General features: G+C 71.1%; 31 protein-coding genes, 1 pseudogene and 2 riboswitches. Of the genes and pseudogenes, 15 read left to right on the top strand and 17 right to left on the bottom strand.

Going from position 1 to position 41,167, the window contains the following annotated elements; all coding sequences use genetic code 11:
- Positions 1-182: 182 nt before the first annotated feature.
- The 5 genes from ACZ592_RS31995 to ACZ592_RS31975 all read right to left on the bottom strand — a co-directional run bounded on the left by ACZ592_RS31995 (position 183) and on the right by ACZ592_RS31975 (position 5,988).
- Positions 183-1,937: an ABC transporter substrate-binding protein gene (locus ACZ592_RS31995; protein WP_471585179.1), complete on the bottom strand. Its 1,755-nt coding sequence runs from the start codon at positions 1,935-1,937 to the stop codon at positions 183-185.
- Between the two features lie 102 nt (positions 1,938-2,039).
- Positions 2,040-3,044, bottom strand: a complete 1,005-nt coding sequence (locus tag ACZ592_RS31990) for an ABC transporter permease (protein WP_471585178.1) — start codon at positions 3,042-3,044, stop codon at positions 2,040-2,042.
- A 425-nt stretch (positions 3,045-3,469) separates the two neighbouring features.
- Positions 3,470-4,282, bottom strand: coding sequence for an enhanced serine sensitivity protein SseB C-terminal domain-containing protein (locus ACZ592_RS31985; RefSeq protein WP_471585177.1), 813 nt, complete (start codon positions 4,280-4,282; stop codon positions 3,470-3,472).
- 173 nt (positions 4,283-4,455) lie between these two features.
- Positions 4,456-5,235 carry an enhanced serine sensitivity protein SseB gene (locus ACZ592_RS31980; protein WP_471585176.1) on the bottom strand — a complete coding sequence of 260 codons (780 nt, stop codon included), beginning with the start codon at positions 5,233-5,235 and terminating at the stop codon, positions 4,456-4,458.
- A 48-nt stretch (positions 5,236-5,283) separates the two neighbouring features.
- Complete coding sequence (locus ACZ592_RS31975; RefSeq protein WP_471585345.1) at positions 5,284-5,988, bottom strand: AAA family ATPase; 705 nt, start codon at positions 5,986-5,988, stop codon at positions 5,284-5,286.
- 148 nt (positions 5,989-6,136) lie between these two features.
- A riboswitch (glycine riboswitch) is annotated at positions 6,137-6,245 on the top strand.
- A riboswitch (glycine riboswitch) is annotated at positions 6,246-6,358 on the top strand. It begins immediately after the preceding riboswitch.
- Positions 6,359-6,393: 35 nt separating this feature from the next.
- On the opposite strand from ACZ592_RS31975, the gene gcvT reads away from it, so the two are divergent.
- The 4 genes from gcvT to ACZ592_RS31955 all read left to right on the top strand — a co-directional run bounded on the left by gcvT (position 6,394) and on the right by ACZ592_RS31955 (position 10,817).
- On the top strand, positions 6,394-7,527 hold the full coding sequence (gcvT, locus tag ACZ592_RS31970) for a glycine cleavage system aminomethyltransferase GcvT (protein ID WP_471585175.1): 1,134 nt from the start codon (positions 6,394-6,396) through the stop codon (positions 7,525-7,527).
- 110 nt (positions 7,528-7,637) lie between these two features.
- The gene (gcvH, locus tag ACZ592_RS31965) at positions 7,638-8,015 is read left to right on the top strand and encodes a glycine cleavage system protein GcvH (protein ID WP_471585174.1); all 378 of its coding nucleotides are present in this window, start codon (positions 7,638-7,640) and stop codon (positions 8,013-8,015) included.
- A 23-nt stretch (positions 8,016-8,038) separates the two neighbouring features.
- The gene (gene glyA, locus ACZ592_RS31960) at positions 8,039-9,298 is read left to right on the top strand and encodes a serine hydroxymethyltransferase (RefSeq protein WP_471585173.1); all 1,260 of its coding nucleotides are present in this window, start codon (positions 8,039-8,041) and stop codon (positions 9,296-9,298) included.
- A 148-nt stretch (positions 9,299-9,446) separates the two neighbouring features.
- The gene (locus ACZ592_RS31955; RefSeq protein ID WP_471585172.1) at positions 9,447-10,817 is read left to right on the top strand and encodes an L-serine ammonia-lyase; all 1,371 of its coding nucleotides are present in this window, start codon (positions 9,447-9,449) and stop codon (positions 10,815-10,817) included.
- On the opposite strand, the gene ACZ592_RS31950 is transcribed toward ACZ592_RS31955, so the two are convergent.
- Positions 10,804-11,817, bottom strand: coding sequence for a LacI family DNA-binding transcriptional regulator (locus ACZ592_RS31950; protein ID WP_471585171.1), 1,014 nt, complete (start codon positions 11,815-11,817; stop codon positions 10,804-10,806). The two genes, ACZ592_RS31955 and ACZ592_RS31950, sit on opposite strands and share 14 nt — an antisense overlap.
- 128 nt (positions 11,818-11,945) lie before the next feature.
- Positions 11,946-16,229 carry a discoidin domain-containing protein gene (locus tag ACZ592_RS31945; protein ID WP_471585170.1) on the bottom strand — a complete coding sequence of 1,428 codons (4,284 nt, stop codon included), beginning with the start codon at positions 16,227-16,229 and terminating at the stop codon, positions 11,946-11,948.
- Between the two features lie 395 nt (positions 16,230-16,624).
- Between ACZ592_RS31945 and ACZ592_RS31940 the strand changes: the two genes are divergently transcribed.
- The 7 genes and pseudogenes from ACZ592_RS31940 (at position 16,625) to ACZ592_RS31910 (ending at position 25,123) form a co-directional block, all read left to right on the top strand.
- Entirely contained in the window at positions 16,625-17,995 is a 1,371-nt protein-coding gene (locus tag ACZ592_RS31940) for an ABC transporter substrate-binding protein (RefSeq protein WP_471585169.1), read from the top strand.
- A 5-nt stretch (positions 17,996-18,000) separates the two neighbouring features.
- Positions 18,001-18,948, top strand: a complete 948-nt coding sequence (locus ACZ592_RS31935; protein ID WP_471585344.1) for a carbohydrate ABC transporter permease — start codon at positions 18,001-18,003, stop codon at positions 18,946-18,948.
- A gap of 5 nt (positions 18,949-18,953) precedes the next feature.
- Complete coding sequence (locus ACZ592_RS31930; protein ID WP_471585168.1) at positions 18,954-19,835, top strand: carbohydrate ABC transporter permease; 882 nt, start codon at positions 18,954-18,956, stop codon at positions 19,833-19,835.
- Positions 19,836-19,907: 72 nt separating this feature from the next.
- Positions 19,908-21,473 carry a glycoside hydrolase family 13 protein gene (locus tag ACZ592_RS31925; protein WP_471585167.1) on the top strand — a complete coding sequence of 522 codons (1,566 nt, stop codon included), beginning with the start codon at positions 19,908-19,910 and terminating at the stop codon, positions 21,471-21,473.
- Between the two features lie 27 nt (positions 21,474-21,500).
- Positions 21,501-22,088: pseudogene (locus ACZ592_RS31920) on the top strand (carbohydrate-binding protein); the annotation flags it as partial.
- A 5-nt stretch (positions 22,089-22,093) separates the two neighbouring features.
- Complete coding sequence (locus tag ACZ592_RS31915; RefSeq protein ID WP_471585166.1) at positions 22,094-22,225, top strand: hypothetical protein; 132 nt, start codon at positions 22,094-22,096, stop codon at positions 22,223-22,225.
- A 600-nt stretch (positions 22,226-22,825) separates the two neighbouring features.
- Entirely contained in the window at positions 22,826-25,123 is a 2,298-nt protein-coding gene (locus tag ACZ592_RS31910; RefSeq protein ID WP_471585165.1) for a hypothetical protein, read from the top strand.
- A 117-nt stretch (positions 25,124-25,240) separates the two neighbouring features.
- On the opposite strand, the gene ACZ592_RS31905 is transcribed toward ACZ592_RS31910, so the two are convergent.
- The gene (locus ACZ592_RS31905) at positions 25,241-28,339 is read right to left on the bottom strand and encodes a helix-turn-helix transcriptional regulator (protein ID WP_471585343.1); all 3,099 of its coding nucleotides are present in this window, start codon (positions 28,337-28,339) and stop codon (positions 25,241-25,243) included.
- A 236-nt stretch (positions 28,340-28,575) separates the two neighbouring features.
- On the opposite strand from ACZ592_RS31905, the gene ACZ592_RS31900 reads away from it, so the two are divergent.
- A complete protein-coding gene (locus tag ACZ592_RS31900; RefSeq protein ID WP_471585164.1) occupies positions 28,576-28,788 on the top strand; it encodes an EF-hand domain-containing protein in 213 nt (70 codons plus the stop codon).
- 146 nt (positions 28,789-28,934) lie between these two features.
- Here ACZ592_RS31900 and ACZ592_RS31895 read toward each other — a convergent pair whose 3' ends face one another.
- Both ACZ592_RS31895 and leuA read right to left on the bottom strand, forming a co-directional pair.
- On the bottom strand, positions 28,935-29,729 hold the full coding sequence (locus ACZ592_RS31895) for an ABC transporter ATP-binding protein (RefSeq protein ID WP_471585163.1): 795 nt from the start codon (positions 29,727-29,729) through the stop codon (positions 28,935-28,937).
- Between the two features lie 110 nt (positions 29,730-29,839).
- Positions 29,840-31,663: a 2-isopropylmalate synthase gene (leuA, locus tag ACZ592_RS31890; RefSeq protein ID WP_471585162.1), complete on the bottom strand. Its 1,824-nt coding sequence runs from the start codon at positions 31,661-31,663 to the stop codon at positions 29,840-29,842.
- Between the two features lie 55 nt (positions 31,664-31,718).
- On the opposite strand from leuA, the gene ACZ592_RS31885 reads away from it, so the two are divergent.
- The 3 genes from ACZ592_RS31885 (at position 31,719) to ACZ592_RS31875 (ending at position 33,618) form a co-directional block, all read left to right on the top strand.
- Positions 31,719-31,964, top strand: coding sequence for a pentapeptide repeat-containing protein (locus tag ACZ592_RS31885; RefSeq protein WP_471585161.1), 246 nt, complete (start codon positions 31,719-31,721; stop codon positions 31,962-31,964).
- A gap of 50 nt (positions 31,965-32,014) precedes the next feature.
- Positions 32,015-32,719 carry a FadR/GntR family transcriptional regulator gene (locus tag ACZ592_RS31880; protein ID WP_471585342.1) on the top strand — a complete coding sequence of 235 codons (705 nt, stop codon included), beginning with the start codon at positions 32,015-32,017 and terminating at the stop codon, positions 32,717-32,719.
- A gap of 239 nt (positions 32,720-32,958) precedes the next feature.
- Positions 32,959-33,618: an NADPH-dependent F420 reductase gene (locus ACZ592_RS31875; protein WP_471585160.1), complete on the top strand. Its 660-nt coding sequence runs from the start codon at positions 32,959-32,961 to the stop codon at positions 33,616-33,618.
- Positions 33,619-33,640: 22 nt separating this feature from the next.
- Here the strand turns inward: ACZ592_RS31875 and ACZ592_RS31870 are convergent, their stop codons facing one another.
- The 7 genes from ACZ592_RS31870 to ACZ592_RS31840 form a co-directional block, all read right to left on the bottom strand.
- Positions 33,641-34,192 (bottom strand): glycoside hydrolase family 25 protein, encoded by a 552-nt coding sequence (locus ACZ592_RS31870; RefSeq protein WP_471585159.1) that lies wholly within the window; start codon positions 34,190-34,192, stop codon positions 33,641-33,643.
- A gap of 103 nt (positions 34,193-34,295) precedes the next feature.
- The gene (locus ACZ592_RS31865; protein ID WP_471585158.1) at positions 34,296-35,576 is read right to left on the bottom strand and encodes a YncE family protein; all 1,281 of its coding nucleotides are present in this window, start codon (positions 35,574-35,576) and stop codon (positions 34,296-34,298) included.
- A complete protein-coding gene (locus ACZ592_RS31860; RefSeq protein ID WP_471585157.1) occupies positions 35,576-36,364 on the bottom strand; it encodes a polysaccharide deacetylase family protein in 789 nt (262 codons plus the stop codon). Before ACZ592_RS31860 ends, ACZ592_RS31865 begins: the two co-directional genes overlap by 1 nt.
- Before the next feature lie 381 nt (positions 36,365-36,745).
- Positions 36,746-37,354 carry an ATP-binding protein gene (locus tag ACZ592_RS31855; RefSeq protein WP_471585341.1) on the bottom strand — a complete coding sequence of 203 codons (609 nt, stop codon included), beginning with the start codon at positions 37,352-37,354 and terminating at the stop codon, positions 36,746-36,748.
- 168 nt (positions 37,355-37,522) lie between these two features.
- Positions 37,523-38,290 (bottom strand): enoyl-CoA hydratase/isomerase family protein, encoded by a 768-nt coding sequence (locus ACZ592_RS31850; RefSeq protein ID WP_471585156.1) that lies wholly within the window; start codon positions 38,288-38,290, stop codon positions 37,523-37,525.
- An 85-nt stretch (positions 38,291-38,375) separates the two neighbouring features.
- Complete coding sequence (locus ACZ592_RS31845) at positions 38,376-39,617, bottom strand: L,D-transpeptidase (protein WP_471585155.1); 1,242 nt, start codon at positions 39,615-39,617, stop codon at positions 38,376-38,378.
- A 218-nt stretch (positions 39,618-39,835) separates the two neighbouring features.
- Complete coding sequence (locus ACZ592_RS31840) at positions 39,836-40,930, bottom strand: L,D-transpeptidase (protein ID WP_471585154.1); 1,095 nt, start codon at positions 40,928-40,930, stop codon at positions 39,836-39,838.
- Positions 40,931-41,167 lie beyond the last annotated feature (237 nt).

Genomic DNA, 41,167 nt, shown 5'->3' with positions numbered 1-41,167 from the left:
GGGGAGGGGGGGAGGGGGAGGAGGGAAGAGGGGTGGGGGGGGTTTGGGTGTGTTTTTTTTTTTTTTCTCCCCCCCCCCCCCCCCCGCCCGGGGCCATCACCTGCCCTTCGGACTGGCGGGATTCGTCGGCGGTGTGACGGTGGTTCAACTACAGCTGGTACAGCGGTTGTGACGAGGGACCGCTACTTGACGACGCCGAGCGAGGCGTAGTCGTACCGACCGTTGTAGGCGTCGGACATGTAGGCGTTGGTCAGTCGCGATCCGCGCCAGGTGATGTTCTTCTCGTAGAGGAAGGGCATCCAGTCGGCGTTGTCGAGGATCCGCTTGTCGAGCTCCTTGTAGACCTCGCCGGCCTTGACCGGGTCGGTCTCGGCGATCGCCTTGTCGAAGAGCCCGTCGATCTTCTTGTCCTTGATCTGGGACTCGTTGTAGTTGCCGTTCTCGATCAGGTAACGGCTGTCGAACAGCGGCTGCGCGTAGCCCTGGCCGGACGGGAAGTCCGGGCCCCAGCCACTCATCTGCATGCTGTAGCCGCGCTTCTTCACGACGGAGGGCGAGCCGGTGATGCTGGCGGAGTCGGCACCGTCGAGGGACTCGACGCTGACGTTGATGTTGACCTTCTTCAGCTGGGCCTGCAGCGCCTCGGCGGCGTCGACCTCACCCGGGTTGTTGTTGCGGGCGGTGAGCTTGGCGCTGAAGCCGTCGGGCTTGCCGCACTGCTTGAGCTCGTCCTTGGCCTTGGCGGCGTCCGGCTTGCCCTTGCGCGCCAGGACCCCGTACGGGTCGTAGTCGCTGTGGCCCGGGATCGCCACCGGGAAGGTGGAGTTGGCGATGTCGCCGGCCGCGACCTTGCCGCCGCGGGTCTGCTGCAGGCTCGCGAAGTCCGTGCCGTAGAAGACCGCCTTGCGGCAGTGCACGTTGTCGAAGGGCTTCGCGGTGTGGATCAGGGCGACGTAGCGCACGAAGGACGTGTGCATGTTGTCGATGTTGGCGCGGTGGTCCGAGACGGCGCTGACGCGGCCGGACTGGGTCATGCCCGTGCCGTTGAGGTCGACGTCGTAGTCGCCCTCCATCAGCTTCTTGTCGTTCTCCTCCAGGTTGGCGGAGATCGTCACGTCGATCTTGTCCGGCAGGGCCGCGCGGATCGGGTCCGAGGACTTCTTCCACTTGTCGTTGCGGACCAGCACGATCTTCTTGCCGGACTTGTACGACTCGAACTTGTACGGGCCCGAGGAGAACGGCCGCGCGGTGTACTTCGCCTTGGTGTCCTTGGCCTCCTTGACCGGCGAACCGGTCGGCATGGCGAGGAACTGCTCGAAGTCACCGTTGCGCTTGGGCAGCTTGAAGATGATGGTCTGGTCGTCCGGCGTCTCGATCGCCTTCAGACCGCCCTTGTCCTTGTAGGGGCCCTTGTACTTCTTGCCGGGGTCGAGCGCCGCGCGGATGTAGCCGGGGCCACCGGTGATGGTGTCCGTCGCCCAGGAGCGCTCGATGCCGTACTTGACGTCCTTGGAGGTCAGCTTGGAGCCGTCCTCCCAGGTGAGCCCGTCACGCAGCTTGTACGTGTAGGTCTTGCCGTCGTCCGAGATCTTCGCGGTGGAGGTGGCGAGGTCGGGGACCAGCTTCGTGCCCGCCTTGCCCGGCTTGGTGTCGTAGGACACCAGCTGCCGGGTGTAGAAGCGCATGAAGTCCCACGACATGCCGTAGTAGGCGCGCTGGGGGTCGGCGGAGTCGAGGTCCTGCTTGCCGACCATCTTCAGCACACCCCCCTTCTTCTTGGAAGGGTTGGCGACCTTGTTCAGCGCCGCGTTGTAACCGGCACCCTTCGAGTCACCGTCGTCACCGTCACCGCCGCCGCACGCCGTGGTGGTCACCAGTGCCGCGACGACGAGGGCCGCACCACTGGTGAGCCGTCGTTTCGAGGAAACTGTGGGCATTTTCTCGTAACCTCCGAGATTCGCGGTCCCTGGCCTTGAGCTGCCGGAGAACCATGGGTAGAGCCACCTGACATGCGGCAGGGGCAAGCCAGTCGGGTACTGCTAGCGCGTCCCCTTCGGGTCGAGCGCGTCCCGCAGCCCGTCGCCGAAGAGGTTGAAGGCCAGGACCGTGATGAAGATCGTCACGCCGGGGAAGACCATGAACATCGGATCGTGCTCGTACGTCTCGAGGGCGTCGCGCAGCATGCCGCCCCAGGAGGCCGTCGGCGGCTTCACGCCGGCGCCGAGGAAGCTCAGCGCCGCCTCCGTGAGGATGTTGGTCGGGATCATCAGCGTCGCGTAGACGGTGATCGGGGCGACCAGGTTGGGCAGCAGCTCGCGGAACAGGATGTGGCGCCGGCCGCCGCCGAGGCTGCGGGCCGCTTCCACGTACTCGCGCTCGCGCAGCGAGAGCGTCTGGCCGCGGACGATGCGGCCCACGTAGGGCCAGCCGAAGAAGCCGATGACCAGGACGAGGATGCCGACCCGGACCCCGCTGCCGGTCAGTCCGAGCAGGTCGTCCGGCAGGACCGAGACCAGGGAGATGATGAAGAGCAGCTGCGGGAAGGAGAGCAGGACGTCCATCACGCGGCTGATCAGCGCGTCCACCCAGCCGCCGAAGTAGCCCGCGACGATGCCGAAGAGCGTGCCGAGCACGACGGCGACCACCGCGGCCAGGAAGGCCACGAGCAGCGAGATGCGTGCGCCGTAGACGATCCGGCTGAAGATGTCGCGGCCCTTGTTCGGCTCGACGCCGAACAGGAAGTCGCCGCTGACACCGCCGAGCGCGCCCTTGGGGAGGTTGGTCAGCTCGTCGAGCTCCTCCTGGTGGAAGTCGTTGGGCGGGTGGCCCAACAGGCTGACGATCAGGGGCGCGAAGACGGCGACCAGGACCAGGAACAGCACGACGAAGGCGCCGGCGAGGGCCACCTTGTCCTGCTTCAGCCGGTGCCAGGCAATCTGCTTGAGGGAGCGGCCCTCGACCTTCTTCACCCCTGCATCAGCTGCGGGAGCGACGTCCGCTGTCGGGTCCGCGTCCGCAGGTGTGTCATGCAATGGTGCCGTCATCGTGGCAGGGACCCCTCTCAACCGGTGGTGACCGGCCCGCACTTGCCGCTGTAGCGACGTGATCAGTCCGTCGTACACAGGGGCGAAGGCCCCTGGAGCGGGAGTCTTCATCCACGTCGCGATCTGTTACCAGCCTTGTCGGGGAAAGGATGCGCAAACGTGATGCTGATCGAGGTGTTCCGTTATCCGGACGCGTGTGAACGAGGGGCGAACACGGGGCAGTTGGGGTGCAAGGCGCCACGGGAGCCCATAGGGCCCCACCCGCATCAGAACGGGACATCACGGCTGTTGTCGCTGCTCGCGCCGGTGCGCGGGGCCGTTGCGCGGCCGTGCGCGGCCGTTTCACAGGCGTGCGCGGCCGTTGCGCAGGCGTGCGCGGCCGTTTCGCAGGCGTGTGCGGCGCCCGCGTGGCTGATTCGCGCCGCTCAGTACTGCGCGGGGTAGCCGTAGCCGCCGGCCGGCGCGGGGGCCGGCTGGGCCTCTCGGTCGTAGAACGGCCGGGCGTTGGCGCGCAGCCACATCGCGACCGGGTCGTAGTCGTCGGACATCGCGACGGTCGAGACCGGCAGGCCCTCGGGGACGGCCGGGATGGACTGCTGCATCATCGTGCGCACCGCGTCGACCGAGGGGGGCGAGGTGTCGTACACGTCGAGGCCGATGGCCAGGTAGGGCGCTCCGAGCGCGGGCTGCACCCAGGCGCGGCGCAGCGAGCGCACCGCGGGGGTGCGGTGCGCGTTCTGCGTCAACAGGGCGTAGAACTGCGGGATTTCGATGGCCGGCTCGGTGAGCCGGAGCGGGCCCGCGGGCAGCAGGTCCAGGCCCGTGGCGATGCGGCGCAGGTCCAGCCAGGGGATGCCGACGCCGCCGCCCGGCGCGTGCGGATTGAGCCAGAGGCCGTAGTGGTCGGGGTAGAGGGTGCGGGCCACGTCGATGCCGCGCACCACCTCGTAGCTGCGGTTCCAGCCACTGGCGGAGAGCTCCTGGGCGGAGGTCACACAGGGCGCGTAGCCGAGGCCCTCGACCTCCATGTTCCCGTACTGGGCGTCGGGGGATCCCGCCTGGCCGTGCCAGAGCAGCATCCACAGCCGGTCGCCCGCGAGCGCGCGCAGCAGTGCCTCGTACGCGTCGTAGCGCCCCGGGGTCACCTCGCGCAGCATCTGCTCGACCTGTCCCCAGGGGCTCGGACCAGCTCGTCCCGGGGAGATCCCATCGCCCGCGGCCGTGCCCGACGCACTCACCCGTAACCGCCCCTTCACTGAGAACCCGAGTACCCCGCCCGGCACGGCAGAGTGCCCGACCGGGTCATGGAACCAGCTTAAGCGGCGATCCCGGCACGGACTTGACGTACGGCATCTCGGCCCCGTCGCGAGGCGCGACGGGCCGCCGCCGCGCCTGCCGCGACGCGCGCCGCTCAGGCCCCGCGGACGTAGAACGGCCGCACCCGGGCCCGCAGCCAGTCCCCCACCGGGTCCTGCGCCACGTCGAGCAGCACCAGGTTCACCGGCCAGGGGGCCGGGGCGGAGCCGAGGGCGCGGCCGAGGGCCTCCATGGGAAGGTCGCGGGCGGCGCCCTCCCAGGTCGACAGCTCGACGCCGACGAAGAGCGTCGGCTCGCCCGTCTCGACGGTCGCGAGGCAGCGGCGCGCGGTGAGCACGGCCCCGCTCGCCTCGAACTCCCGCCCCGCGGCGGTGAGGAAGTCGACGGGGTCCTCCTGCCAGTCCGGCTCGTAGAGGCGGACCCGGCCGCCGGTGGTGGGCCCGTCCAGCTCGGTGCGGCCGGAGCGGGCGAGCTCGGCGACGGCGGGCGGCGGCAGCGGCACCCCGACGGTGCCGTCGGGGTTCAGGGCGATGCCCAGCTGCGGAGGGAGGCCGCGGGCGAATTCCACGGCGGGTGCCACGGTGTGGCCCATGCGGTCGGCCGCCGCGCCCAGGGCCTGGCGGAACTGCTGCTCGGAGGTGAAGACGGGGACGTACGCCTGACCCTCGATCTCCAGGGTCGGCAGGTCCAGGGTGCCCTGCTCGGGACCGCCGCCGTTGGGCAGCGGGATCCATATCTGGCTGCGGCCGAGCACCTCGACGATCCGGGCGCCCGCCGACGCGGGGCCTCCCAGCGAGGCCGCGAGGACCTCTTCCAGTTCGTTGCCCGGCCATCCGCCGTAGGGATGGGCGTATGCCTGCGCCGGAATGTCCATCTGTCCGTCCAACCCCTGCTCGCGACCGCTCTGCCTGCGGCTCGAACCCTAACGCCGGGCGGCCCGGCGGTCGAAGGCGATCCCGCGCAGCACCTGTGCCGCCGCCCGGTCGAGCAGCACCGCGGAGCCGCAGCCGCGCGGCAGGTCGCCGCGCTCGGTGGCGCCGACGAGCCGGCCGACCGTCCTGCGGTGCCGGGCGAAGGCGTACCGGGAGACGCCTCGGCCGCGCGCGAGCTGGCCCTGGAGCGCGGTGTCCGCGGGCACGTCGAGCAGCAACAGGTGCAGGGCGGTGCCGCGCCGGGCGGCCTCGCGGGCGAGCCAGCCGCGGACCCAGGCCTGGGTGCCGCAGTCGTGCACGACGACGCTGGCCCCGGAGCGCAGGGCGCGGCGCAGTCCCGCGTAGTGCGCGAGGCGGACCAGGGGGCGGTAGACCGCGTAGGGCAGCAGGCGGGGCATCCGGCGGGCCCAGTGGTCGCGGGTGTCCTGGGAGTCGATGCGGGGGCCCGTGACGGCCTGCCGCATCAGGGTCGACTTTCCGCCGCCGGGCAGTCCGGAGACGACGACGAGGTCGCCCTCGCCGAAGGTGAGGCGGTGCGGGCTGTGGCCGCGGCGCTGCCGCAGGTCGCGGACGACGGCGGCCGGGAGCGGGCCGCAGCTCTCGGTGGCGGGGACGGCGGCCTGCTTGGGCAACGCCACCCCCGTGCTCGTGGCGTAGACACTGGTCCTGCTGCGCACCGTGATCGGCCTCCCCATAGCGGTCACGTACTGCTTCCCCGGCAAGTGTAAAGAGAAGGTAATGCGGCACAAGGGGATCCCATGGCCACGGATCCGGCGCCGGTCACGGGTCCCCCCGGACAGAGTCGCGTGCAATGATGTGCGCGCCAACTCCATACCGGCCGTTTGAATCCGCGCGGGAGAGTTCCCGGGACCAGCACGCACTGTGTCGCCCGGGGCGCCGAAGGAGCAAGTCCCTCCCTTGAATCTCTCAGGCCCCGTACCGCGCGGGCGAGGCACATCTGAAAAGCGGACCGCCCCGGCGGTCCCACCCAAGGTGCAAGCCGGGTGTCCCGGATCGGGGACCCGCCCGGCGAACCTCTCAGGTTCCGATGACAGATGGGGAGGACCGACCTCGCCCGTCATGCCCTGGGAGTTCCCTTCATGAGCACTGCCCCCCGTCTGACCGCCCTCGATGCCGTGCATCGAGCGCTCGGCGCGACCATGACCGACTTCGCGGGCTGGGACATGCCGCTGCGGTACGCAAGCGAGCGCGACGAGCACAACGCCGTGCGCACCAAGGCCGGTCTCTTCGACCTGTCGCACATGGGTGAGATCACCGTCACCGGCCCCCAGGCCGTGGACTTCCTGAACTTCGCACTGGTCGGCAACATCGGCTCCGTCGGTGTCGGCCGCGCCCGCTACACGATGATCGTCGCCGAGGACGGCGGCATCCTGGACGACCTGATCGTCTACCGGCTCGGCGCCGCCGAGGCCCCCGAGTACATGGTCGTCGCCAACGCCTCCAACGCGCAGGTCGTGCTCGACACGCTGACCGCCCGCGCCGACGGCTTCGACGCCGAGGTCCGTGACGACCGCGACGCGTACGCGCTGCTCGCCGTCCAGGGTCCCGAGTCCCCCGGCATCCTGAAGTCAGTCACGGACGCGGACCTGGACGGCCTGAAGTACTACGCGGGCCTGCCCGGCACCGTCGCGGGCGTGCCCGCGCTGATCGCCCGCACCGGCTACACCGGCGAGGACGGCTTCGAGCTCTTCGTCTCCCCCGGTGACGCGGAGAAGCTGTGGGGCGCGCTCATGGAGGCGGGCACCCCCGTCGGCATGATCCCGGCGGGCCTCTCCTGCCGTGACACGCTGCGCCTGGAGGCGGGCATGCCGCTGTACGGGCACGAGCTGACCGCGGAGCTGACGCCGTTCGACGCCGGGCTCGGCCGGGTGGTCAAGTTCGAGAAGACGTCGCAGTCGGAGGGCTTCGTGGGGCGCGAGGCGCTCACCGCCGCCGCCGAGCGGGCCGAGGCGGCACCGCCGCGCAAGCTCGTCGGGCTGATCGCCGAGGGCCGCCGCGTGCCGCGCGCCGGTTTCCCGGTGGTCGCCGACGGCAAGGTGATCGGCGAGGTCACCTCCGGCGCCCCGTCCCCGACGCTGGGCAAGCCGATCGCGATGGCGTACGTCGACGCCGGGCACGCGGCCCCGGGGACCCCGGGCGTCGGCGTGGACATCCGCGGCACCCACGAGCCGTACGAGGTCGTGGCCCTGCCGTTCTACAAGCGCCAGAAGTGACGCTGTAGCCGACGTCCCCGCGTGGGCACGGCGTCCGACGCCCCAGAAGTGACCCCACGCACATCTTTCTCGTTCCGCAGCACCCACCCGCGTACAGGAGAATTCAGGTCATGAGCAACCCCCAGCAGCTGCGTTACAGCAAGGAGCACGAGTGGCTGTCGGCCACCGAGGACGGCGTGGCGACGGTCGGCATCACGGAGCACGCGGCCAACGCGCTCGGTGACATCGTCTTCGCCCAGCTTCCCGAGGTCGGCGACACGGTGACCGCGGGCGAGTCCTGCGGCGAGCTGGAGTCGACCAAGTCGGTCAGCGACCTGTACTCGCCGGTCACCGGTGAGGTCGTCGAGGCCAACCAGGACGTGGTCGACGACCCGTCGCTGGTCAACTCCGCCCCGTTCGAGGGCGGTTGGCTGTTCAAGGTGCGCATCGCGGACGAGCCGGGCGACCTGCTCTCCGCCGATGAGTACACCGCCTTCGCCGCCGGCTGACCCATACCGATAGGGATCGTGTGATGTCGCTTCTGAACACCCCTCTCCACGAGCTGGACCCGGACGTCGCCGCCGCCGTCGACGCCGAGCTCCACCGCCAGCAGTCCACCCTGGAAATGATCGCCTCGGAGAACTTCGCTCCGGTCGCCGTCATGGAAGCCCAGGGGACGGTCCTCACCAACAAGTACGCCGAGGGCTACCCCGGCCGCCGCTACTACGGCGGCTGCGAGCACGTCGACGTCGCCGAGCAGATCGCGATCGACCGGGTCAAGGACCTGTTCGGTGCCGAGTACGCGAACGTCCAGCCGCACTCCGGCGCCTCCGCCAACCAGGCCGCCCTCTTCGCGATCGCCCAGCCCGGCGACACGATCCTCGGCCTGGACCTCGCGCACGGCGGGCACCTCACCCACGGCATGCGCCTGAACTTCTCCGGCAAGCAGTTCAACGTGGTCGCGTACCACGTGGACGAGGCCGGTCTGGTCGACATGGCCGAGGTCGAGCGCCTGGCCAAGGAGAACAGCCCCCAGGTGATCATCGCGGGCTGGTCCGCCTACCCGCGTCAGCTGGACTTCGCCGAGTTCCGCCGGATCGCCGACGAGGTCGGCGCGAAGCTGTGGGTCGACATGGCGCACTTCGCCGGGCTCGTCGCCGCGGGGCTGCACCCCAACCCGGTGCCGTACGCGGACGTGGTCACCTCCACCACGCACAAGACGCTCGGCGGCCCGCGCGGCGGCATCATCCTGGCGCGCAACAAGGACTTCGCCAAGAAGCTGAACTCCGCGGTCTTCCCCGGCTTCCAGGGCGGCCCCCTGGAGCACGTGATCGCGGCCAAGGCCGTCTCCTTCAAGGTCGCCGCCTCCGACGACTTCAAGGAGCGCCAGCAGCGCACCCTGGACGGCGCCCGCATCCTGGCCGAGCGCCTGGTGCAGGACGACGCGAAGGCCGTCGGCGTCGGCGTGGCGTCCGGCGGCACGGACGTGCACCTGGTCCTGGTGGACCTGCGCGACTCCGAGCTGGACGGCCAGCAGGCCGAGGACCGCCTCCACGAGGTCGGCATCACGGTCAACCGCAACGCGGTCCCGAACGACCCGCGTCCCCCGATGGTCACCTCGGGCCTGCGGATCGGCACCCCGGCGCTCGCCACCCGCGGCTTCGAGGCCGACGACTTCCGTGAGGTCGCCGACATCATCGCCGAGGCGCTCAAGCCGGGCTTCGACGCGGAGTCGCTGAAGGCCCGCGTGACCGCTCTGGCCGACAAGCACCCGCTGTACCCCAACCTGTAGCACTTTCGTACGCTTTCCTTCGTACGAATCTTCGGGGCACCGCGCACACTGGTAGTGAACACAGTGAGTGCGGTGCCCCGGCTCACGCCCTGCTTTCTGCACCACCCCGGCAGACAACGGCGTCTACCAACCACCATTGGAGTTTCCCGTGGCCATCTCGGTCTTCGACCTGTTCTCGATCGGCATCGGCCCGTCCAGCTCCCACACGGTCGGTCCGATGCGCGCCGCCCGCATGTTCGCGAGCCGCCTGAAGAACGAGGGCCTGATGGCCCACACCGCGGCGATACGGGCCGAGCTGTACGGCTCGCTCGGCGCCACCGGCCACGGACACGGCACCCCCAAGGCCGTTCTGCTCGGCCTGGAGGGCGAGTCGCCCCGCACCGTGAACGTGGAGAGCGCCGACGACCGCGTCGCCGAGATCAAGCACGGCGGCCGCCTCAACCTGCTCGGCATGCACGAGATCGACTTCGACTTCGACGAGGATCTGGTCCTGCACCGCCGCAAGGCCCTGCCCTACCACGCCAACGGCATGACGATCTTCGCGTACGACCGTGAGGGCGCCCTCGTCCTGGAGAAGACGTACTACTCGGTCGGCGGCGGCTTCGTCGTCGACGAGGACGCCGTGGCCGGCGAGAACCCGATCGTGCCGGACGACACCGTCCTCAAGCACCCCTTCCGCACCGGCGACGAGCTCCTGCGCCTCGCCGAGGAGACCGGCCTGTCCATCTCCGCGCTCATGCTGGAGAACGAGAAGGCGTGGCGCACGGAGGAGGAGATCCGCGCGGGTCTGCTCGACATCTGGGGCGTCATGCAGTCCTGCGTCTCGCGCGGCATGTCCCGCGAGGGCATCCTGCCGGGCGGCCTCAAGGTCAGGCGGCGTGCGGCCAACTCCGCCCGCCAGCTGCGCGCCGAGGGCGACCCGCTGGCCCGCTCCATGGAGTGGATCACGCTCTACGCGATGGCCGTGAACGAGGAGAACGCCGCGGGCGGCCGTGTCGTGACCGCCCCGACGAACGGCGCCGCGGGCATCATCCCCGCGGTCCTGCACTACTACATGAACTTCGTGCCCGGCGCCGACGAGGAGGGCGTGGTCCGCTTCCTGCTCTCCGCGGGCGCCATCGGCATGCTCTTCAAGGAGAACGCCTCGATCTCCGGCGCCGAGGTCGGCTGCCAGGGCGAGGTCGGCTCGGCCTGCTCGATGGCGGCGGGCGCGCTCGCCGAGGTCCTCGGCGGCTCCGCGGAGCAGGTCGAGAACGCCGCCGAGATCGGCATGGAGCACAACCTCGGCCTGACCTGCGACCCGGTCGGCGGCCTCGTTCAGATCCCGTGCATCGAGCGCAACGGCATGGCGGCGGTCAAGGCCGTCACCGCCGCGAAGATGGCGATGCGGGGCGACGGCTCCCACAAGGTGTCCCTCGACAAGGTCATCAAGACCATGAAGGAAACCGGCGCCGACATGAGCGTCAAGTACAAGGAGACGGCGCGGGGCGGCCTCGCGGTGAACATCATCGAGTGCTGACGCGCTGCGCGGTCGAACCGCGCACGACGAGCTCCGGCTCGAAGAGGAGCTCGCCGGGGTGGGCCTGGGTCCCCCGGATCTGGGCGCACAGCAGGTCGACCGCCGCGCGGCCCATCGCCTCGATGGGCTGGCGCACCGTCGACAGGGGCGGCTCCGTGCAGGTCATGAAGGCGGAGTCGTCGAACCCGACGACGGACACGTCGGCGGGGACGGAGAGTCCCCGCCGGCGGGCCGCCCTGATGGCGCCGAGCGCCAGCGGGTCACTCCCGCACACGATGCCGGTGACCCCTCGGTCCAGGAGCCGTGCCGCGGCGGCCTGACCGCCCTCCAGCGAGAAGATCGACCGCTCGACGAGTTCCTCGGCCAGCTCCGTGCCCGCGGCCTGCGCCATCTCACGGGCGGCGGTCAGCTTGCGGCGCGAGGGCACGTGGTCGAAGGGGCCGAGCACCAGGCCGATGCGCTCGTGTCCGAGCGAGGCGAGGTGGCGCCAGGCCTGCTCGACGGCGACGGCGTCGTCGCACGCGACGCAGGGGAAGTCGAGGCCCTCGATCGACGCGTTGATCAGGACGACGGGGATGTTGCGCTCGGCCAGCTGCCGGTAGTGGTCGTGCGGCGCGTCGGCCTCCGCGAAGAGGCCGCCGGCGAAGACGACCCCGGAGACGTGCTGCTGCAGCAGGAGGTCCACGTAGTCGGCCTCGGAGACCCCGCCCCTGGTCTGGGTGCAGAGCACGGGCGTGAGGCCCTGCTGTGCGAGGGCGCCGCCGATGACCTCGGCGAAGGCCGGGAAGATCGGGTTCTGCAGCTCCGGCAGCACGAGGCCGACGAGCCGGGCGCGCTCTCCGCGCAGTTGCGTGGGGCGTTCGTACCCGAGGACGTCCAGCGCCGTGAGGACGGACTGTCGTGTCGCGGCGGAGACGCCGGGCTTGCCGTTGAGGACACGGCTGACCGTCGCCTCGCTGACCCCCACCTTCTTCGCAACTTGAGCAAGTCGTCGCGTCATGGACGCAAGAATAGCGCAAGGCATGCAAGCCAGTTACGTGCGGGGAGCGATGGACGCGCACGGCCGCCCGGTATCCGGACGGCCGCGCACTTCTGCCACCACCTCCTGCCGGTCGGGCTCCTCGTACGTCAGGGCTGGATGGTGACCTTGAACGTCGAGGTGTCGTTCCTGACGTTCTGGCCGTTGCCGCTGAACTTGGGCCGTACGAAGGTGGCTTCGCCGACCGCGGGGCCCTGGCCCGCCTCCGGCAGCTCGTTCACGTAGACACCGATCGGCGCCCCCGAGACGGACACGTCGGTGAAGACGGTGTCCTTCACCGGGAACTCGGGCTGCCCGCCGGTGTACTTGGTCTGGAACATCACGCCGTGGTACGTCGGATCGACGATGTCGACGTTGTTCACGCGGATCCCCTGGAAGACCTTGGACGCGGAGAACGCCCAGACGGCCGGGAAGTCCTGCCCCTTCCAGAACGTGCCGCCGGCCCGTTCGACCGTGATGTTCTCGAAGGTGGTCGGATCGGTCCCGAAGCCGTTCATCGGATAGCCGAAGTCCAGGGAGCTGATGGTGATCCCGGAGTAGACCAGGGTGTCGGCGATGCGGATGTTGCGGAAGGTGTTGTTGTAGCCGCCGTAGACGGCGACACCCGCGGCCCGCCAGGTGAGCAGGGACGTCAGGTTCTCGTAGACGTTGTTCTTCATGTCCGCTCCCCCGGCGTCGATCGCCGAGAAGAGCGCGAAGCTGTCGTCGCCGGTGGCCCGGGCCTCGTTGTTCGCGACGAGGTTGTCCGTGCTGCCGTTGGTCATGTTGACGCCGTCGGCGAACAGGTTGCGGATCCGCGAGTTCTTGATGGTCATGCGGTCCGTGTTGGCGCCCCAGTAGAGGCACACCATGTGCTCGTTCCAGATGTCGTCGATGGTGATGTCGGAGACGTTCTGGAAGTCGAAGACCTTGCCGGGGCCGTCGATGCGGGACGTGTAGTTGCCGAAGTAGGCGAAGCCCGTGAAGGACGAGCCCTTGGCGCTCGCCTCCGCGCGGAACCCGATGTCCGTGTTCTCCTGGGACTTGGGCGCGTGGAAGCGGGTGTACCAGGGGCCGGCCCCGAGCACCTTGACGGCCTTGCCGTAGACCTGGAACTTGCTGCTCGTCTCGTAGTCGCCCGGCGGCAGGTAGACGCCCGTCAGCTTTCCGGTGGTGTCCATGCGGACCTTGTCCAGGGCGTTCTGCACGTCCTGGTGACCGAACCCGGCGGGCACCACGTAGCCGGCCGGATCCGGACTGGCCTTCGGCGCCACCTGCTCCAGGTCCACGAAGTCGATCGCGTAGCGGGAGGAGTTGGCGCTGTCCTTCTGCAGCCTGATCTTGCTGCCCGCCTTGACCGTGTCGCCGAGCATGATGCCGGCCTCGTCGTAGATGTGCCGGGCAGGGCCCGCGCCCGGCGAGTTGCCGGGTGCGGCCTCGTCGCCGTACAGCCAGGCGTACTTGGAGGTGAGGTCGATGGCCTTGCGGAAGGTGCCGTCGACGTAGACGTTCAGGGTCGACTCGGTGCCGCCGCCGCCCGGTGCGTCCGGCAGGGAGAAGCGGGTGACCAGGGTGTTGGTGTCCTGCTTGGCGGTGAACTCCACGGACTCGCCCGTCGCGTTCAGGGTGACGGCCTTGCGGCCCGAGGCCTCGCCCGCCAGGTCGCCGACGGTGCGGTTGGGCCCGACGGTCTTCGCGCCGCCGGCGAGCACGCCGTCCTCCGCCTCGTAGGTGTCGTAGGGCATGTCGGCTCCCCGGCCGACGTACAGCGAGCGGGTGCTGGTGTTGTTCTCGCGCTTGACCGGGAGTTCGTTGGCATCGTCGGCGATGACCGTCTTGACCGTGTAGCGGCCGTCGGCGGCCGTCCAGGTGCCGAGCCTGACCGGTGCCGTGGTGTCACCCGCGCCGATCGTTCCGGTGTGCGTGCCGGTCAGGGTCTTCACCGTGGCGCCCTTGGCGTCCTGCACCAGGAGCGTGATGCCGTGCGCACCGGACGCGGAGGCCTTGGTGCCCTGGTTCTTGACGGCGACGGTGAAAGTGACCTCCTTGCCCTTGGAGGGCGCGGACGGCGTCCAGCCCACCGGTGAGGCGACCAGGTCGGAGGAGTCGACCGGCTTGATGACCAGGGGGCCCGGGTCGGTGTAGGTGTTGTTACCCTCGTTCTGCTCGATCACCTCGTTCTTCTCGTCGACCTCCGCGCCGAACACGTACGAACCCGCCGTGCGCGCACCGGTCTTCGCGCTCACGGTCGTCGACTCGCCGGCGCCGAGCGCGCCCACGGCCGCCGTGCCCGCCTTGTCGCCGCCGAGGCGGAACGTGGCGTCGGTGGCCTTCGAGGCCTGGGTGCCGCGGTTGCGGACCGTCGCGGTCAGCGTCAGCTCGTCGGTCTCGGTCGGTGCCGCCGGTGCGGCGGACAGCTTGGTGATCTCCAGGTCGGGGTTGGCCGCGGGGGCGCCCAGGACCTGGAACTCGGCGACCTGGCCGCCGGTGGCCCCGCTGTTCGCGGTGAACCGCAGGCGCACGTCGGCGACCTTGGCGGAGACCGGGACGGTCACGGTGTTCTGGTTGCCCGACGGGCTGAAGGAGTACTCCTTCTCCGCGACCAGCGAGGTGAACTCGGTGGCCTGCTGCTCCCGGCCGAGCACCTGCACCTTCTGGGTGCGCGGGCCCCAGCCCGCGTCCGGGTTCAGCTTGACGACGACGGCGTCGACATCGGCGTTGGCGCCGAGCTTGACGGTCAGCGTCTGCGGATAGCTGCCCGCCGCCCCCTCCCAATAGGTGGACGTCAGCCCGTCGTTGGCGTTCTCGGCGACGAAGGTGTGGATCACCGAGGAGGCCGTGATCGGCTTGCCCGCGGCGAGGTCGGTGGTGCCGCCGCCGGGGCGGGTCACGGTGTTGCTGTGCGCCGAGACGTTCCCCGCCGCGTCGCGGGCCCGCACCGAGTAGGTGACCGTGACGTTCGCCGCCCGGGTGTCGGTGTAGGTGGTCACGTCGCCGGCCACGGACTTCAGGACCTTGCCGTCGGCGTACACGTCGTACGCGGTGACCTTCACGTTGTCGGCCGAGGCGCCCCAGGTCAGCTTGATCTCGCCGCCGGAGGGCTGGGTGAGGGCGAGGTTCGAGGGCGCGGTCGGTGCCTGGGTGTCGCCGTTGTCGCCCTTGCGGGTCACGGAGTCGCTGTTGGCCGACGCGTTGCCCGCGGCGTCGCGGGCCCGCACGTAGTAGGTGACGTCGGCGCTCGCGGGCTGGGTGTCGGTGTACGTCCGCACGTCACCGGCGACACTCGTGCGCAGCTCGCCGTTGGCGTACACGTCGTAGGCCGTCACGCCCTTGTCGTCCTCGGAGGCGTCCCAGGTGAGCTTGACGCGGCCCGGCTCGGGTTCGGTCAGGGCGAGGTTCTTGGGGGCGGTGGGTGCCCGGGTGTCGCCGCCCGCCGGGCCGTAGATCTCCAGTTCGGAGAGCTGGCCGCCGGGCTGCGCGGTGTTGGCGCTGATCAGGACGCGGACGTAGCGCGTGGTGACGCCGTCGAAGGAGAGGGCCGCAGAGTGCTCGGTGGCCGCGCTGAACGCGTACTCCTTGGACCCGGACAGATCGGTGAAGTCCGTGCCGTTCGCGCTCCCCTGGATCTTCAGGGTCTGGCTGCGTGCGCCCCAGCCGTCGGGCAGCCGCAGCACCACCTCGTCGATCCGCGCCGAGGTGCCGAGGTCGGCCTGGATCCACTGCGGCAGCTTGCCGTTCTCGCTCTCCCAGTAGCTGTCGCGGTTGCCGTCGTTGGCGTTGGCCGCCGTGTACGTCTGGGTGTGGCCGGAGGCCTTGAGTGTCTTGCCGAGGGCCAGGTTCACCGAGGCGTCGGCGGCGCCGTGCACCTGGAGCTCGGCCAGCTGGGCCGAGGGCCAGCCGGTGTTGGCGGTGATGTGCACCCGTACGTAACGGGTCTGCGCCGCAGGGAAGCGGACCGTCACCGCGTTGCCCGCGCCGGGCTCGAAGGAGTGCGCGGCCGACGCGGCGAGCGCGCTGAAGCCGCTGCCGTCCGTGCTGCCCTGGACGGACAGGGTCTGCTTGCGGGTCTCCCAGTCGCCCGGCAGTTTGAGGACCACCTCGTCGACGCGGGTGGCGCGGCCGAGGTCGACCTGTACCCACTGCGGCAGGTCGGACGACGCACTCTCCCAGTACGAGGACGTGTTGCCGTCGGTGATCTGACCGGCGCCGTACCCCGACTTGGCGCTGCTCGCCTTGGCGGGTTTGCCCGCGGCCAGGTCGGGGCCGCCCGCCGCCGACGCGGGCAGGGCGGGCAGACCCAGCAGGAGCAGGGTCGCGGTGAGGGCAGCGGCTGCCGGCCGCCACCACCGGCGGGGTCTTCGGTCCGTGCCCAGTGCGGCTCTGATGCGTCTCATGGCTCGTGCGACTCCCTCACTCTCATGACGCGCAGGTTTTCGCGTAGAGAAGTTGGAGAATTGCAGAGAAGTATCGAGTTGACTACAGCGACAGCGAAAGTGACGACAGGGCCCTGATCCAGGGGATCGACGGCCCTGACCCCGGCCCGTCACCGTCTTGCGGAGGCCTCATCGCCGGTCAGATCGATGATCCGCGCCTCACTACGGTCGATCGATTCGTTTTTTGCAATTTTCGCACTGGATATTGCGCACTGGTTACGCCGGTGGTTGAGTATGCGCCGCACCCGGTCCCCGCGGCACGCGGCGGGGCCCGCCGTGCCAGTGAGGGGCGCTCCCGTGCCGCCGCGCCATGGGCGGCACCGCGCCGTAGAGCACGACCCGGAGGGGGTCTCCCGATGTCATCCACGAGCAGACGTACGCCCACGCTCGCCACAGCGGCCGTTCTCGCGCTGGTCACGCTGTCCGCCTGCGGCACCAGCAGCGACGGGGGCGACGACGCGGATTCCGGCGGCACGGTGCAGCTCGACGTCAACGGGCAGCCGCCCAAGACCCAGGCCTTCGAACGCACCCTCTTCGACAAGCACGTGAAGCAGTTCGAGAAGGCCAACCCGGACATCGACATCGTGCCCCACGAGGGCTTCATGGACCCGAAGACCTTCAACGCGAAGCTGGCGGGCGGGAAGCTGGAGGACGTCTTCTACGTCTACTTCACCGACACGCGCTCCCTGATCGAGAAGAAGCAGGCCGCGGACATCACGGACGCCGTCAAGGACATGCCGCGCCGCGGCGACATCCAGGACCCGCTGATGAAGATCTTCCAGGACGACCGGGGCCGGCAGTACGGCCTGCCGACGTCCAACTACTCGATGGGCCTGGTCTACAACCGCGCACTGTTCGAGAAGGCCGGCCTCGACCCCGATCAGGCGCCGAAGACCTGGGCGGACGTCCGCGCGGCGGCCAAGAAGATCGCGGGGCTCGGCGACAACAACGTGGGCTACGCCGACTTCTCCAAGAACAACCAGGGCGGCTGGCACTTCACCGCGGAGCTGTACTCGCGCGGCGGCCGGATCGCGGCGGAGAGCGACGGAAGGTGGAAGGCGGCGTTCAACACCGCCGAGGGCAAGGCCACCCTCCAGGACCTGCAGGACATGCGCTGGAAGGACGACTCGATGGGCAGCAAGCAGCTGCTCCAGGTCGAGGACGTGCAGCGGATGATGGGCTCGGGCAAGCTCGGGATGTACGTCGCGGCGGCCGACAACATCACCGTCATCGCCAAGCAGTTCGGCGGCACGTACGCGGACTACGCCCTGGCCCCGGTGCCGGACGCCAAGTCCACGCTGCTCGGCGGCGAGGGCTACATGATCAACCCGAAGGCGTCCCCGGCGAAGATCAAGGCCGGCGTCAAGTGGATCCAGTGGCGTTACCTCAACCCCGACCTCATCGAGAAGAACGTCGCCGACTACGCCGGGGCGAAGCTCCCGGTCGGCATCCCGATGCCGATGGTCCCCGACGTCTTCGAGGGCTCGGTCCGTGACCGGATCGAGAAGGTCAAGCAGGAGAAGGCCAACATGCCGACCGGCAACTACCAGGCGTTCATGGACTCCGCGCCGAAGGTGCCCGGCGTGATCGAGCCGCCCAAGGCCCAGGAGGTCTACGCGGTCCTCGACTCGGCGATGCAGGCCGTCCTCACCAAGAAGGACGCCGACGTCGACGCGCTTCTCGACGACGCCGAGAAGAAGGTCAACGCGATCTACAGCGCCTCCTGATGAGCATGTCACTGAAGACGCCCCCGAGGCGTGCGGCGGCACCCCCGCCGCCGCATGTTCCCCGGGAGCAGCGGGCCGCTCGGCGCCGCCGAGCGCTGCGCGAGCACCTGACGGCGTACGGGTTCCTCTGCGCCGCGGTGGTGATCTTCGCGCTGTTCTCGTGGTGGCCGATCGTCCGCAACGTGATCCTCGGCTTCCAGGACGTCAACTTCGCCACCGGGAACAGCTGGGTCGGCCTCGACAACTTCGAGAAGCTCTTCGACGACCCGCTCTTCCTCACCGCCTGGCGGAACACCGGCCTGTTCACCCTGTACGCGCTGCTCCTCGGCTTCGCGGTGCCGTTCCTGACCGCCGTGCTCCTGAACGAGTTCCGGCACGCGCGGGCGTACTTCCGCGTCCTGGTCTATCTGCCGGTGATGCTGCCGCCCGTGGTGGTGGCGCTGATGTGGAAGTGGTTCTACGACCCGGGTCCGGGCCTGCTCAACGAGATCCTGCGGACGCTGCACCTGCCGACCTCGGCCTGGCTGGACTCCTCGTCCACCTCGCTGGTCTCCCTGGTCATCGTCTCGACCTGGGCCAACATGGGCACCACGACCCTGATCTACCTGGCCGCCCTGCAGACCATCCCCGGCGAGCTGTACGAGGCCGCGGAGCTGGACGGCGCCAATGTGTGGCAGCGGCTGCGCCACGTCACCGTCCCGCAGACCCGGTTCGTGCTGCTGGTGCTGCTGCTCCTCCAGATCGTCGCGACGATGCAGGTGTTCACCGAGCCGTACGTGATGACCGGCGGGGGCCCCGAGGACTCCACGGTGACCGTGATGTTCCTCGTCTACCGGTACGCCTTCGTCTACAACGACTTCGGCACCGCCAGCGCGCTGAGCCTGCTGCTCCTGATCGTCCTGGGCGCCTTCTCCGCCCTCTACCTGCGCGTCACCCGCGCCGCCAAGGAGTGAGAAGGATGTCCGCGTCGATGCGCACGCTCGTCCGCCCCGCCGTCCTCAAGACCCGCAAGGGGCGGCTGATCTACTGGTCGGCGCTCGGCGTCGCCCTGCTGCTCTTCACCCTGGCCTTCATCGTGCCGCTGTACTGGGCCGCGACCGGAGCCATGAAGTCGTCGACGGAGCTGGCGCAGAACCCGCCGACCTACGTACCGGAGAGCTGGCACCCGGAGAACTACTCCAAGGCCTGGCGGGAGATGGATCTGGCCCGCTACTTCCTGAACACGGTCGTCCTGGCCGGCGGGGCCTGGCTGGTGCAGCTCGCGGTGCAGGTGCCGGCCGCGTACGCGCTGTCCAAGCTGCGTCCGCGCTTCGGCAACGTGGTGCTCGGCCTGATGCTGCTGACCCTGATGATGCCCGCGACCGCGCTCCTCGTGCCGGTCTATCTCACCGTGGTCGACGTCCCGCTGTTCAACCGCAACCTGATCAACAGCCCGAGCGCCGTCTGGCTGCCGGCCGCCGCCAACGCCTTCAACATCTACATCCTGAAGAACTTCTTCGACCGGATCCCCGACGAGCTCCTGGACGCGGCGAAGGTGGACGGCGCGGGACCCGTCACGACGATGTGGCGCATCGTGCTCCCGCTGGCCCGGCCGATCCTCGCGGTGGTCTCCATCCTCTCCGTCGTGACCGCGTGGAAGGACTTCCTCTGGCCGCTCCTCGTGCTGCCCGACCCGGCCCAGCAGCCACTGAGCGTGTTCCTCCAGCGGGTGGCCCAGGACACCCCCCTCAACACTCTGGTGGCCGGGCTCGTGATGGCCTCGCTGCCACTGATCGCGCTGTTCCTCGTCTTCCAGCGCCACATCATCGCCGGCCTGGGTGCCGGCAGCCTCAAGGGCTGAGCCGCCACCGGTCCGGCGCCGCCCGCCCCTCCCCCGCCCGTCCGTACGCGTCCCGTACGAAAGGACTCCCCCTTGCCCAGCACGGAGTGGTGGCGCAGCGCTGCCATCTATCAGGTGTACGTCCGTTCCTTCGCGGACGGGAACGGCGATGGCACCGGCGACCTGGCCGGTGTCCGGTCCCGGCTGCCCTATCTGGCCGAACTGGGCGTGGACGCCCTGTGGTTCACCCCGTGGTACCTCTCACCGCTCGCCGACGGCGGCTACGACGTCGCCGACTACCGCACCATCGACCCGGCGTTCGGCAGCCTCGGGGAGGCCGAGAAACTGATCGCCGAGGCCCGGGAGCTGGGCCTGCGCTGCATCGTGGACATCGTGCCCAACCACGTCTCCGACCAGCACGAGTGGTTCAAGGCCGCCCTCGCGGCGGGGCCGGGGTCCCCGGAGCGGGAGCTGTTCCACTTCCGGCCGTACTCGCCGGAGCCGCCCAACGACTGGGCGGGCGAGTTCGGCGGGGTGCCGTGGTCGCGCACCGAGGACGGCGAGTGGTACCTCCACCTCTTCGCGCCCGAGCAGCCCGACCTCAACTGGAGCCACCCCAAGGTCCGGCAGGAGCACGAGGACGTCCTGAGGTTCTGGTTCGAGCGCGGCGCGGCCGGTGTGCGCATCGACTCCGCGGCGCTGCTCGCCAAGGCCGACGGGCTGCCCCCGATGGACCCGGCCCGCCCGCACCCCTTCCACGACCAGCCCGGACTCCACGACATCTACCGGTCCTGGCGGCGGATCGCCGACGAGTACGGTGCCGCCCTGATCGGTGAGATCTGGCTGCCGGACGCGGAGCGGTTCACCCGCTACCTGCGCCCGGACGAGCTGCACACCGCCTTCAACTTCGACTTCCTGTCCCGGCCCTGGGACCCGGCCCGGCTGTGGGAGTCCATCGACCTCACCCTGTCCACCCACGCCCCGGTCGGCGCCCCCGCCACCTGGGTCCTCGCCAACCACGACGTGACCCGCACGGTCACCCGCTACGGGCGGGCCGACGACACCGGCTTCGCCTTCGAGCGCAAGCGCTTCGGCGTCCCCACCGATCTCGCGCTCGGCACCCGCAGGGCCCGGGCCGCCGCCCTGCTCAGCCTCGCGCTGCCCGGCTCGGTCTATCTCTACCAGGGCGAGGAGCTGGGTCTGCCAGAGGCCGAGATCCCCCGGGAGCGCATCCAGGACCCGATGTACGCACGCTCCGGCGAGGTGGACCCGGGCCGGGACGGCTGCCGCGTACCGCTGCCCTGGGACGAGGAGGCGCCGGAGCACAGCTGGCTGCCGGCGCCGCCGGACTGGACCGCGTACGCCGCCGAACGGCAGGCGCACGACGCGGACTCGATGCTCTCCCTGTACCGCACGGCCCTGCGCCTGCGGCGCTCCTTCGGCGCGGCGGGGCCGCTGCGCCGGCTGCGCGCCGACGAGCCGCGGGTGCTCTGCTTCGCGCGCACCTCCGAGCGGGACGGCGCCACCTGGATCTGTCTGGTCAACTTCGGACCCGACGACGTGGCGCTGCCATCGGACACCGAACTCCTGCTGGCCAGCGGTCCCTTGTCCCCGCGGGGGCGGTTGCCGCAGGACACCGCGGTCTGGCTGCGGGCCTGAGCGCCCGCGGCCGGACCGCACACCCCGGCCGAGCCCACCCGCCCCTTCGGCCACACCAACTTCGCCACGGAGTCCCCGGGCCGCAAGTCGGTGCGGCTCAACTCCACGGGCCAGTATGTGGAATTCACCTCGAAGAGCGCCACGAACTCCGTCGTCGTACGCGACTCCCTGCCGGACGCGCCCGACGGCGGCGGCCAAGAGAAGACGCTCAGCCTGTACGCCGACGGCGCGTTCGTGCAGAAGGTGAAGCTGTCCTCCAAGCACAGCCGGCTGTACGGCAGCACCGACGACCCGGAGGGCCTGACCAACCGGCCGGGCGGCGACGCGCGGCGGCTCTTCGACGAGTCGCACGCGCTCCTGAAGGACTCCTTCCCGCAGGGCACCACGTTCCGGCTGCAGCGGGACGCCGATGACGACGGCGAGGACGACGCCACGGCGATCCAGGCGGCCGTGACCGCCGACCAGAAGGGCGAGATCGACTGTGTGTGGATCCCGGCGGGACAGTGGCGCCAGGAGCGGAAGATCCTGACCGTCGACCCGAAGTACCCGGCCAACCCCTACCACCAGGTGGGCATCCGTGATGTGACGGTCCGGGGCGCCGGCATGTGGCACTCCACGACGTGACCATCACCGACTCGGCGGACGGCGACGTCCTGGTCGAGCCGGGCTCGCAGTTCGTGGTCGGCGAGGGCTGCGCGAAGTCTCGCGCGAGCGCGCCGAAGCCGCGGGCGCGGGCGCGGGCGCGGCGGTAGTCGCTCCGCCGCTTCGCTGTGGTCCCTCTGCCGGGTCGCGCCCTTGGGCGGCCCGGCAGAGGGCGTCGGTACGCAGGTGTGCCAACGGCGCAGTGCTCGGTGCGGTGCTCGGTGCTGTGCTCGGTGCAGTCGTCGGCGGTCCTGCGGAGCCCCGCGCCCTGGCTCAGCGCGCGCCTGCGGTCCGCGCACCGGACGGGTGAGGCGCTCTCGCCCTCGGCACGGTTTGCGTAGCCGATTGCGTAGTTCTACGGATACCGGGGGCCGGTGAACTTTGACAGGCTGGGTCTTGATGTATGCGCATCCATCACGCATCCGCCGCGCATACCCTCCTCTGCCTCCCTTCTCCCTTCCCTCCATTCCTCCTCCCCCTCCCCTCCCCTCTCCCTCCTCCCTCTCGTCTCCTCACCCGAACTAGGAACCGCACATGGGCCTGCTGGGCGCGATCAGGAACACCTTCGCCTTCTCGTACGACAGCTCGGAAACGTCGTACGCACGCATGCGGCAGGAGCGGGAGCAGGGCCGGGGGCCACGACGGGGCTCGGGACGGGGACCAGCGGCCGGACCGGTGTGCGGCCGGTCGGACCGGTAGGCGCCGGACCCATGTCGCACACCTTCCGGTCCGGGCCCCGGCGGGCGGCCTCCGCGCCCGCCCTGTCCGCCGTGCCGCCCGCGTCCCCCGCGTCACCCGCGTCCGCTCTTCCCGCCCGGCCCGCCCACGAGGTCCTGGACGACATCCGCTGGCTCGACGCCGAGCCGTACGGCCGCGCGCGCAACGTCCGTGCCGAGGCGCTCGCCGAGGAGGCGGCCGCCTGCGGGAACCGGCCGCTGCTCGTGGCGGCGCTGATCCTCCTGGTCCACTCCTACAGCTTCGGCCCCGACTGCACGAAGACGTTCGTGCCGTTCAGGCGGCTGCTGCGGATGTACGACGAGCGGCCCGCGGACTTCGGCGAGGACGATGTCCGTCAACTCCACTGGATGTTCAAGTGGGTGGTGACCGACGGGCGGCAGCAGCCCGACGTGCCGCTCGCCTCGATCGAGGAATGGCTGGCCCAGACGCGGCGCCGCTACCGGGCCGCGGGCTACTCCCAACGGGCGGTGCACGGAGCGGAGTTCATGCTGGCCCGACACCTGGGAGACATGCCTCGGGCCGCCCACGCGTACGCCGCGTGGACGGCGGCCGCGCGCGACGCCATGGCCGACTGCCTGGCCTGCGAGTACGCCACGCAGGGCCTGCGGCAGCTCGACCTCGGCGACGACCGGGCGGCCCTGGAGGGCTGGGAGCCGGTCCTCGGCGGCACACACAGCTGCCACCGCGAGCCGCACGAGACCCTCGCCCGGTCACTGCTGCCCCTGGTGCGCGTCGGCCGCACCGACCAGGCCCGCGCCCACCATCTGCGCGGCTACCGGATGGTGCGCTCCGACGAGACGTTCGGTCCCGTGGTGGGCCTGCACGTGGAGTTCTGCGCGCTCACCGGCAACGAGCCGCGCGGCCTGCGGATCCTCGCCGAGCAGAACCCGCGCTGGGCCCAGACCGGCGACCCGCTGGCACACCAGGAGTGGCTGGTGAGCGCCGCCCTGCTGATGCGCCGCCTGGTCGACCTGGGCCAGGGCGAGCGGCCGGTGCCCGGGCCGCTCGACGGGGCCTGGACCGCGGCGGCACTCCTCGACCACGCCCGGGACACGGCCCTGGACCTGGCCGACCGCTTCGACCGGCGCAACGGCACCACCGCCGTGTCCGAGCGCGCCCTCGCCAGGATGTCCGCCCGGCCGCTGCTCGACGCTCTGCCCCTCGGTCTGGGCCTGCGGCCGGCCGAAGCGTCACCGGCTCCTTCAACGCCCCTTCACTCGACGGGCCTTGATGAGCCATCTCGCGGGGAACGGCTCGCCCCGCGCGAGCGGGCCCGCCTGTGCCTGACCCTCGCCCAGTCCCTGACGCACCCCGACGACGGGACCGGCGCGCAGGCCGAACGGCTCCTGCTCGACGCCGCGCACTTCGCCGACCAGGCCGGGGACGGCACACAGCTGGGCGCCCTGGCCCGGCTGCGGCTCGGCGGGCTCTACTGCGAGGCCGGCCGTCACGAAGAGGCGGCGTCCCTCCTGGAGGCGGCGCTGCCCGACCTGGGTGACGACCACGACGCGAACGAACGCATGCAGGCCCGCGTCTGGCTCGCCCGCAGCTACCTGCGTACGGGAGAGCCCCGCCCGGCCGCCGAACAGTTCGCGCTCGCCGCCGACATCGCCCGCGACGGTTCCGACGGGCACCACGAGGCGGCCCTCACCCAGCAGGCCGCCCAGGCCCTGGGCCTCGCCGGGCTGCGGGCGGAGGCGGGGCGGGCCTACGGGCGGGCCGAGGAGCTGTGGCGCGCCCTGGGCGAGCACGGCGCCCTGGTGCGCGCGCTGCGGGCCCGCGCCTGGGAGACACTGGCCGCGCAGGGCCCCGCGGCGGCCGAGGCGGTCATGGCCGAGGCCCTCGACACCAACCGGCGCTGCGCCCAGGAGGCGGAGCAGGACCCGGAACGCACCGAGCTCCTCGTCGAACTCGGCCGCACCCACTCCCAGTTGGGCCGTCTCGCGCTGGAGCACGCGGAGGGTCCCCCGTTCGCCGAGCAGGACGCGCCCGAGCGGTACGCCGCCAACGTAAGCGCCTTCGAGACCGCGCTCGGGCACGCGGAGCGGTCGATCGAGGCCCTGCGCACCTGCGGCGGACCGGGCCTCGCCGACCTCCACCCCACCGAACTCCTCGCCGCACGACTTGAGTTCATCCTTGGCCGGCGCGGCGCGGCGGCGGAGCGTGCGCGGCGCGTGGGAACGGCGGTCCGCGAACGCCCCGACCCCGACGGCGCCCTGGCCACCCTCGCCGAGGAGTGCGACCTCCTGGCCGGGGCGGGTGACGGGTGAGGAGTCACGGGTGAGGAGTCACGGGTGACGAGTGACGGGCGGCGGGTGACGGGCGGCAGACGTGAGCGGGGCCGCCGCGGGAGGCCGCGCCCGCGCGGGTGACCCGTCACCCGCCCGCTAGCCGCGCGAGGACTGGGCGTGCCCACCCGCACCGCGCGCCACCAGCGAGGCCAGGGCGGCCCGCGAGGCCACGCCCGCCTTGCGGTAGATGCGGGCGACGTGGCTCTCGACCGTGCGCGTGCTGAGGCAGAGCCGGGCTGCGACGGCCTGGTTGGTGAGGCCCTCGGCGACCAGCGCGGAGATCTCGCGCTCGCGCGGGGTGAGCGCCGCGAACGGATCGGCCCGCGGGGAACCGCTCGCGCCCGGGTGCGGGGCGTACGCGTCCGTCCGGGGCGCCCCGGGCCGCGCGGCCCGCACCCGCGACCACCCCTGGCCCTGCCCCTGATCCGCGTCCGCGTCCGGGGAGTCGGCCTGCGGGGCGACCGGCGCGCACCGGCCCGCCCGCTGCGGGAGGGGCCAGTTGGCCGGGACGGTCGGGGAAGCCGGGGCGGGCGCGTGCGCCGGACTCGGCGCCGCCGTCGCCCCGGCCCAGGAGCCGTCGCGCCCCGGTGCCCGCTCCGCCCACCCCGCCCGCGCCGCCATGTCGAGCAGCAGCCGGGCCCCGCCCTCGTGGGCGAGCCGCCGGCCCCGGCGGTCCATCGCCGCCGCCCCGGCCGCGTCCCCGGTCGCGGCCACGAAGGGCGCGCCGAGCAGCAGGCTCTGGGCCTCCCTCAGCCCGGCGCCGGCCCGCGCGCTCTCCCGCGCCGCCTCGGTGAACGCCCGTGCCGCCGCCGCCGGTTCGCCCCGTCGCGCCGCGAGGAGTCCGGCGCAGCGCAGGGCGGCGCTCCGCTGGACGGGCAGGCCGAGGCGGTCCGCCTCTTGGAGCGCGCGGTCCGCCCAGTGCCCGGCGTCCTCGACGTCTCCGGTGGCCAGCGCCGAAGTGACGAGTATTTCAAGGAAGTTGGGGCGCACGGACGGCTGTACGTGGCGCAGGTCGCGGCCGCCTCCCGCGTCCAGCAGGACGTCCCGCGCCCGATAGGGGTCGCCTGCGCCCAGCGCCGCGTACCCGAGCAGGCACCGCGAGAGCGTCGCCCACCAGCCGCCCACCGCGCCGACGGTGGCGGCCGCCTCCTCCGCCGCGGTCAGCACGTCGGGGTCGCCCGCCGGGCGTGCCTGCATCAGGACCAGGGCGCGGACCGCGCGGCTGAAGCCGAGCAGTTCGCCGCCGCCGAGGGTCCGCGCGAGGGCCACGGACTCGTCGGCGGATCGCAGGGCCTCGGTGACGCGGCCGGTCGTGAGGAGGGCGTAGGCGCCGCAGAGCAGGAGCTGCGACAGGGCGAAGGGGCGGCCGGTGCGCCGGGCGATGTCGGCGCCGCGTTCGACGTGGCGCAGCGCGGCGGCGCACTCGTCGAGGAACACCTCGCTCCACGCCAGGCGCACCAGGGATTCGCACTGCCCGGCGAGGTCGGCGTCGGTGGAGACGTCGGCGAGTGCGGTCGCCTCGGCGACGTGCCCTCGGGCCGCCGCGGTGTTCCCCTCGTACGCCTCCCCCATCGCGGCCAGGGTCAGGATCTCCACCGCGCCGAGTTCGTCGCCGCGTGCCCGTGCGTCGGCCAGGGTCCGCGCGAGCTCGTCGCGCGCCTCGGGGAAACGGGTGGCGAACAGCGCGTGGTTGGCCCATTCGGCGACGAGTCCCGCGCGCTGGGCGGGCGGGGGTCCGGGACGCCGGTCGAGTTCGCGGCGGAGCAGGGCACCGGCCGCCGCGTACCGTCCCAGGTGGCGTTCCATGAACGCGCACTGCACGACGGCGGCCGTCCGCAGCGCGTCCCCGGCCGCCGGGTCGGGAGACCCGGTGCGGCTCATCCCGATCAGCTGGTGGAGCAGGTCCCTGCTCTCCTTCACGGCGCCGGTCATGCCGAGCGCGGTGGCGCGCCGGAGTGTCAACTCGCGTCGGGTGTCCCGGTGTTCCGGGCAGTCGGGGAGTACGCGCAGGACTACGGCGAGGAGCCGGGCGCACTCCGCGGGGGCGGTGGCGACGGCCTGCGCGGCGGCTTCCGTCAGGACCGCGGCGGCCTTGGGGTCCCAGCGGGTGAGGGACTTCTCCACGTGGTGGGCGCGGTCGGCGAGGGGGGCGCCGGTGCGGGTGAGTTCGGCGGCGGCGGCACGGTGCAGCTCCTGGCGTCGCCACGGGTCGACGGCCTCGCTCATCCGGGCTCCCAGGAGGGGGTGCCGGGGTGCGAGACGGCCACCTTCCAGGTCGGACCTCAGCAGGTCCCGACGTATCAACGTCCGCAAGGCCGTGACGAGTTCGCGCCGCTCCAGGCCGGTGACGGCGCCGATCAGGTCGGTGTTCGCGTACGCGCCGAGCACCGCGGCGGCCTCGACGGCGGTGCGCTCGGACGGGGTCAGGGCGGCCAGTTCGTCGAGGGGCGCCGCGGGACACCCGTGGAGGAGGGAGAGGAAGTACCGGGGGCTGCCCTCGCTCGCCGCGTACATCTCCTCGGCCCGCTCGCGCGGCAGTCCGGCGCCGAGCCCCTCGGTCAGCTCCGCTCCGCCGAGCGGGCCGAGGGCGCAGCGCAGCACGGCTCCGGTGTCGAGTCCGCGGGCGAGCGCGGCGCCGAGCGCGGCCGGGGACTGCCGCTCGCGCCGGGCCACGGCCAGCAGGAAGGGGGCGCGGACGGGGTGGCGCACCAGGTGGTCGAGGAGTTCGACGGACGCGTCGTCGGCCCAGTGCAGGTCGTCGAGGACGACGACGAGCCCGGATCCGGTGAGGCCGCCGAGGGCCGCGGCGGTGTCCCTGCACAGGCCGAAGAGGTCCCCGCCGGTGTCGAGGCTCCCGTCGCCGCGTACGGCCGCGGGCAGCTCCTCCAGGGAGGGGAATGCCCGCCGGGCCCGCGGGTCGAGCTCGGCGAACGCATCGGTGAACGGCCGCAGCGCACGCCCCCGCACGCGCTCCGACGCCCGCCCCCGCAACACGGTCACGCCACGCGCCCGCGCCCGCGCCGCGAACTCGATCAGCAGCCTGCTCTTGCCGATCCCCGGATCCCCGACCACGTCGACGACGCCGGCGCCGACGCCACTCCCCATTCCCCCCAGCAGCGCCTCCAGGCCGCCGAGTTCAGCGGCCCTGCCCACGAACGGCGCCCGCCGCGCGTTCCCCGCCGCGCCTACGAACATCTCCACCACGTTCCCCTCACGGCGGCACACGGCCCCCTCGTTCACGTTGTACCGCACCGGTCGCGCGCGGGGCGCGAGCCCTGATCTCAGTTCGTGAACAAGAAATGGACGAAGGTCTCGTTTCGGATACGGCCCGGTGGATCATCGCTGGCCATGGGCGCACGCGTTGTCATCCGCCCTGCGGGCGGCCGCTACCCTGACCCCCGTCAGTAGTGCACCAAGAAGGGGTGGATCCGGTGGCGGACATCGAGGAAGCGCGTAAGACGTTCGACCAGTTCGACGCGGACGGCGACGGCTTCATCACGGCGGCCGAGTGGAGGAGCGCCATGGCGAAGATGGGCGACTTCTACCAGACCGAGGCGGTGGCCGAGGCCGTGATCGGCACGAAGGACACCAACGCGGACAAGCGTCTCTCCTTCGACGAGTTCTGGGCGAGCCTGAACAAGTAGTCGGCGGACGAGTCAGGGGCCCGGCGCGTCACCCGCGCCGGGCCCCTCTCATGCCTTCACCCTCCCCCTTCGCCCGCACGCCTGCCTTCGTCCGCACGCCTTCGTCCGCACGCGGTCGTCCGCAGGTCTGATGCGTCCATGGCGGCTCAGCGCCGTGTGCGGGCGCCCCACCTGCCGTCCCTGCGCTCCAGGTGCACGGGGTGCTCGAAGCACTTGCCGATCCAGTCGCTGGTCAGTACGTCGTCGACGGCGCCGGAGGCGAGCACGCGCCCCTCGCGCAGGAGCAGCGCGTGCGTGGTACCGGCGGGCAACTCCTCCAAGTGGTGCGTGACCAGGACCGTGGCGAGCTCCGGGTGCGCCTCGCGCAGGGCATCCAGGCTGTCGAGGAGGCGTTCGCGCCCGGCGAGGTCGAGTCCGGTGGCCGGCTCGTCGAGCAGGACCAGGCGCGGGCTCGGCATCAGGGACCGCGCGATCAGCGTGCGCCCGCGCTCCCCCTGGGAGAGCGTGGGCCAGCGCGCGTCGGCGCGGTGCGCGAGGCCCAACAGGGAGATGAGCCGGTCGGCCCGAGCCTCCTGCTCGGGCGTGGAGTGCCGGCGCGGCACCGGCTCGACGCTGTTGGTGAGCCCGGTGAGGACGACGTCACGGACCGGCAGCGGCGAGCGCAGCGGATGGCGCGGGTTCACATGTCCGACGTACGCCCGCAGCTCGCGCAGGTCGACCCCGCCGAGCCGGCGGCCCAGCACCTCGACCGTGCCGTACGTGGGGTGGGTGACGGCGCCGCAGAGGCTGAGCAGGGTCGACTTGCCCGCACCGTTGGCGCCGAGCAGCGCCCAGTGCTCGCCAGGGCGGACGGCGAGGGTGACGTCCTCGAGGAGCGCGCGCCCGTCGCGGACGACGGTGACGCCTTCGGCGTGCAGGACGGGGGCGGCGGGACCACCCACGGACGAGGACGAGGACGAGGACGGGGGCGAGGGCGAGGACGGGAAGGGGCGCGGAGACGGGGGCGAGGACGGGAAGGGGCGCGGAGACGGGGGCGAGGACGGGGGCGGCATCACCGGGTGATCCCCGCGCGGTTCACGGCGGCGAGCACGGCCTGCACGGATGCGGTCAGGACCGAGGTGTCCAGTCCGGCACCCCAGCAGTCGACGCCACCGACGCCACCCGCTCCCTCCATGCCGACGCCACCGACCCGGCATCTCGCGTACGCGACGGCCTCGCTGCCGCCGCCCTCGCCGATCGCGTGCTCGGCGTAGTCGAGGATGTCGACGGTGATCCCGGCGGCGGCGAGCGCGTCGGCGAAGGCGGACAGCGGACCGTTGCCCGCTCCCTCGAAGTCCCCCGCCCTGTCGCCCACTTGGAGCGTGCAGACGAATCGGTGGGCGCCGTCCGGGGCACGGTCGGTGGTCCAGGAGCTCAGCGCCACGTGGCCGTCGGCACCGGGCACGACGTATGTCGCCCGGAACAGTTCGTACAGCTCCTTCGCCGTCGCCTCCTGCCCGCTGTCGTCGGTGGCCTCCTGCACCACGCGCGAGAAGTCGGGGCGCATCGCCTGCGGCAGGTCGAGGCCGTGCCGGGTCTGCAGCAGATACGCCATGCCGCCCTTGCCCGACTGGGAGTTGACGCGGATGACGGCCTCGTAGGAGCGGCCGATGTCCGCCGGGTCGACCGGCAGGTACGGCACGTCCCAGGGCGCCTCGCGCTCCGGCACCCCCAACTCCGCCGCGCGCCGGGCGTGGTGGGCGAAGCCCTTGCTGATGGCGTCCTGGTGGGTGCCGGAGAACGCGGTGTGCACCAGGTCGCCGGCGTAGGGGTGGCGGGGGTGCACGGGCAGCCGGTTGCAGTGCTCGACGACCTCGCGCACGGCGTCGATGTCGGAGAAGTCGACCATGGGGTCGACGCCCTGCGCGTACAGGTTCAGGGCCAGCGTCACCAGGTCGACGTTGCCCGTCCGCTCGCCGTTGCCGAACAGGCAGCCCTCGACGCGCTGGGCGCCCGCCAGGACGGCGAGCTCGGCGCAGGCCACGCCGGTTCCGCGGTCGTTGTGGGGGTGGACGGAGAGGATGACGGAGTCACGGCGCGCCAGGTGCCGGTGCAGGTACTCGATCTGGTCGGCGTACACGTTCGGCGTCGCGATCTCGACGGTCGCCGGCAGGTTGTGCGTGACGGGGCGGTCGGGGCTCGCGTCCCACAGCTCGGTGAGGCCGTCGCAGACCTCCAGGACGTAGTCGGGCTCGGTCAGGTTGAAGGTCTCCGGCGCGAACTGGAAGCGGATGTCGGCGCCCGGCCGCGCGTCGGCCAGCCGCGCCATGTGTGCCGCGGCCTCCTGGACCACGCCGTACACCTCGGCCCGCAAGCGCCCGAGGACGACGTCGCGCCAGGTGGGCGAGGTGGGGATGTAGAGGTGCACGACGGCACGCGGCAGCCCGTCGATCGACGCGAAGGTGCGGTCGATCAGCTCGGTCTTGGCGGGCGTGAACACGACGACACTCACATCGTCGGGCAGCTCACCCCGCGCGGCGCGCTCGGCCAGGTACCGCACGAAGTCGAAGTCCGTCCGGCTCGCCGACGGATAGCCGACCTCGATCTCCTTGAACCCCATCGAGACCAGCAGATCGAAGAACCGCCGCTTGCGCCCGGTGTCCATGGGCTCGGCGAGGGCCTGATTCCCGTCCCGCAGATCGACGGGCACCCACAGCGGCGCCCGCTCGATGCGCGCACCGGGCCAACTCCGCTCCAACACGGGGACATCGACCCGGTCCTGGTAGGGCCGGTAGCGGTGGTGCGGCATGGGACCTGGCCGCTGGGGGTTCCAGGGGTACGTGGGGGACGCGGGAGAGGGGGTGGGGATGCCTGCGGCAGGAGGCGCGGAGGTCATGGGAGTCTGCTCCTGAGCTCGGTCGGAAGACCGGCAGCACGGCACCCGCGGCGGGGTGCCGGTCGATTCAGGCCCCGCCGCGGCAGCCGAGAAGGAGGAGACCGCAGAAGATCATGGGACTACACTAGCCACACCTCAGGTCCTCAGACAAGTACTCCTCAGACATGCACTCCTCAGACATGCACTCCTCGGACACGCACTCCTCAGGCACGCACTCCTCAGGCACGCACTCCTCAGGCACGCACTCCTCAGGCACGCACTCCTTAGACACGTACTCCTCAGGCACGTACTCCTCGGATGAGCACTCCTCAGACAAGCCCTCCCCCGCACCACGACGAAAGGCCGCCCCCGATGCCGCTCGGCTCCGTACGCCCCAGTCCCCTCGTCGAACAGGCCGCCGAGCGCCTGCGCGAGCAGATCGTCGGTGGCGCCTGGCCCGTCGGCACCAAGTTGCCCGGCGAGACGACGCTCGCGAAGGAACTGGGCGTCGGCCGCTCCACGCTTCGGGAGGCGCTGCGCGCGCTGGCGGGCGCGGGGCTGGTGCAGGCGCGCCAGGGTTCCGGCGTCTTCGTCATCGCGACGGAGGCCGTCACGGACTGGCCGACCCGGCTGCGGCGCGCGGCGGTCGCCGACGTGTACGAGGTACGGATGCTCGTCGAGGTGCAGGCCGCGGGGCTCGCCGCGCGGCGCCGTACCGACGAGGACATCGCGGCGATGCGGGCCGCGGTCGAGGGGCGCAGGGCCGCGGCGGCGCAAGGCGACGCGGCGTTCGTCGACGCGGACATCGCGCTGCACGCGGCGGTCGTGGCCGCGGCCCACAATCCCGTGCTCACCGATCTCTTCGCGGAGTTCGCTCCCGTCCTGCGGGAGGGCCTGATCGACCTCCTCGAACTCACCGACGTACGCGCAGAGGAGGCGAACCACGGCGACGCCGCTCACGCGGACCTCGTGCGCGCCGTCGAGGCCAGGGACTCGGAGGAGGCGGCGCGAGTGGCGCAAGCCGAACTCCGTTCGACCTTGCGGCTGTTGGTACCCAAGGGCGACAAGCGCACCTGACCGCGGACCTCACGGGCGGGACCGCGACCGTGCAACGCCTACGGCCATGACGGCGACCGTCCGGCCTTCGCGGCCGGGATGGCCGGGTGGACGGCAAGGACGAGCGGGGAGGCCCGGCGCGGACAGGACGGAATGACACCCCTCACCCCGCACCCCGCACCCGACACCCCGCACCCGGAATACCCCCACCGATCCGGAGGTTACCTCCGTTACGACAGCGGACCACCGGAAGGGCAGTCATGAAGATCGGCATCATCGGCGCGGGCAACATCGGCGGCAACCTCACCCGCCGCCTCACCACCCTCGGCCACGACGTCTCCGTCGCGAACTCGCGCGGACCGCACACCCTGACCGCCCTCGCCGAGGAGACCGGCGCGACGCCCGTCCCGGTCGAGGAAGCCGCGCGCGGCGCGCAGGTCGTCGTCGTGACGATCCCCCTCAAGGCCGTACCCGGCCTGCCCGCGGGCTTCCTCGACGGCGCGGCCGACGGCGTAGCCGTCCTCGACACCGGCAACTACTACCCGCAGCAGCGCGACGGGAAGATCACCGAGATCGAGGAGGGCCTCACCGAGAGCCGCTGGACCGAGCGGCAGATCGGCCACCCCGTCATCAAGGCCTTCAACGGCACCTACGCCCAGGACATCCTCGACAAGCCGCGACCCAAGGGCACCCCGGGCCGCGTCGCCCTCCCCGTCTCCGGCGACGACGAGGCCGCCAAGAAGGTCGTGCGCGACCTCATCGACGAACTCGGCTTCGACACCGTCGACAACGGCGGTCAGGACGACTCCTGGCGCCAGCAGCCCGGAACCCCCGTGTACGGCAACGCCGGCGACGCGGCCGAGATCCGCAAGGCCCTGGACGCGGCCTCCCCCGAGCGCACGGCGGAGTGGCGCGCCTGACGACGCACCGCACCGCCGGACCCTAGGGCGTGGCCCACTCCCGCAAAGACGCCTTGCTCGCGAAGTCGGCCACGTTCTTGTCCAGGGGGGTCGACGTGTACTGGTGGATCTTCCACTTCGCCTGTATGCGGGGCTTGCCCGCGCTCACGTAGTCGGCGATCCACAGTCCGTCGCCCGCGTAGGACGTGGTGTCGCGGTTCAGCCAGAAATCGCGGTTCGTGTAGAGCAGGACCCGGTGTGAGGGGCGCAACCGCTTCACCTCGCGGATGAAGCGGTCCTTCTCCGCGTTCGACGCGGCCGTGTGGTCCCCCGTCCACTCCCAGTCCAACGCCAGCAGATCCCCCGCCTTCTCGGGCGCCTTGCTCACGAAGTACTCCGCCTGGGCCGTGATGTTGCCCGGCCACAGGAAGTGGTAGTAGCCGACCACGCAGCCGCCGTCGCGGGCCAGTTTGGTCTGGGCGGACAGTTTCGGGTTGATGTAGGAACGGCCCTCCGTCGCCTTGATGAAGACGAAGGAGAGGCCGTCCGTGTCGAACGTCGACTGGTGCGAGCTGACATCGATGCCACGGATCACGGGCGCCTCCAGGAGTGGGGGGATTCAGTCCTGTGGGTCAGGTTCCTGAACTGCCCTTTTCGTGCCCGGTGTCAGCAAGGGCCAACCGTCAACCATCCATCGTTCAACGGAAGATTCCCGTGTGCCCCAGCGAGTAGCGGCCCGGCTGCGGGTAGACCGCGAGGCCGTGCGGGCCCTTGCCGACCGGGATGCGGGCCAGCTGGACACCAGTGCGGGTGTCGATCGCGTACACCTCGGAGTCGTAACGCCCCGACAGCCACAGCGTGTTGCCGTCCGCCGAGACGCCTCCCATGTCGGGGCTGCCGCCCTGCGGGAGCTTCCACTTCTTGGTCAGCCTGTTCTTCGGGAAGTCGAAGACGGAGATGGTGCCCTCGCCCCGGTTGGAGATGTACATCTCCTTGGAGTCGCGGCTGACGTAGAGCCCGTGGCAGCCCTTGCCGGTGGGCAGCAGCTTCGGCGTGGTGAACTTGTCGCCGTCCAGGACCCACATGCCGTGCGCCATCATGTCGGCGATGTAGAAGGTCTTGCCGTCCGGGGACATCTTCACGTCCTGCGGCATGGCTCCCTGGAAGGGGATCTTCTGCTGGCCGACGACCTCCATCTTCTCCGTGTCGACCTTGAGGAGCTCACCGGAGAACTCGCAGGACACGATGAAGTAGCGGCCGTCCATGGAGAAGTCGGCGTGGTTGACGCCCGCGCAGGTGACGGGGACGGTCTTGACGCGGTTCATGGTCTTCGGGTCGCGGAAGACGAGCTCACGGTCCATGGAGGCCATGACGATGGCGTGCTTGCCGTTCGGCGTGAAGTAGAGGTTGTACGGGTCGGAGACCTCGACCGTGCGTCCCGCCTTGCCGGTGACGGGGTCGACGGCGGTGAGGCTGTCCCCGAGGTCGTTGTTGACCCAGAGCGTCTTCATGTCCCAGGACGGGACGACGTGCTGGGGCTGGTCGCCGACCGGGATGGTCTCGACGACCTTGAACGTCCGGGGGTCGATGACCGAGACCGTGTCGGACTCGGTGTTCGGGACGTAGATGCGCGGCAGGAACTTCTTGGCCACGGGCTGCAGCGCGTTGGGCCGGTCGGCGGCGTAGGCGTCCTTGGGGTCCAGGACGGGCGGCATGCCGGGCAGGCCGGGCGCGGCCTCGGGCTTGGCGGGCTTGCGGATGCCTTCGGTGCCGAGCGCTTCGTCGGCGTGCCTGTTCTCGCCCGCGCAGCCCGCGAGGACGGCGAGCGCGGCGCCGACGGCGAGGACCGCCGCGGTGCGTTTGGCGAGGCCCGGCCGGGAGGCCGGACGGGATGCGACGGCGGCGACCGGTGTGGGGTGCGCACCCGAGGCCGCACCGGCCGCGCCCTCGGTGCGGTTCGCGTTCGGTTTCTGGGACATCAGCTCAGCAGCTCCGTGGTCGTGACCGCGCGCAGGCCGCGGCGTTCCAGTTCTTCCAGGACGGCGGGGAGCGCGGCGACCGTGTCCGCGTACCCGAAGTGCAGGCTCACGACGGAGCCCTCGCGGATCTCGCCGGCGACGGTGCGGGTGACGGCCCGGGCGCCCGGCGAGGTGAAGTCGAGGGAGTCGACGTCGTACGAGAGGACGTGCGGGTAGCCCGCGCGGCGGGCGAGGCGCTCGACGAGGGGGGTCGCCGTCGGGGTCCGCGAGGGGCGGAACCAGGTGCCGATGGAGCCGGTGAGGCGGCGCAGCCGGTCGGCGCACCCGGTGATCTCGGCGTAGGCGTCGGCCTCGGACATCTCGTTGATGCCGAGGTGGTGGTGGGTGTGGTTGCCCAGGTCGTGGCCGCCGTCCAGGATGCGGCGCGCCATGTCGGGGTGCTCCTCCAGCCAGCCGCCGACGGCGAGCACGGTCACCTTGGCGCCGGCCTTCTCCGCCTGGGCGAGCAGCGCCTTCGCGATGGCCGGGTCGCCCTGGCCGTGGAAGGTGAGCGCGACCTGAGGGCGGGTGCGGGGGCCGTGGGTGATCTGGGCGGGCAGGCCGGGGAAGCGGCGGGGCGCGGGGGCGGCCGCCGCTGCGGGGGCTTTGGCGTGGGGCGGGGCGGGGGAGCCGGAGGCAGGCGGGCGGGCGCGGGCGGGGCCGGTCGTGGCGCACCCGGCGGTGAGCGCGCCCGCGGCGACCAGGCCGGCGCCCGCGCGCAGGGCTCTACGGCGGTCGGTCTCGATCACCCGACCATTTAATGGGAAAACAATGCAAAAGAGGCTTATTGCCCGCTTCAGGACTCTTGCGGGTCGGAGACCCGGGGTCCGACACCACTCCCCCAAGCCTTGCTTATCGCCTGTCACAGCCTCCGCTTAACCAGCGTTTACCAGGCAGGTGTCCCATCTCACCAAGGATTCACCTCTAAACTGTCACGCATTGCCCCACTATGCACCGATAGGGACTTTTGGCTCACTGACGCCCGTCTGCCATAGTCGGGGGCACGACCCCCATTGACCCGGGCCCAGGTCGTCAGCCGCCGTGGATCACACCCCATAGCTCCACGGCGCTCCGCGAAAGCCCCCATCGAGCCGGACGACGGCCGTCGGGGGCTTTCGCGCGTCCGGGCCTCAGCGGTCGGCGACCCGCATCTCGAACCACGTCGTCTTGCCGCGCGGCAGCAGGTCCACGCCCCACCGGTCGGAGAGCTTGTCGACGAGGAACAGGCCGCGACCGCTCAGGTCCATCTCGTGAACCGGCATCAGGCAGGGCAGCCCTCGCGAGGGGTCACGGACCTCGACGCGGATCCAGCCGCGCCGCCGCTGCATGCGCAGCCCGAAGATGCGGGCGCCGGTGTGCCGCACGGCGTTCCCGACGAGTTCGGAGACGAGGAGGACGACGTCCTCGGTGAGTTTCGGGGAGAGTCCCCAGTGACGCAGGACCACGACCTGGGCGAGGCGGCGCGCGATGGCCGCGGACTCCGGGCGCGAGGGCAGCGGCACCTCCGCGTCCGTGGGATTGCCGAACAACTCCAGCGCCTTGAGCGCGTGTTCGTCCTCGACCGCCGGCGACCAGCGGGCGGCGGTCGCGCCACCCTGCCGCCGCGGCCGTTCATAACCCTCCAGCCCCGCCATGCCACCATCATGGCCGCCCGGAGCGGACTCCGTGGCCGTTCCGGCGGAATAAGCCCCCCGGAACCATCCATTCCGGGGGGCTTGACTGGCATATGCCATTGGCAGACAACAGCGTCGGAAACGACCATGACCTGCGATGACTACCCGCTCACGAGTGATCACACACCGCGCCGGGACCGTCGGGCTTAAGGTTCTGTTAAGCCAGCCATAATGCGCCCCTACGGGGTAAGCACAGACTGACGTGCATTCAACTGATGGCTCGCAAGGGCCAGTTCAGAGGAACTTGGCCTTGCCGGGACCCTCTTCGACGAAGCTCCGCATGCCCCGCTCACGGTCCTCGGTGGCGAACAGGCCCGCGAACCACGTGCGTTCGATGGCGAGCCCCGTGTCGATGTCGGTCTGCAGACCCGCGTCGATGGACTCCTTGGCGGCGCGCAGCGCGATGGCCGGGCCCTGCGCGAGACGGGCGGCCCAGGCATGCGCCTGCTCGTACACCTCGGCGGCGGGCACGACCCGGTCCACCAGGCCGATGGTCAGCGCCTCGTCGGCCTTCACGTGACGGCCGGTGAAGATGAGGTCCTTGGCCTTGGACGGGCCGATCAGACGCGCCAGGCGCTGAGTGCCCCCCGCGCCGGGGATGACACCGAGCAGGATCTCCGGCTGGCCGAGCTTGGCGTTGTCCGCGGCGATGCGGAAGTCGGCGCAGAGCGCCAGTTCGCAACCGCCGCCCAGCGCGTAGCCGTTGACGGCCGCCACGACCGGCTTGGGGATACGGGCCACGGCGGTGAAGGACTCCTGGAGGGCCCCGGAGCGCACGACCATGGCCGCGTGGTCCATGGCCTGCATCTCCTTGATGTCCGCACCCGCGGCGAACACCTTCTCGCCGCCGTAGATCACGACGGCGCGTACGTCGTCGCGCCGCGCCGCCTCCTCGGCGAGCTCCTTGAGGCGGTCCTGGGTGGCGATGTCCAGGGCGTTCATCGGGGGACGGTCGAGCCGGATCGTGCCGACGCCTTCGGCGACTTCGAGGTGTGCAGTCATGACAGGCACGTTAGCGGGGGTTAACGCGGAAGGCCCGGTGCACTTGGTCACAGTGCACCGGGCCTTCGCGGGACGGGGAGGCCGGCTACGCCTTCCACTTCTCCCAGGACATGTTCCAGCCGTTGTAGCCGTTCTCGGGCTGGATCGTCTTGTCGGCCGAGTTCTCCACGACGACCAGGTCGCCGATCATCGAGTTCTCGAAGAACCAGCCGGCGGGCGTCTTCTTGCTGTAGCCGCCGCGCACGTCGCTCAGGCCTATGCAGCCGTGGCTCGCGTTGGTGTTGCCGAAGGCGCCGCCCGACCAGTAGTTGCCGTGGATGAACGTGCCGGAGGTGGACAGGCGCATGGCGTGCGGGACGTCCTTGATGTCGTACTCGCCGCCGAAGCCGACGGTCTCGCCGTTCATCCGGGTCACCTGCAGCTTCTCGCTGATGACCATCTCGCCGTTGTACGTGGTGGTGCCGGGGGCACCCGCGGTGATCGGGATCTTCTTGATCTGCTTGCCGTCGCGGACGACCTTCATCTGGTGCGTCTTGGCGTCGACGGTGGAGACCTGGCTGCGGCCGATGGTGAAGTCCAGGGTCTTGGACTGCTTGCCGTAGACGCCCGGGCGGCCCTCGACGCCGTCGAGGTTGAGCTTGACGGTGACCTTCGTGCCGGCCTTCCAGTACTTCTCCGGGCGGAAGTCCAGGCGGTCGTTGCCGAACCAGTGGCCCTCGACCGGCACGGACGGCTCGGTCTTGATCTCGATGGCCTTCTCGACGGCCTCCGGGTCGGTGATGCCGCGCGTGAAGTTCACCGAGAACGGCATCCCGACGCCGACCTTCGAGCCGTCCTCCGGCGTGAACTGGCCGACGAAGGTGTTCTGCGGGGTCAGCGTCGTGAAGGCGGTGTCCTTGGCGGAGGAGCGGCCGTCGGAGTCCTTGGCCACGGCGTGGACCTTGTACCGCGTGGCGGCCGCGAGGTGGTGGGCGGGCGTCCAACTGGTGCCGCCCCCGGTTATCTTGCCCGGTATCGCGTTTCCCTTGCTGTCCTTGACCTCGACCTCGGAGAGCTTGCCCTTGTCGGCGCCTATCTTGAGGGCGCCGCTGGTGGCCACCGACTTCGCGCCATCCTTGGGGGCGATCGTCACGACGGCGGCCGAGGGGGCGTTCTTGTCCGCCGAGCCCTTGCCGTCGCCTTCGCCGCCCGAGTCCGAGCCGCCTCCGCATGCCGCGACGAACAGCAGTGTCGCCCCCGACACCACCGCCGTCAGTCCCCTGGCGCCCCGCCGTCGCACGCGCTGCCGCGCGCCGACCGACGTCCCCGATATCGGTCGCCCGTTCAAGATGTCGTCTCCCCTCGCACGGCCCGGTCCAGGCCCGCACCCCAGTACACCTGCGCGTTTGAGACACGCGCCAGCGATAGATAACCACACGGTTCCCGGCGATGACTCCCCCGCCAATGTCACCGTTCCGTTCCAACTGCCCAGGGGTGCGGGCAGACCATGATCACCTGGTGGCCGTGAGCCGGTCACCCGGCGATCACCCGGCGATCACCGGGGGATCAGCCGTTCTTCAGCCAGTCCTTCCACTCCATGTTCCAGCCCCCGAGGCCGTTGTCAGGAGCGACTTCCTTGTCATTGCTGTTGATCACCTCGACGACGTCCCCGAGCAGGCTCCGGTCGAAGAACCAGCCCGCGGGCGTCTGCGAGCTGCCGCCCTTCACGTCGCGCAGGCCCACGCAGCCATGGCTGACATTCGTGTTGCCGGGGGCGTCCGGCGACCAGTAGTTGCCGTGCAGGAACGTGCCCGAGGTGGTCAGGCGCATGGCGTGCGGCACGTCGGGGATGTCGTACTCGCCGCCGAAGCCGACGGTGCGGCTGTTCATGCGGGTCACCTCCAGCATCTCGGTGACCACCATCTTCCCGTTGTACGTGGTGGTCTTGGGGGCGCCCGCGGTGATCGGCACGGTGGAGATCACCTCGCCGTCCCTGCGGACCTCCATGGTGTGCGCCTCGGCGTCGACCAGGGACTCCTGGCTACGGCCGACCGTGAAGGTGAAGCTCTTGTCCTGGAGCCCGTAGACGCCGGGGGCGGCCTGGACGTCGCGCAGCCGCAGGCCGACGGTGACCTTGGTGCCGGGCTTCCAGTACTTCTCGGGGCGGAAGTCGACGCGGCTCTTGCCGAACCAGTGCGGGCGGATGTCGACGGAGGGGTTCGCGGTGACGTGGATGGCGCGCTGGACGGCCTTCCGGTTCTCGATCTCCCGGTTGAACTCCAGGGAGACGATCATGCCGGTGCCGACCGTGGCGCGGTTCTCCGGCGTCACGTACCCGATGAAGCGTTCGTCGGGCACGTACGTGCGGAAGGTGGTGTGCCGGGCCGAGCGGCGGCCGTGGCCGTCCAGGGCGACGGCGTCGACCTTGTATCCGGCGGCGAGCGCCAGCGGTCCCTCGTCCAGCGGCCGCCAGGACATGCCGTCCTCGTCGATGCGGCCCGGCACCTCGAACTCCTGCGCGTCCTGCGTCCGGACCACCTTGACGGACTCCAGGCGGCCGTCCGGGACCTTGACCTCGATGCGTTCGTCCGCCTTGATCCCCTTGCTCTCGTCCGCGGGCGACACCCGGATCGCGTCCGCGGGCGAGCGCGGCTTCCCCATGAATCCGTCGAACCCCCCGGAGGAGCAGCCCGTCACCCCCGCCAGCAGGCCCGCCCATGTCACTACCGCGGCCAGCACGGCCCCTGCGCGCCGTGCGCGCCTCGCATCCAGTCTCACGTGGGACCCAACGACCGTCCCCCTGCCGGGGAAACGTGAGTGCGACGCACCCGGTGGGCAGAACAGTGGGGAGGACAGTGGGGAGGACGACGCAGGGGGAGCCGCGGCCGGGATGCCGCA

The organism is Streptomyces sp. NPDC040622 (assembly GCF_055593965.1).
Note: the sequence above shows the minus strand (reverse complement) of the source record. Positions and strands in the feature narration are given on the sequence as shown.

Coding starts and splice junctions, on each gene's coding strand:
- ACZ592_RS31995 (WP_471585179.1), bottom strand. CDS start 1,937: ATGCCCACAGTTTCCTCGAAACGACGGCTCACCAGTGGTGCGGCCCTC.
- gcvT (WP_471585175.1), top strand. CDS start 6,394: ATGAGCACTGCCCCCCGTCTGACCGCCCTCGATGCCGTGCATCGAGCG.
- ACZ592_RS31930 (WP_471585168.1), top strand. CDS start 18,954: ATGTCCGCGTCGATGCGCACGCTCGTCCGCCCCGCCGTCCTCAAGACC.
- ACZ592_RS31980 (WP_471585176.1), bottom strand. CDS start 5,235: ATGGACATTCCGGCGCAGGCATACGCCCATCCCTACGGCGGATGGCCG.
- ACZ592_RS31875 (WP_471585160.1), top strand. CDS start 32,959: ATGAAGATCGGCATCATCGGCGCGGGCAACATCGGCGGCAACCTCACC.
- ACZ592_RS31940 (WP_471585169.1), top strand. CDS start 16,625: ATGTCATCCACGAGCAGACGTACGCCCACGCTCGCCACAGCGGCCGTT.
- ACZ592_RS31905 (WP_471585343.1), bottom strand. CDS start 28,339: ATGTTCGTAGGCGCGGCGGGGAACGCGCGGCGGGCGCCGTTCGTGGGC.
- glyA (WP_471585173.1), top strand. CDS start 8,039: ATGTCGCTTCTGAACACCCCTCTCCACGAGCTGGACCCGGACGTCGCC.
- ACZ592_RS31880 (WP_471585342.1), top strand. CDS start 32,015: ATGCCGCTCGGCTCCGTACGCCCCAGTCCCCTCGTCGAACAGGCCGCC.
- ACZ592_RS31935 (WP_471585344.1), top strand. CDS start 18,001: ATGTCACTGAAGACGCCCCCGAGGCGTGCGGCGGCACCCCCGCCGCCG.
- leuA (WP_471585162.1), bottom strand. CDS start 31,663: ATGACCTCCGCGCCTCCTGCCGCAGGCATCCCCACCCCCTCTCCCGCG.
- ACZ592_RS31840 (WP_471585154.1), bottom strand. CDS start 40,930: ATGGGGAAGCCGCGCTCGCCCGCGGACGCGATCCGGGTGTCGCCCGCG.
- ACZ592_RS31850 (WP_471585156.1), bottom strand. CDS start 38,290: ATGACTGCACACCTCGAAGTCGCCGAAGGCGTCGGCACGATCCGGCTC.
- ACZ592_RS31975 (WP_471585345.1), bottom strand. CDS start 5,988: ATGGGGAGGCCGATCACGGTGCGCAGCAGGACCAGTGTCTACGCCACG.
- ACZ592_RS31865 (WP_471585158.1), bottom strand. CDS start 35,576: ATGTCCCAGAAACCGAACGCGAACCGCACCGAGGGCGCGGCCGGTGCG.
- ACZ592_RS31950 (WP_471585171.1), bottom strand. CDS start 11,817: ATGACGCGACGACTTGCTCAAGTTGCGAAGAAGGTGGGGGTCAGCGAG.
- ACZ592_RS31945 (WP_471585170.1), bottom strand. CDS start 16,229: ATGAGACGCATCAGAGCCGCACTGGGCACGGACCGAAGACCCCGCCGG.
- ACZ592_RS31910 (WP_471585165.1), top strand. CDS start 22,826: ATGTCGCACACCTTCCGGTCCGGGCCCCGGCGGGCGGCCTCCGCGCCC.
- ACZ592_RS31990 (WP_471585178.1), bottom strand. CDS start 3,044: ATGACGGCACCATTGCATGACACACCTGCGGACGCGGACCCGACAGCG.
- gcvH (WP_471585174.1), top strand. CDS start 7,638: ATGAGCAACCCCCAGCAGCTGCGTTACAGCAAGGAGCACGAGTGGCTG.